Source organism: Blattabacterium cuenoti (genome assembly GCF_014251315.1).
Classification (GTDB): domain Bacteria; phylum Bacteroidota; class Bacteroidia; order Flavobacteriales; family Blattabacteriaceae; genus Blattabacterium; species Blattabacterium cuenoti_AJ.
In genome coordinates, this window is record NZ_CP059185.1 from 249,702 (window position 1) to 307,372 (window position 57,671).

Consider the following 57,671-nt stretch of genomic DNA (forward strand, 5'->3'; position numbering starts at 1 on the left):
TGGATAAATATGAATGATTCTTTCTTTCCAATTAACTTTGATTCCAGCCATAGTCAGTAAATCAAAAGTCATTTTGATATAAGGAATAGATGTAATATTTCCTTTTAGAAAAATTTTTAACCCCATTTTAAATTGGCTGGCTATTAACATAAGAGAACTTATATACTGACTACTAATTTTTGCATTCATCTCTATTTCTCCTCCTAAAATTTTTTTACCTAAAATTTCTATTGGGGGAAATCCTTTTTTTCCCAAATAATAAATTTCAGATCCTAGTTTTTTTAGAGCTTCTACAAGTAAAAAAATAGGTCTTTCTTTCATTCGATCTGATCCTGTTAATATTACTTTTTTCCCCTCTTGTATAGAAAAATAAGAAGTTAAAAAACGCATAGCAGTTCCCGAATGATGAATATCTAATATATTAGAAGCACTAACTAAACTTTTTTTTAATACTTCTGTATCTTCACAATTAGAAAGATTTTCAATATGAATATCATTTTTATAAAGAGCTTTTAAAATTAAAAGACGATTAGATATACTTTTAGATCCCATTATGGATATAGAACCACATAAAGAACTTCTTTCTTTGTAAATTTTAATGTAAGAAGACATATTTTTATTTTAATTTTTTGTTTTCACGATGTCTGTTATGATCCCTAATTTCCTTTTTTTTTAATTTTTTGTGAAAGGATTCTTCCAAATCAATTCCCGTTTGATTGGCTAAACAAGCTATAATAAATAATACATCAGATAATTCTTCTCCAAGATCTTCATCTTTTTTACAATTTTCTTTTTTCGTTTGTTCTCCATAATTTCTAGCAATAATTCGAGAAACTTCCCCAACTTCTTCAGACAAAAGAATTGTGTTAGTTAATACATCAAAATAACGAATTCCATGATTTACGATCCAATCATGAACTAGTTTTTGTAAACTATTGATTTTCAAAATTTATGATTTATTTTTATTATCAAAAATAAATTGTACATGATTTATAATAGAATCACGATCAATGTTATATTTTTTTAAAAGTTCCATTGGCTTTCCACTTTCTCCAAAAGTATCATTAACAGCTACTAAACTTTGAAGAACTGACCTTTTTTTGTTATTATAAGTGGTCAATACTCTGGCTACACTTTCTCCTAATCCACCCCAATAATTATGTTCTTCTGCAGTAACAATACATTTTGTTTTATTAATAGACTTTAAAATAGATTCTTCATCTAATGGTTTAATTGTATGAATATTAATGACTTCACATTCTATTCCTTTTTTTTCGTATAAAATTTTAGACGCTTCTAAAGATTCCCAAACCATATGTCCTGTGCTAACAATAGTAACATCCTTCCCTTCCGTTAGTACTACTGCTTTTCCTATCTGAAATTTTTGATTTTCATCTGTAAAATTAGCTACGGCAGGACGACCAAAACGTAAATATACTGGACCTAAGTAATTCGATATAGCTAAAGTCGCTGCATAAGTCTGATTATAATCACAGGTGTTAATAACGGTCATACCAGGTAGCATTTTCATCATTCCTATATCCTCTAAACTTTGATGTGTAGCTCCATCTTCTCCTAAAGTTAAACCAGAATGAGAAGCGCATATTTTTACATTTTTGTAAGAATAAGCAACAGACTGACGGATTTGGTCGTAAACACGAGATGTTGCAAAATTAGCAAATGTTCCAGCAAATGGAATATATTCTCCAATACTAAGTCCAGCAGCGATTCCAATCATATTCGCTTCTGCTATTCCTATTTGAAAAAATCTTTCAGGAAATTCTTTAGAAAACTGATCCATAAATAAAGATGTGGTCAAATCTGCACATAATGCAACCACTTTATGATTTTTCTTACCCAAAAAAGTTAAAGCTTTACCAAAACCTGCTCTAGTTTCTTTAAGTCCTTTATTTTTATATTGTTTCATAAAAAACATAATATTTTATAATGATAATGGATAATCTCCTAAAGAAGTTTCAGGAAGTTGAGATAAAGCTTTTTCTAATTCTTTTTTATTGGGTGATTTTCCATGCCATGCATTATTCCCAACCATAAAATCTACACCGTATCCCATTTGAGTATATAATATGATTAAAACAGGATTTCCTTTTCCAGTTTCATTTTTAGCTTTATTTAAAATATTAATAACTTTTTCAATATTGTTACCTTCTAATTCTTCTAGAACTTTCCAATTAAAAGATTCAAATTTTTTTTTCAAATTACCAAGAGGTAATACTTCATCTGTCGTTCCATCTATTTGTTGCCCGTTGTAATCTACAGTGGCTATATAATTATCTATTTTTCGAGCCCCTGCATATAAAACAGCTTCCCAAATTTGTCCTTCATTTAACTCTCCATCTCCATGTAAACTATAAATAATATTACTGAATTCTTTGTTCAGTTTTTTTGATAAGGCCGCTCCAATAGATACAGACATCCCTTGTCCTAAGGACCCGGAAGAAATTCGGATTCCGGGAAGTCCTCCATGTACAGTAGGATGTCCTTGTAAACGAGAATTCAATTTCCTAAAAGAAGATAATTCTTTAATAGAAAAAAATCCAGAACGAGCTAATATGCTATAATAAACAGGAGATATATGTCCATTAGATAAGAAAAAAAGATCTTCTCCTTTTCCATCCATAGAAAATTCATTTGGATTATAATGCATAATTTTCTGATATAAAGCGACAAAATACTCTGTACATCCTAAAGATCCACCAGGATGTCCAGATTTAGCGTCATTTACCATACGTAAAATATCTCTCCTCACTTGAATACACAAATCTTTTAAATAACGTACATTCATTTTTTCAATTTTTGTTTGTATATTTTTGTATTTTTTACTCTCGATTTTTATTTCACAAAAATAACAATTAATTATGAGTATTCTAATTCTAAATAGAAAAGCAAGATTTAGATATCATTTTATGGAATATTATATCGCTGGAATCCAATTGCTTGGAACTGAAGTCAAATCAATAAGGCAAAATAAGGTTAATATAATGGAAAGTTTTTGTCAAATGAAAGATGGAGAGCTATATTCTATTAATATGTATATAGCTGAATATAAATTTGGAACAAATTGTAATCATTCAAGCAGAAGAGAAAGAAAATTGTTATTAAAAAAACAAGAATTGATAAAAATCAATAAAAAATTAAAAAATACAGGTTTGACTTTAATTCCCATTGAATTATTTTTTAATGATAAAGGATATATAAAAATGAAAATAGTTTTAGCTAAAGGAAAAAAAATATATGATAAACGTGAATATTTACGAAAAAAAGATCTCTTTAGAGAGGTTAAGCAATTTTTGTAAAATTAAAAAATCGTATTTAATTTATTTTTGAAATCAAATATTTATATTTGCTTAGATTTAAAGAAATTATAGTTTTATGAAAAACGTCAATTTTTTTATTGTGGCTTTATTTGCTTTTTTTTCGTCTGTATTTTCCCAGAATTCGGAAAAATGGTTTATTCGAATAGGAGCACATGACATTAATTATTATCCTATAACGTCTCCTTTTAAAGGTTTTTTTCTGAAAAAGAATAATAGTTTTAATCCTATTATTTCTAGTCTAGAATTAGAACATAATATTAAGAAACACATAGGTTTGTATTTAGATGCTTCATTAGGGATGGTAGACAATACAAGATGGAAAATAGGAAATAACTTTTTTATGAAATTAAGTAATGGGGTTAATTTATACATTTTACCTCATCATAAATTTGATCCTTATTTAAGATTAGGAGCTGGTTATCATAAGTTTAATAATTATCTTAATAGAGAATTAAGAATTTCAGATACAAAATATTTTAAAACGAATAGAAAAAACTTTTTTTTATTAGATGGGGGGTTAGGTTTAAATTTATGGCTGGTTTCTAATTTTGGAATTAATTTTCAAAGTACTTATAATCACGTATTTGCAAAACAATCAAGAGATTTTTTAAATTTTTGGAAACATAATGTAGGATTAATTTTTCGTTTTGGAAATTTAAAAATTAATCATGATCATGATACCATATCAGACACAGAAACAGAAAAAAGTTATTCTTCCGTTCCTTCTAGGAAAACAGAAAAAAACTTTCTTGTAGAAGAAGAAAAAGAAAATAAAATTTGTTGTAATCATCAAGAAGACTCAGATAATGATGGAGTTTTAGATAAGGAAGATTTATGTCCTAATCAATTTGGATTAAAACAATTTAAGGGCTGTCCTGATACAGATTCAGATAATATTCCAGATCATGAAGATAAATGTCCTAATCAATTTGGAAAAAAAGAAAATGAAGGATGTCCTGATATAGTTTTTCGCCCTATTTTATTCAAATTGGGTAAATTTTCATTATCACCTCGTTCGTTGTCAACGATTAATGAAATTGCTGAAATCATGATCAAAAGTCTTCCTAATTCTAAATTTTATATAAATGGATATACAGATGCTCATGGAAAATCCTATTATAATAAAATTTTATCCATAAAAAGAGCTCATTCCGTGTTTGAAGCTTTAGTTTATAAAGGAGTAGATGCTTCTAGAATAGAAGTTAGAGGATTAGGAGTAGGAAAGAAAAAAGGACGATGTGTTGAAATCACAATACGAAAATCATGATAAAAAAAATAAAAAGCCTCTAATCTTAATCTAGAGGCTTTTTATTTGTATGAAAAGATATATATATACTTACTTGATAAAGTATCATAAGAGGGATCAATACTATGATTGTACTTAAAATATCTCCAGGGGTTATAGCAGAAGCTAGAACTAACATAATCAAAAAAGCATGTTTTCTGTATTTTTTTAAAAACGAGTAGGATATTAATTCCATTTTAGTAAGAAAAAATATAAAAAATGGAAATAAAAAAATAATGCCCATAGAAAGGACTGAATGTACAATTAAAGAGATGTAATCTGATAAATCGAATATATTTTTAGGAATATGACTTATTCTAAAAGAATATCCAAAATGAATTAAAAATGGACATAATATAAAATATCCAAAAAAAATTCCTAAAAAAAATAAAAAAGTAACCATGATTAGTATCCATATAGAATATTTTTTTTCTTCATCCGAAAGAGCCGGTTTAATGAATTTCCAAAATTCATAAAAAACATAAGGAAAAGATAAAATTATCCCTCCTATAAAACAAGTCCATACATAAATATGAAATTGACCAAATATTTGTCTATTCTGTATTTCTAAATTTTTATATAAAAAAGAAATGGAATTTAAATGGATACCTAAAAAGGAATTAGCTATTTTATAAAAAATACGGTAAGTGATGAAATTTGTTTTTGCTGGACCAAAAATAATGCAGTCAAATATAATATTTCTATTGTTCATTAAAACAATCGTTGAAATGACTATTGCACAAAAACAATGAATTATATGTTTTCTTAATTCCTCAATATGTTTCCAAAACGGCATTTTATTTTCGTTCATCCATACAAAAATTAAATTTCATAAAATAATACTTCTTTTTCGATAAAAATTGTAATTTTTATGTTATTAAATCTCATATAAATGAAATGTGGAATTATAGGCCTTCCAAATACAGGAAAATCAACTTTTTTTAATCTAATTTCCAATTCTAAAGTTTTATCAGAAAATTTTCCTTTTTCTACTATAGAACCTAATTATGGAATCACAAAAGTTCCAGATAAAAGACTATACGAACTAAAAAAAATCATTAATCCGACACAAATAATACCATCCGAAATAAAAATAGTAGACATAGCTGGATTAATTAAAGGGTCACATAAGGGAGAAGGTTTAGGAAATAAATTTTTATCTCATATTCGTGAAACAAATGTCATTATTCATATGATACGTTTTTTTCACGATATAAGTGTTCTTCATGTAGAAGGCTCCCTAAATCCTATTAGGGATAAAGAAATTATTGATATGGAATTACAATTAAAAGATTTAGAAACGATAGAAAAAAAATTAGAAAAAGTAACTAAAAAAAATCAAAATCAACTAAACAAGTCTACATCCATACTGAAAAAAATTTTCTCTTTCTTAAAAGAAGGAAAAAATATTAGAATGTACCCATTTCAAAAAGATGATAAAGAACACATAAAAGATTTACAGTTATTAACTATTAAACCTGTTATTTATGTATGTAATATAGATGACGAGTCAAATTACAAAACTAATTTTCATATAAAAAATATGAAAAAAATGGCATCGATGGAGAATTCCAGTTTAGTAATTTTATCATTGAAAAAAAGTTGTATAGGAATTGATCAAGTCCTGAAAAAAACATATAAGTTATTGAACTTACAAAGTTTTTTCACGGTAGGAAAAAAAGAAATTCGATCTTGGTCGATTCCCAATCCATGCACAGCTTATGAAGCTTCTTCAGCTATTCATACAGATTTTAAAAAAGGATTTATTAGAGCCAAAGTTATTCATTATGATGATTTTATAAAATACGGATCCGAAGAAAATGTAAAAAAAGCAGGAAAAATATTCTTAGCAGGAAGAAATTATCTCATTCAAGATGGAGATATCATTCATTTTCGATTCAATCGATGAAAAATTGATTATTATTATTGATTGCTTGTAAAGTTTCAAAAATTAGTAATACAGCTTGCTCTACATCTTTTTTATGAACCATTTCTACTGTAGTATGCATATATTTAAGAGGAATGGAAATTAAAGCAGATAATACGCCTTTATTGGAATAAGCAAAAGCGTCTGTATCTGTCCCCGTGGATATAGAAGAAACTAAACGTTGAAAATGTATTTTTTTACTGTTAGCAGTATTAATTATCAATTCTCTAATATTTTTATGTATTGAAGGTGCATATCCAATAACAGGACCTAATCCACATTTAATTTCACCTTGTATTTTTTTATTAATCATAGGACTATAAGTGTCATGTGTTACATCTGTAACAATAGCCATATTAGGTTGTATGGTTTGAGATATCATCTTAGCTCCTTTTAGTCCCACTTCTTCTTGAACTGAGTTCACTATATATAATCCAAATTTCAAATTAATACTATTTTCTATTAGCATTTTTACTACTTCTGCTATAATAAAACCTCCTATTTTGTTATCTAATGATCTAGATACAAAATAATTGTGATTCATAATAAAAAATTGATCAGGATAAGTAATTATACAACCTACATGAACACCCAGATTAATTGCTTCAGTCTTATTGGAAACTCCAATATCTATAAATATATTATCTACACTAGGAGATTTTTCTTCTGAAAGTTTTCTTGTATGAATGGCAGGCCATCCAAATACTCCATGTACAAATCCTTTTTCCGTATGAATGATAACTCTTTTGGATGGAGCAATCTGATGATCAGATCCTCCATTACGAGAAACATATATTATTCCATCTTCTGTGATATAATTAACGTACCATGATATTTCATCTACATGAGCTTCAATAATTAACTTGTATGGAGAATTAGGATTAATGATTCCGACTGCTGTTCCATATAAATCTGTTTGTATTTTTTCTACATAAGAACTAATATGATTAATCCATGTTTTTTGTCCTTCTCTCTCATCTCCTGTTGGAGAAAATTCATTCAAATATTTTTCAAGAAATTTAACAGAATCACTATCAATTGAATAATTATTCATTTGTTTTATCTATTTTTAATTTTGATTTGAAACAATAATTAAATAATAATGTGTCCTTTAAATATAAATTTAACATTTCCGGTTAAGTAAATATTTTTATATTCATTTTTCATTTTTTTAAATGAAACCCATAATTTTCCTCCAAGAGTTTGAACTAGAATTTCTCCGACATTACTTGCGATTTTATTTGTTTCGCATGCGGCAATGACAGAGGCAACAACTCCTGTCCCACAGGATAAAGTTTCGTTTTCAACTCCTCTTTCATAAGTACGTACTTTCAACGTATTTTTTTCAAGTATTTCTACAAAATTCACATTGACTCCTTTTTCAAAATAGGGATTTTGAAATCTAATTTTCTTACCTTCTTTATATACATTTTTTTCTTTTATTTTTTCTACAAACAGAATATGATGTGGAGATCCTGTATTTAAAAAAACGTATTTTTCATGAATTTCTATTGTTTTTTTATCTATATTAAGCATATTTATAGAAACTAAATTATTTCTTATAAATCCATCATGATATCCATCTATAGCTCGAAAATGAATTTTATTTTTTTTGTTTATCCCTAATTTATTTACCGAAAAAGAAATAGCACATCTTCCTCCATTTCCACACATTGTGCTTTCTTGTCCATCAGAATTACAATATTTCATATAAAAATCACTTTTATATTCATTATCATTTTGAATCAAAATAATTCCATCGGATCCAACTCCAAAATGTCTATCACACAATTTTTTGAATAGAAAAGGATTTTCTATTTTTTCTTTCCTAGAATCTATAAGTATGAAATCATTTCCTGTTCCTTGATATTTGTAAAAATTCAATTCCATAACAACGAAGTTAATATTATTTTTAGAACTATGAAATTATTAATTTCCATATATTTGTGTTTGTTTAAAAAAAAACACTGTACTAAAAAATATATAATATATATGAAGAAAATAGTTTTGTATATTGTACTGAGCAGTATTATGAGTTCAATAATAACTATTGCGGCATATAAACAATACGCGAAAGAAGAGCCTTTAATTTTTCCATACACATCAGCAAAAACGAAGCTTGCTTCATCAGATACTTCATCATCATTGGTTAGTTCTGCAGGATTTCCTGATTTTACCAGGATCGTATCTAAAACGATACATGCAGTAGTAAATGTAAAAAATTATTCAAAAAAATATAACAATCAATTTGATCCATTTGATTTCTTTTTCGGATTTCCTGATGATTTTGGAAATAGTAGAGGAAGAAAACCTCAAAAAAATGATATTCCTGGACTTCATGGATCTGGGGTGATCATATCACCTGATGGATATATTGTTACTAATAATCATGTTATAAAAGATGCAGAAAAAATAGAAATTACTCTTAATGATCAAAGAACTTATAAAGCTAAATTAATAGGAACAGATTCTAGTACCGATATAGCTTTATTAAAAATCAATGAAAAAAATTTACCTTTCATTTATTTCTCGGATTCTAATAAAGTACAAGTAGGAGAATGGGTTTTAGCGATAGGAAATCCCTTTGATTTAAATTCTACTGTAACAGCAGGTATCATAAGTGCAAAAAATAGAAGTTTGGGAATATTAAGAGGAGAAACACAATCATCCATTGAGTCTTTTTTCCAAACAGATGCAGCTGTAAATCCTGGAAATAGTGGAGGAGCATTAATTAATGCAAATGGAGAATTAATCGGAATTAACACAGCTATTTCTTCAGCTTCAGGAAATTTTATAGGATATAGTTTTGCGGCACCTTCTAACTTAGTAGCAAAAGTAATACAAGATATTAAAAAATATGGGACCGTACAACGTGCGTATTTAGGAGTAAGAGGGATGGATCTTTCTAAAACAGAATATTTAAAAGCTTATAATCAAGAAACACATCAAAATATAAAATCACAACAGGGGTTCTTAATCGGAGACGTTTTTGAAAAAAGTGGAGCTGCAGATGCTGGACTTAAAAAAGGAGATATCATAAAAAGCATAGATGGAAAACCTATACAAAATATTGCAGATTTGTCATTTATTGTGGGAATAAAATATCCAGGGGATAAAGTAAAAGTGAACATTATACGAAATAAACAGAAAAAGACTTTTAATGTGATTTTAAAAGATTTTCAAGGAAGAACAAAAATAAGAACAAAAGAAGAAATTACTCCATCTGAATTATTAGGAGCAATATTTGATCCGTTAAGTCAAGAGTGTAAAAAAGATTTTGGAATTGGTTATGGAATTAGAATCAGAGAGATGAGGACTGGTCGTTTAAGTTCTATAGGGTTGGAAGAAGGAGATATTATTTTATCTATTAATGGAGAAAAAATGAAAAAACCTAATGATGTTGATCGAGTTTTAAAGAAATACTCAGGAGATGTGACCATAAAATCTATTAAACAAAACGGACAAGTATATATAGCAGGATTTGAAATGAATTAATTCATGCTTCTATTCCAATAAAAGAATAATGTAATTATTCCATAAATCAGGTTGGGGAGCCAAACAGCTAATAAAGAAGGAATATAATCCTTGTTAGAATATATTTTTGTGATTTCTATGAAAAAGATATAAAAAAAAGCTAATGCAATTCCTACAATAATATTATAAGCAATTTCTCCTTTTTTTCTTTTCGTAGATATGGATAATCCCAAAATAGTAAATATTAAAGTAGAAAAGGGAAAACTTGTTCTTTGATAATATTCATTTAAATGCATATTCATATTTCTTTTGTTTTTTTCTCCATCAATAAATTTTTTCAATTCATGAATATTCATAGTTTCTGCTATATATTCCTCTGGTAAGAATTGTTCAGGGGTTATGGGTAATTTTTTAATCTTAAAATCTCCTATAATAAAAAAATCATGATATTTTTTTATTATGGTTTCTTTGTAATCAAAAAAAATATATATTCTCTGCTTTTTATACCAAAAAATATTTCTAGATTTTAGAATGTATATTAACTTTTTTCCATTAAATTTTTGATATACACATTCTTTTCCTATATTTTTTTTCTTTGAAAAATTTCGAATAAAAATATATTCATTTTTAGAAATTTGAGTACTTATCGTTTGATTATTTTCATATTTATTTTTATATTTTGGACTTAACAAATATTGATAATGGAATTCATTTTTTTTTTTGTTAGCTACAGGTAAAAAATAATAATTTATTATTAAAGCTATAATTCCTATCACAATAGCCGATATCAAGTAAGGAATAGTCAATCTTCTAAAACTAATTCCGCTTGATAAAATAGCTGTAATTTCTGAATTATGGGTCAATTTCGATGTGAAAAAAATAACAGATAAAAAAACGGAAATAGGAGAAAAAGTGTTAATTAACCATATAGACCAAAAAGGATAATAAAAAATTAGTGCCTCTTTAATTGATCCTTGATTATTTTCTAAACGATGCATTCGTTGGGATATATCTATAATCACAGATAGAAATTGCAGCGAAATAGTAATGAATATGAAAGTCCCAATAAAATTACGAATAATATAACGATCAATAATTTTCATGTTATAAACGTTCTTGCAATAAAGGAATCATAGATTTTTTCCAAGAAAAAAATTTATTTTGCATGATATGAATTTTTGCTTCTTGAAGAAGATGAAAATAAAAAGAAAGATTATGAATGGAAACTATTTCTTTTGCTAAATTATCTTTAGATAAAAAAAGGTGTCTTACATAAGATTTACTATACAATTGATCTACATAAGAATTTCCAAATTCATCTAAACAAGAATAGTCTTTTTCCCATTTTTTGTTTTTTATATTTATAATTCCTTTACATGTAAATAGCATTCCATGACGTCCATTTCTTGTAGGAATAACACAATCGAACATATCTATGCCAAGAGCAATTCCTTCTAAAATCTCTACAGGATTTCCTACACCCATTAAATACCTAGGTTTTTTTTGGGGTAAAATATCTGTTATTAAATCAATAATACTATACATTTTTTCTTTTTCTTCCCCTAAACTTAATCCACCTATAGCATGCCCTTCTGCTTCTAAAAAAGAAATTTTTTCTGCAGAATATTTTCTTAAATCCGTATAAATACTTCCTTGTACAATAGGAAAAAAACTTTGCTGATAATTATATATTTCTGGATTATTTTGTAAATAATCATAACATTTTTTTAACCAACGATGTGTTCTTTTGACAGATTTTTTAGCTTCTGTATGACTACAAGGAAAAGGAGGACAATCGTCAAAAGCCATAATAATGTCTCCACCTATAATACGTTGAATTTTCATAGATTTTTCAGGTGAAAAAAAATGATAAGATCCATTCATAATAGATTTGAATACAACTCCGTCTTCAGTAATTTTATTTAATTTTTTCATGGAAAAAATTTGAAATCCTCCACTATCTGTTAATATAGATTCCTTCCAATTTAGGAAAGAATGAATCCCTCCTGCTTTATGTAATACTTCAATTCCGGGTTGTAAATATAAATGATAAGCGTTTCCAAGAATTATTTTAGATATTTTATAAAGTTCATGTATTGGAACAGATTTTACATAACCTTTTGAAGCTATTGGCATAAAAATAGGTGTTTCTATTTTACCATGATCTGTTTCTAAAATCCCTATTCTTGCTTTAGAAGAGTGATCCGTTTTAATTAAGTTAAATTTCATTTAAAAAAAATTTTAACGATATATGCAACATATAGTTATAAAATATAATTTCGTTCTATATAGATAGAAATATATAGAAATGAATATTAAATACCATCATAAACCAGTTCTTACAAAAGAAAGTATAGAAAATTTAATTACAGATCAAAATGGTATTTATGTAGATGCCACATTTGGTGGAGGAGGACATTCTTCTGCTATTCTAAAAAAATTAAATAAAGAAGCAACTTTAATCGCTTTGGATCAGGATAAGGAGTCTATAAAGAAAAATTGCATCAAAGATAAACGTTTTCATTTATTTCACAATAATTTTATTCACATACGTGATATTTTGAATCAAAATCGTATCGATAAAGTATCAGGAATATTAGCGGATTTAGGGATATCATCTTTACAGATAGATAATCCTGAAAGAGGATTTTCGAATCGATTCAATTGTATTCTAGATATGAGGATGAACCAGGAATCTCATTATTCCGCTAAAAATGTTCTAAATGAATGTTCCAAGAAAGAGTTATTTCATATATTTTATGAATATGGAGAATTTAAAAATGCAAAAGAAATTGCAGATAAAATTTTAAAAAAACGTTTGAAAAAAAATATTGCGACAACTTTAGATTTAGTTCATCTTTTTTTTATAAAAGGATCTTTTAAAAAGAGAAAAAGATTTTTTGCTAGACTTTTTCAGTCTATACGAATAGAAGTTAATAATGAAATTAATATTTTAAAGAATTTTTTATTAGAATCTTCTAAAATTATTTTACCAGGAGGTAGAATCGCCGTGATTTCATATCATTCTATAGAAGATAGAATCATTAAATATTTTTTTAAAAAGGGTATTATAATAAATAATAAAATTTTTAAAACTATTCCATTCAAAATGATACATAAAAAAGTCATTAAACCGAGTTTTCAAGAGATCATAAAAAATCCACGATCTAGAAGCGCTAAACTAAGAATCGCAGAAAAGACTAATAATATCATAAAATGAAAACAAATATACAAGATATCCTGAAAGGAAAATTTTTAGTAAAAGAAGATGCTTATCGTAGTTGGAATTTTATTGTTTTTATTACTGTACTATCTTTAATTAGTATTACCAGTTCACATATGATGGATAGAAAAATTCGAAAAATAACTAAAATTAGTGAAGAAATAAAGGAATTAAAATCCGAATATGCAGACATTCATAGCAAATGTATGAAAATGCAATTAGCTTCTTTTATAAGAAAAAAATTAGTAAATGGATTAAAACATACAGAATCTCCTCCATATGAATTAGTTATAGAAGATCAAAAAAGTATAGATAAAACCACAAGAAAATAAATCATGAAAGAAAGAAGATATATTTTATTATATAAATCTTACTTAATTGGTTTTTTATTCATATTTATTGCAACACTAATTATTTTCAATTTATTTTATATTCAAAATTATTCAGAAGGATACAAAAAATCTGTGATAGAAAAAACGATTCGAACTAATTTAATTAAGGCTAAACGTGGAAATATTTATGCATCAGATAGTAGCATTTTAGCAATGTCTATCATAAGATATGATATTCATATTGATTTTAGGTCCATATCTGAAAAATTATTTCAAAAAAATATTTATTCTTTATGTAATTCTTTAGAATTTTTATTAAAAAAACCAAAATTTTTTTTCTATAAAAAATTTAAATATGAAAAAAAGAAGGGGAATAGATATTTTTTATTAGCAAAAAACTTAGATTATCCACATTTTAAAAAATTACGAAATTTTCCTATTTTCAATAAGGGACAAATACGAGGCGGTTTCATTGTAGATAAAAAGATATGTAGAATTCACACATTGGAAAATATTGGAAAAAGAACATTAGGGTATGATGATCATAGAGGAAAAGCAGGATTAGAAGGAGCTTTTAGTAAATATCTAAAAGGAAGAGATGGAAAAAGATTAGAACAACGTATTAGTTTTAAAATATGGAAACCATTGAAATCAGAAAACGAGATGAATCCGGAAGATGGAAAAGACGTTTATTCTACTATAGATATATATTTACAAGATATAGCCTATCATGCATTACTTCAAGAATTATCCATTTCTCAAGCAGATCATGGGTGTGTAGTTTTGATGGATGTTAAAAGTGGAGAAATTCCTGCTATGATCAATTTGGAAAAAACCAAAAAAAATACTTACGAAGATTTAAGAAATTTTGCAGTATGGGAAGGAAGTGAACCTGGCTCTACTTTTAAAACAATGGCGATTCTTGCCGCTTTAGAAGATAAAAAAATAGATGTAGATATGATTGTCAATACCAAAGGCGGAGTTATGAAATTAAGAGGGAAGAAAATACGCGATAGTCATTACAATGGATATGTTGAAATGAATCCAAAGCAAATTTTAGAATTATCTTCAAATGTGGGGGTAGCAAAAATTGTTTATGAAAATTATAAAGAAAATCCGGAAAAATTTATAGAGCATTTACGAAAATGGAAATTGGATAGAAAAATAGGGATAGACATACCGGGAGAAAGCATGCCTTTTATTCCAACTCCTGGAAAAAAAAATTGGAGTAGCATAACCTTGCCATGGATGACTTTTGGATATAATATCAAACTAACTCCTTTACAAATACTTACTTTTTATAATTCTATTGCAAATCAAGGTAAAATGATAAAACCTTTATTTATTAGAGAAATAAAACATCATGGAAAAAGTATAAAAAAATATACAAAACCTATTGTTATGAATCCTTCTATAGCTAAAAAATCTTCTTTGATTAAAATTCAAAACATGTTAGAAGGAGTCGTCAAAAATGGAACAGCTAAAAAATATTATAATCCAGAATTTCCTTATGCAGGAAAAACGGGAACAACACAATTGAATTATTGGATGAAAGGAAAACCTGTCTCCTACAATAGTTCTTTTGTAGGATACTTCCCGGCTAGAAACCCAAAATATTCTTGTATTGTAGTCATTTCAAAGCCAGAAAAAGGATACTATGGAATTGAAGTAGCAGTTCCTGTATTTGACCAAATAGCTAGATCTATTTTTCCTAGAATAGAAAGAAAAATATTTTTTAAAAAAAAAGAAAATAAAGAAAATTTGCTATATAAAATTATAAAATCAAAAAATTTATCCATTGATAAATGGATCATGCCTAATGTAGTATCTTTTCCTGGAAAAGAAATCATCCCTATATTGGAAAATAAGGGATTTCATATTCAATATGAAGGAATAGGAAAAGTAGTTACTCAATCTGTTAAACCAGGAAAAAAATTGAAAAAAAATCAGATTATATTTCTGAAACTAGAAGAATGAAAAAATTCTTGAAAGATGTTCTGAAAAAAGTACATGTGTTAAAAATGATAGGAAAAAATTCTTCTAAATTTATAGAAGGAATTTCTATGGATTCAAAAATAGTACAATCCAATATGATTTTTGTAGCTAAAAAAGGTAAAATAACAGATGGACATAAATTTATTATGGATGCAATCCAAAAAGGAGCTAATACTATAATTTGTGAAAACAGTCCTTTTTTCATTCATAAACATATCACTTATGTATTGGTTAAAAATTCTATGGAAACTTTAGGGATTATCTCATCTAATTTTTATGATCATCCTACAAAAAAAATAAAATTAATAGGAATTACCGGAACAAATGGGAAAACCTCTATAGCAACAATACTTCATCAGTTATTTTCTAAAATAGGAGAGAAAAACATTCTTATTTCTACTATGGGTATAAAAATATTATCTGAAAAATATCCTACGATACACACAACTCCAAATATTATTGAAATTAATAAATATTTGAATATTTCAATCCAAAAAGGGTGCAAATATGCTTTTATGGAAGTAAGTTCACATGGAATATCTCAAAAAAGAATTGCAGGATTATTATTCAAAGGAGGTATTTTTACTAATATTACACATGATCATTTAGATTATCATAGATCTTTTGATCATTATTTATCTACTAAAAAACTTTTTTTTGAAAATTTATCTAAAAAAGCTTTTGCATTAATGAATTCAGATGATGAAAATTCGTATAAAATCATAAAAAAAATTTCAGCTAAAACCTATTTTTATGGTTTGAAAAAAAATTCAAATTTTAAAATTCAAATTTTGAAAGAAAACATTAATGGAAATCAATTACTAATTGATGGTCATAAAGTTTTTACTCATTTGATAGGAAGATTTAATATTTATAATCTATTAGCCAGTTACGCTACAGCTGTTTTATTAGAAAAAAATAAAGATGACATTCTGAAAAAAATAAAATATATTAAACCGATAAAAGGACGTTTTGAAAAATTTTTATCCCGTTCTGGAATTCAGATTATTGTAGATTATGCCCACAACCCAGATGGGTTAAAATCTATTTTTAATGCTATTGAAATCATAAAAAAAGATGATGAAAAATTAATTTGTGTCATAGGTTGTGGAGGAAATAGAGATGTAAAAAAACGTTCTTTAATGGGGAAAATTGTTTATGAAACGTGTGACATATCGATTTTTACATCCGATAATCCTAGATATGAAGATATCAATAAAATATTTAATGATATGAAAAATTTTAAATCACATACAAAAAAAAAATCTATTTTAACCTTTGTGAGACGAAAAGAAGCTATTCAAACTGCTATTAAAATTGCCAAAAAAAAAGATATTATTCTAATAGCTGGAAAAGGACATGAAACTTATCAAGAAATCAAGGGAATACGTTATTATTTTAATGATATGGAAATTGCTAAAGATTTGTTAAAAACTTACGATAAGTAAGATGGTTCATTTTTTTATTTTAAAATATTTAATTAGTATCTCTTTTTTTATCAATATCAATTCTGTTTTTCACAGAGCTATTATAGCTTTTTTTTTATCGTTTTGTATAGCTTTGGTTTTGTATAAAAAAATTATATGTTGGAACCAAAAAAATAGTATTATAGGAGAGAAAATACGAGATCTTGAACTTTTTGGTCAAAAAGAAAAAGAAGGAACCCCAACAATGGGAGGTATTGTCATGATATTTTCCACATTAATTCCTACAATATTTTTTTCTACATTAAGTAATGTATATGTATTAATATTGATAATGACTACATTGTATATGGGTTGTATTGGATTTATAGATGATTATATTAAAATTAAACATAATAAAAAAGGACTTAGTATAATGGGAAAAATATTCAGCCAGATTTTATTAGGAATTTTTATTGGAATCACTATGTACTTTAATACAAACATTTCTATTCAAAAACAAAAAATAGAATCACAAGATTCACACTTTTCGAAAAAAAAAGAATTTGGGTTCAAAACCACTATTCCTATTTTTTCTTACACATGTCATAATAATGAATTTAACTATGCTTATCTTTTAAGTTGGTATAATAAAAAATGGAAGAAATATGCATGGATTATTTTTATTCCTGTTGTTATTGTAATTATAACATTTTTATCCAATGGAGCTAATATAACTGATGGAATAGACGGATTAACAGCTGGAATTTCTTCTATTATTTTTGCTACATTATCTTTATTATCTATTATTTCCAGTAATAAAATATATTCCTATTATTTTCATTTTATATATATTCCTCATCTAGAAGAAATCATCATATTCTCTTTTTCTTTTTTAGGATCTTTGATCAGTTTTCTTTGGTATAATACTTATCCAGCTCAAATTTTCATGGGAGATACTGGTAGTTTAACTATAGGAGGAGTTATCGCTACACTAGCTATTATAAATAGAAAAGAATTAATATTGCCTATTTTATGTGGAATTTTTTTTATAGAAAATATTTCTGTAATCATACAAGTATTGTATTTTAAATATTCTAAAAAAAAATATGGCATAGGAAAAAGAATTTTTCTCATGGCTCCTTTACATCATCATTTTCAAAAACTAGGATATCATGAAAATAAAATTTTCAATCGTTTTATTATTATACAAATGATGCTCTCTATGTTAGTATTTATTTTATTAATTATATAAAAAAAATAAAAATGAAAAAAAAATTCATAATTGTATTAGGTGGAGGAGAAAGTGGAGTAGGCGCAGCTTTACTAGCTAAAAAAAATGGATTAAAAATATTTTTATCGGATTCTGGAATGATTCTAAATAAATATAAAAAAATTTTAGTAAGAAATAGAATTCCTTTTGAAGAGAAAGGACATACAGAAAATATAATTATTCGAAACGCTATTAAAGTAATAAAAAGTCCTGGAATTTCTTCTAAAAAGAATCCTTTGATAAAAAAAATTGATTTTTTGGGGATTCCTATACAATCCGAATTAGAATTCGGTAAAAGTTATATCGAAAACTCCTATGTTATCGGAATTACAGGAAGTAATGGAAAAACAACAACTTGTTCTATTATTTATAAAATTCTTAAAAAAAAAGGAATGAATGTAGGAGTAGCAGGAAATATTGGACATAGTTTTTCTAAAGAAGTCATAAAAAAAAAGATGTTTATATATTAGAAATGAGTAGTTTTCAATTAGATGATTGTTTCAATTTCCGTACAAATATTGCAGTATTATTAAACATAACAAGAGATCATTTAAATAGATATGATGATATTGAAAATTATATTGATTCCAAATTTAGAATAGCAACTTTTCAAAAAAAAGAAGATATTTTCATTTATAATCATGATGATCCTATTATAAGAAAGGGGTTAAAAAAATATCCTGTTATATCTCGTTGCATTCCTTTTTCTATAAAGGAAGAATTACATATGGGGGCTTATATAAAAGATCAAAAAATATTTATTCGAAATCAAAAAAATCAAGAAATATATTTTCTAAATGTGAAAGATATTCCTTTAATAGGAGATCATAATTTATATAATATTCTAGCTTCATTAATTATATCCGAAATATTAAACGTAAAAAAAGAATTAATAATTTCTATACTATTAAAATTAAAATCTATAGAACATCGTATGGAAAAAATACTAAATATGAATGGAATACAATTCATTAATGATTCTAAAGCTACTAATGTTAATGCAGTTTTTTATGCATTAAAAAGTATGAATGCACCTATTATATGGATAGCTGGAGGAGAAGACAAAGGAAACAATTATGTAGAATTAATTCCTTTGGTTAAAAAAAAAGTGAAAGCTTTAATTTGTTTAGGAAAAAACAATAAAAAAATTTTGAATTTTTTTAAGAATATCATTGATATTGTTTTGGAAACAAAAAATATTAAAAAAGCTGTTTACATGGCTTATATATTGTCTTCTCATGGAGACAATATTTTATTCTCTCCTGCTTGTTCCAGCTTTGATCTTTTTAAAGATTATAAGGAAAGAGGAAATAAATTTAAACAAGAAGTAAGAAAACTGATTTATGAAAATTTATGAAAAAATAGACCTATTTTTAGATAAATATATAAAAGGAGATAAATATTTATGGGCTTTTATATCTTTATTGGCTATATTTTCTTTTTTGCCAGTTTATTCTGCTAGTACAAACTTAGTTGCTACATATGGAGGAACAAATACAGTATTTAGTTATTTATTTAAACATGCTCTTTTTCTGTTAGTTGGGTTTTGTATTCTTTTTTTTACTCAATTTATAGACTACAAATATTTTTACCGTATGTCTATTATTTCTATGCCTATAGTCTTTATTTTATTGATCTTTACTATGAGTCAGAGAAAAGAATTAGATGGGGTGAATGCTTCTCGTTGGTTACATATTCCTATTATTAATATATCTTTTCAAACTTCTAGTATCGCTGGATTAGTTCTTTTCATTTATTGTGCCAGATACTTAGCTCAAAAAAAGAAAAAACGAATAAATTTTATAAATTCTTTTTTACCTTTGTTGTTTCCAATATTTTTTATTATCGGACTAATTTTTCCTGCTAATGGCTCTACTGCTGTTATTATTTTTATATCCGTTTTAATTTTACTTTTTATAGGAGGATATCCATTCACAAGTGTTATAGGAGTTCTGTTCATGGGAATTCTATTTGCAGGAATATATATTTATTCTGTTATAAAATGGGGATATAAAAAACCCATGAATAGGGTTTATACATGGAAAAGTCGTATAGAAAAATTTTTGGATCATGAATCTGAAGAAAGTTATCAAATGAAACAATCTAAAACGGCTATTGTTTTAGGAAATAAATTTGGACGTGGTCCTGGTAAGAGTGTTTTAAAGGCTTTTTTACCACAATCTTCTTCAGATTTTATATATGCTATCATAATAGAAGAATATGGATCTGTTGGAGGTGTAATTCTTTTATTCATTTATATATTAATTCTGATGAGAATTATGATAATAGCTACGAAAGTACAAAATTATTTTTGTTCTTTATTGGTACTTGCTGTTGGTTTACCTATTATTAATCAAGCACTCATTAATATGGGAATAGCTGTTGGTTTATTTCCAGTAACAGGACAAACTTTACCACTGATTAGTGCAGGAGGAACTTCTATGTGGGTTACTTTTTTTAGTTTTGGTATCATATTAAGTGTCAGTAGAATGATACATAAAAATTCAAATGATGGAACTCAAATTATCACTCATCATGAATCATGATATTTCACCTAGATCACCTAGAATTATTATTGGATGTGGAGGAACCGGAGGTCACATATATCCAGGAATAGCTATTGCTAATGAACTAAAAAAAAAATTCCAAAAACCAATATTTTGTTTATAGGATCTAAAAATCATATGGAAATGCGAGAAATTCCAAAATTTGGATATTCCATTGAAAAAATTTGTATTTCAGGTGGAAAAAATAAATTTCTTTCTATATCAGGTTTTATTTTAGTTATAGAACTAATATATAGTTTTTTTTTAGCAAAAAAAATTATTAAAAAATTTGCTCCAGATATAGTTATAGGAACAGGTGGATTTGTCAGTTTTCCTACCTTATATGCCGCAAAAAAAAATAAAATCCCTATTTTGATTCAAGAACAAAATTCTTTTCCTGGATTAACAAATAGAATATTTTCTCGTTACGCGAATAAGATATGTATTGCTTACGAACAAGCACAAAAATATTTTCCAAAAGAAAAGACTATCATAACTGGAAATCCAGTACGATCTGAAATATTACAACAATTACCTAGTAAAGAAAAAGCTTGTATTCATTTAGGATTAAAAATTACAAGACCTATTATTTTATCTATAGGAGGAAGTCAAGGGTCTAATAGTATGAATAATGCTTGGATAAAAGGATTAAAAAAGATAATAGAATTGGATATGCAACTGATTTGGCAGGTGGGAAAATTTGATTTTCATAAGATTAAAAAAAATAAAATGTCTCATCATTCGAATATTCTTTTCATGGAATTTATAGAAAATATACCTACATGTTATGCTGCGGCAGATATCATTGTATCTAGAGCTGGAGCTTTAACTATATCAGAAATATGTTTAATAGGAAAACCATATATATTAATCCCTTTTCCTTGGTCTTCAAATGATCATCAAAATCAAAATGCTAAAATATTAGAAGAAAAAGAGGCGGCTTTAATTATAAAAAATGAGGAAATAGAGAAAAAATTAGTGAATTCTGTTATACAATTAATGAATAATTCTAGCATGAAAAAAAAAATGAGTAGAAATATATTAGAATTAGGAAAACCTAAAGCAACAAACGATATTGTAAACGAGATTTTACAAATTATTTTATGATTTTATGAACTTAAATCAAATTGATTCTTTTTATTTTATAGGAATAGGAGGGATGGGAATGAGTTCCCTAGCTAGATATTTTCATACTATGGGGAAAACTGTTTGTGGTCATGATCAGAATAGAACCTTTTTAACAAAAGAATTAGAAAAAGAAGGGATATCTATCAATTATCATGATAGTATAGAAATATTACCTAAATGGGTCTTATCCAAACAATGTTTGATTGTGTATACTCCAGCCATTCCTAGTCATCATAAACAATGGATATTTTTAAAAGAACATGGAAAAAATATAAAAAAACGTTCTCAAGTATTATCTTTAATTACAGATAATGAAATTTGTATAGCCATAGGAGGAACACATGGAAAAACAACTACTTGTACCTTGTTAGGACACATTTTATATAGTGTAGGAATAAATGTGACTGCTTTTTTAGGAGGAATATCTGAAAATTATCAATCAAATTTGATATTGAATAATATATTGAATAGAAAAAAAATTTTTTTAGTGGAAGCCGATGAATTTGATCACTCTTTTTTATATCTCTCTCCTAATATAGCGTGTATAACGTCTTTTGATCAAGATCATGTAGACACTTATCCAAGAAAAGAATTCTTGGAAAAGGCTTATATAGCTTTTTCAAATAGAATAAAAAAACCATATAAAAAAATATTTCTTTGTCAAGAAGAATCTTTTCGATTCAATAACGCTATATATTATTCTGTGCTAAAAAAAGAAAATTATTATTCCAATCATCTTTATATAAAAAAAAATAAATGGTATTTTGATTTTCATACTCCTAGAGAAATATGGAAATCTTTGCCTTTACCTATTCCAGGTAAACATAATTTAAAAAACGTTACTGCAGCATTAGCTATATCTGACTATCTAAAAATTCCTAAAGAAAAAATCAGAAAAGCTTTATTTTTATTTAAAGGAATCAAAAGAAGATATTCCATTCATTATCAATCTTCAAAAAAAATATATATAGATGATTATGCACATCATCCTACAGAAATCAATGCTTTAATCTCTACTGTAAGAGATTGTTTTCCAAATAAAAAAATATTGGGTATTTTTCAACCTCATTTATTTAGCAGAACTAAATTTTTTGAGGAATCTTTTGCAAAAAGTTTAGAACATCTTGATATTTTAATTTTACTAGATATTTATCCAGCTAGAGAATTACCCATAAAAAATGGAATTAATTCTAATAGTTTGTTAGAAAAAATAGAAATGAATTCTAAAGAAGTATCTACTATTTCCAAAGTTTTAGAAAAGATTGAAAAAAAACATTTTGATATTATTCTGACAATGGGAGCTGGGGATATAGATACTTTAATTATTCCTATTAAAAAATGGTTGAATAAACGATATGGATCAATAAATGAAAAATAATAAAACATTCTTTATCCTTATTTTATTCTTATATATGATTTGTATCATATCACTTTTTTATTTTTCTCAAAAAACACATAGAAACAGGATTTTAAAAAAATTTAATATTGTCATTGATCCCTTATCTAAAAATCATTTTGTAAATGAAGAAATTATTAAAAACATTCTATTTTATAAAACAAAAAAAATTGAAAAAAAAATCGGTCAATTATGTATATTGAGAATGGAAAGAAAATTAAATAATTACCCTTTTATAAAAAAATCTGAAGTGTTTCTTAGTGTAGATGGAACTCTTAACATTAAAATTTGGCAAAAAGAACCCTTATTAAGAATCAAAAATGGAAATAAAGAATATTATCTTACTAAAGATGCGGATAATTTAGAACTTTCTTCTTTTTATTCATCAAAAGTTATCTTAGCAAAAGGACCTTTTTCAAAAGAAGAAAAAAAATATTTAACGAATTTAGTAAAATTTATAAATTCAGATGAGTTATTAAAAAATCAAATTATTAGTATAAAAAAAAATAATAAAAATTCATTCGTTTTAATTCCAAAAATCGGAAATCATCATATTATATTAGGAAATATAAAGAATTTTAAAAATAAATTGAATAAATTAAAAGCATTTTATAAGCAATATCTTAATAAGATAGATATTAATCAATATCAAAGTATTGATTTACAATATAAAGACCAAATAGTCGCAAAAAAAAGATAAGTCTATGGAATATCAAGATATAGCTATAGGTCTTGATGTGGGGACCACGAAGATTGTAGCTATGGTAGGAAGGAGAAATGAATATAATAAAATTGAGATCTTAGGCATAGGTAGATCTAAAAGTGTAGGTGTGCATAGAGGGGTTGTAAATAATATAACTCAAACAATTGAAGCTATTCGTGAAGCCGTGTCTGAAGCTGAACATAGTTCTGGTTTAAAAATAAAAGAAGTTATTGTTGGAATAGCAGGACAACATATTAGAAGTTTACAACATAATGATTATATTACTAGATTAGATTTTGAAAATGTCATCAGTCAAAAAGATATACAAAAATTAATAGATCAAGTCCATAAATTGGTCATGCAACCAGGAGAAGAAATAATTCATGTTCTTCCACAAGAATATAAAGTTGATAGTCAAGCAGAAATAGTAGAACCGATAGGAATGTATGGAAGTCGTTTAGAAGCAAATTTTCATGTAGTAGTAGGACAAATTTCTTCTATACGGAATATTGGAATATGTGTAAAAGCTGCAGGATTGAATTTATCTGGAATGACTTTAGAACCTTTAGCTTCTGCTGAAGCTGTATTAAGCACCGAAGAAAGAGAAGCAGGTGTTGCTTTAGTGGATATAGGAGGTGGAACTACGGATATTGCTATATTTAAAGATAATATTATCCGTCATACTGCCGTGATTCCTTTTGGTGGAAATGTCATTACTGAAAATATCAAAACAGATTGTTTGATTATTGAACGGCAAGCAGAATTACTAAAAATAAAATTTGGATCTGCATGGCCAGGAGAAAATAAGGAAACAGAAATTGTTTGTATTCCTGGATTAAGAGGTCGTGATCCTAAAGAAATTTCTTTAAAACACCTTTCCCAAATGATTCATACACGAGTATGTGAAATTTTGGAACAAGTAAATGTAGAAATAAAAAATTATGGAAATGAAGAACAAAAGAAAAGACTAATAGCAGGATTAGTCATGACTGGTGGAGGTTCTCAACTAAAACATGTTCGTCCATTAACAGAATATATTACTGGCATGGATGTTCGTATAGGTTATTCTAATGAACACATTGCAGGAGGAGAAAACGGTCTTATAAGTCATCCAGAATACGCTACGTCTATAGGATTGGTAATTAAAGGACTTGATGATAAAAAAAAATATCTTTGTACAAACGTAGATATGGTACATAAACATGATGAAAATTATGAGTTTATTTCTACAAAATTTTATAATAAAAATCGTAGATTAAATTCTGAAGAAGATCAGAAAAAGAAAAAAAATAAAAAAAAATCAAAATCTTTTCTTGAAATTTGGGCAGATAAGTTCCGTCAAATATTAAATGATACAGAATAATAAATCATGAAATGAAAAAAGAAGATTTTATACGAACAAAAAAAGAAAACGTTCAATTTGGATTTTCAAAAAATCGTTCAGCTTCCATAAAAGTAATTGGAGTAGGAGGAGGAGGAAGTAATGCTTTAAGTTATATGTTTGAACAAGGAATTACTGGTGTAGATTTTATAGCGTGTAATACGGATGCACAAGCATTAAATAATAATCCAGTACCTATAAAAATTCAATTAGGAGCTTCTATTACAGAAGGGTTAGGTGCTGGAGCAGATCCAGAAGTAGGAGAAAAAGCCGCGTTAGAAAGTTTGGAAGAAATAAAAAGTATTTTAGATTCTAACACTAAAATGACCTTCATTACAGCAGGAATGGGTGGTGGAACGGGAACTGGGGCTGCTCCAATTATTGCAAATATTTCTAAAGAAAAAGGAATTCTTACTGTGGGAATCGTAACGATTCCATTTCATTTTGAAGGAAAAATGAGATTACAGCAAGCTCAAAAGGGAATAGAAGCATTGAGAAAAAATGTGGATTCTCTCATCGTTATTAATAATGATAAATTGAGAGAATTATATGGAAATCTAGGATTCAAAGCTGGTTTTTCTAAAGCTGATGAAGTTTTAACTACTGCAGCTAAGGGTATAGCAGAAGTCATTACTCATCATTATAAACAAAATATAGATTTAAGAGATACAAGAACCGTTCTTAAAGAAAGCGGAACAGCTGTTATGGGTTCTGCTATTGCTGTTGGAGAAAATCGAGCAAAAGAAGCAGTTGTTCAAGCTTTAGATTCTCCATTATTGAATGATAACAAGATTACGGGAGCCAAAAATGTTCTTCTTCTTATTGTTTCAGGAAAAATAGAAATTACTATAGATGAAATAGGAATTATAAGTGATTACATACAAGCTGAAGCAGGTAACAATGCCAACATTATTATGGGGTTAGGAGAAGATGAAGGTTTAGAAGAAAGTATTTCAGTTACTATAGTCGCTACGGGGTTTCCTACGGAAATACAGCGGTCTATTAATCATGAAGAAAAAAAAATATTTCATAGGTTAGAAGAACCTTATGAACAAAGATTAAAAAAAATGGAAGAACCTCATTCTTATTCTAAACGAATTGATCCTTTTTTTTCAAAAACTTATTCAAATTCAAAATCAAATCATTTAGATAAATCTTATTCTAAGAAGAAAAAAGACGATTTTTCATCGAATCAAAAAAAAAACATTTTTGATCAGTCTATAAATTCAAATTTTTTTATAGAAAAAAAACATAAAAAATATATGTTAGAAGATAATTTTGATCTTCCTATTTCATACAATAAAAATGAAAAAATATTAAAAAGTTGCATTCATAAAAAAGAAAATAATACAAATCAATAGTTTGATTGATGTTTCCTAATATTCCAAAAGGAACTAGAGATTTTTCATCCATAGAGATGAGTAAACGAAACTATTTAATTCAAACTATTAGAAAACAATTTGAACTTTTTGGTTTCTACTCTATAGAAACTCCTTCTTTTGAAAAGATTTCTACTCTTGTTGGGAAATACGGAGAAGAAGGAGATTTATTAATATTTAAATTGTTACATTCAGGTAATTTTTTAAAAAATAGAATTTTAGATTTTTTAACAGAAATAAAAAATGATAAAAAAATAGTTAATATTTCAAAATGCTTAACTGAATATATGTCTGATAAAGCTCTTAGATATGATTTAACGGTTCCTTTTGTCCGTTATGTAGTAATGCATAGAAATGAAATCATTTTTCCTTTTAAAAGATATCAAATACAACCTGTATGGCGTGCAGATAAACCTCAAAAAGGAAGATTTAGAGAATTTTATCAGTGTGATGCAGATATAATGTCATTTTCTTGGTCTTTATGGGAAGAAATAGAATTAATTCAACTTTGTGACGAAATTTTTACTAAATTAAATTTTCCTATCATTATCTACATTAATCATAGAGATATATTAGGGGGATTAGTTGAAATGGCTGGAATAGAAAATAGTTTATGGAAAGATTTTACTACATCTTTAGATAAATGGAATAAAATTGGACGAAATTTAGTAAAAAAAGAAATGCTAAACAAAGGGATTTCATCTAAATCATTTGACCAAATGGCATTTTTTTTCGATATGGAAGAAAATTTTTATAATAAAAAAAAACATTTGACTATAGCTTTGCAAAACTCTGAAAAAGGGAAAAAAGGGATACAAGATCTGAGTTTTATTTATAAAAATATAACGAATATTTCTTTACAAAAGACAAAATTGGAATGGAATCTTTCTTTAGCTAGAGGAATGAATTATTATACAGGAACAATATTAGAAATCGTCCCATTCAACAATAAGAGTTCTATTTCTATTGGAGGAGGAGGTCGGTATGATCAATTAGCTAATTTATTTGGAATGAACAATATTTCTGGAGTAGGAATTTCTTTAGGTTTAGATCGAATTTATTTAGCAATGGAGCAAGAAAATTTTTTTCAAACTATTTCTAGTTATCCTTCAAAAGTTTTATTTATTAATTTTGGAAATGAAGAGGTTTTGTATGCATATAAAATAATAAAATTTTTGAGAAAAAAAGGAATTTCTACTCAATTATATCCTAATGCAGATAAAATAGGAAAACAGTTTAGATATGCTAATGCTAACAATATTCCATTTGCTATTAGTATAGGAAAAAACGAAATCAAAAAAAATAAAATCAGAATGAAAAATATTCAAAAAAGAACAGAAAAAGAATATGATAACATTAACGATGTTGTAAATCAATTAACGAAAAAATTATGACAAAATTTTATTGAGTGCTTTTTTCTTCCAAAAAAAAAATCCAAATATAGCCAATATAACAAGAAAAATAAATAAAATTCCTGTCAATATAAAACCTTTAAAAAAATAAATAGGAACGGAAATTCCGTTTCCTACCATCCAAAATATCCAATTTTCTACTTTTTTCATGGACATTTGATACATTCCAGAAAAATAAATCCCCGTTGTCAATACATCCATCCAATCATAATGAGATTTAAGTTTTCCATAAAAAAAATAAATCATTATACTGAAAATACAAGTTAATAAAAACAAAATAGAGGTATAGAAATAATCTTTTTTATTACAAAAAGTAATAGGTATTTTTTTATTTTCATCCTTTTTATATATCCATGCATGCCATCCATAAAAGCTCATCAACGTGTAATACAAGTTAATAATAAAATCTCCATAAAGAGAACTCATAAAAGTTAAATAACTATATATAATAGTGCTGACTATTCCTATTGGATACACCCATATATTATTTCTTTGAGCACAAAAAACACTAAATATTGTAAATGCTACAGCCGTAAATTCTAAAATTATGTGAAAACAACTATTATGATAATAGGGAGATAAAAGGATATTGATCCAATCATTCATCATATTATACATATTATATTATAATATTCATTTATTTTTCGTCTATAATATAAACTAAGTAATATTCTTCTATTTTTCTATAAAAAGCAGAAAATCGCTTACTACAGGAATTTTTTATAATCCAGCATGATACACAAGAATCTTTTTTAAGGCAAAAAGGAGAAACTTTATAATGATTTAAAAAACTATAGAAAATTCCTCCTTCTAGTTTATATAAACTTTCTTTAATTCCCCATATAATATGTAAATAATCTTCTTCATAATTTGGATGAATAAAAATAGATTCATCATCCCTAATAAATTTTTTCTTTATTTTCACTATTTTTTTATCTTTTCGTAATTTTTCTATGTCTATTCCTATATGAAAAGAACTTATAGCTATGGCCATTCTTTCAAAAGAATGACTTAAAGAAATATGTTTTCCTTCAATAAAAAGAAAAGGTTTTCTTTTTTCATTATAAAAAATATTCATTTTTATACCTATATATCTCAAAGCATAACGTATACCTAAAAATTCTCTTTTTCGTTTTTCTGATAATGATAAAAAAAACATTTTCTCTTTATCTGAAAGAAAAAGTTTTCTTAAAAACATAGTTTCTAAAAAATTTTTCCATCTAAAAACTATGATCATCGTATGAAGGGTATTATAGGTATAGAAATTCATTCTATTTTTATAATTTATTTAAATCTAGCCATTTTTTTGTACTATTGTGAATAGTATTATTATATACGATATATGTATGAAGAAAAAAATTGAAAAAGCATTAGAAAAAGTGATTTTTATTGATAATAAAAATATTGTAGAATCTGGTTTAGTCAAAAAGATAGATTTATTAAGTAATGAAATCATAATCTATTTGAGTTTATCAAATCCTGCTATGCATCTAAAAAATAGATTAATAAAAGAGATAACTCATTCTATAAAAAATCAAAATATTTTAGATACAATACGTATAAAAATGGAAATAAAATCAGATACAAAAACGAAATCTGTAATAAAAAATATAATTGCTATAGCTTCTGGAAAAGGAGGAGTAGGAAAATCTACAATAGCAACAAATATAGCTGTATCTTTAGTTAAAATGGGTTTTCATGTTGGATTATTAGATGCGGATATTTATGGTCCTTCTATTCCATTAATGTTTAATATTGAAGAAAAATCTGTAAATTTTCAACATAAAAATGGAATGATGAATCCTATTACTAGTTATGGAGTTAAAATTCTATCTATAGGTTTTTTTTCAAAATATGGACAAGCTATTGTTTGGAGAGGGCCCATGGTTACTAAAGTTTTGAGACAATTTATGCATGAAACTAATTGGGGAAAATTAGATTTTTTAATTGTAGATTTACCACCAGGAACAGGGGATATTCATTTATCTCTTTTGCAAGAAATTTCATTAAAAGGAATTGTTATAGTAAGTACATCTCAAAAGATAGCCTTATCGGATGTCAATCGTTCTGTAGGAATGTTTCGTATTAGATCAATTTCTGTTCCTATACTTGGAATTATAGAAAATATGTCTTATGTTTTTTCAAAAAAAACTAAAGAAAAATGCTATTTTTTTGGAAAAAATGGAGTAAGAAATTTTTCCAAAAAAATGAATATTTTTTTTCTTGGCGAAATTCCTATGTTACAAAAAATACGGGAATATTCAGATTTAGGAATTCCTGTTATTTTAGAGAACGAGCATATTAGAAATATCTTTCTAAAAATTACGGAAAATATTATTCATAAATTGCAATTATAAAACTATAAACAAAGTTTGATAAATTCTTTTACTATTAATATGAGAAGAGATATAGATTTTTCTGTTTCTTGATGAAATGGCTTAAAGAAATTGATTTCATCGTAATTATATCCCTTACCCTTATCTTTAGATTGTTCATATAATCCCATAACAATGGATATAGCAAATACTCGTAAATTTATACATCTAGCTGTGATGACATCTGTTACTATATTCATACCTACACTATCCCCACCCATAGATCGTATCATAGCATATTCTGCATAAGTTTTATAATTAGGATAAGGAGAAGCGACATATATCCCTTTTTGAATAATAATATTATGATTCATTGCAATGTTTTCTGCAATTTCTATCATTTTTTTATCATATGGTTCTGTAATTTTAAAAAATTTATTTTTTATAAATTCTTTTATATTAGGACTTTCCGGAAAAAAGTTAATATGATCTTTAACCAACATAACATCTCCCATTTTGTAGTTTGGATTTACACCCCCAGAAATATTTATTAAAATTAATTTATCTATTCCTAGATTCTTACACAAAACAATGGAGAAATGATTTGTTCTATTTTCTTCAGAATTAGGTTCGGTTAAAAGAACCACATTTTTATCTTCTATTTTACCGAAAAAAAATTTTCCATATAAATTTTTTTTTGAAAAAAGGGGGATTTCTTCATAAGAAATACATATAGGATTTTTTATCTCCTCTATCAGTTTATTGAATTGATTTCCTAATAATAAAATTCCAAAATCAGGTTTTTCTTTAATTTTGTTTTGTATGTATTGTTTTGATTTTTCTAAACTCATAGTCATTGACATAAATTCAAGTTTTTATCAAATTATACGAACTCCCTTATGAAATGAAAAGTGAAAAGGGAAAAATCAAACAAAGGTAAATTATTTCATTATTTATTTTTATCATTTGATTCATTTAGACTTATTGTATGACATTTACTTCTCTTGATAAAGGAATACCAAATTTTTTTTTTATATTTTTCATTATTTTTTCTGAAAAAGAATATATTTCCATTCCAGTAGCTTTTCCATAGTTTACTAAAATAATAGGTTTTTTTTCATACATTCCTACGTTTCCAATTTTTTTTTCTTTCCATTTTATATTTTCAATTAATGAATTAGCAGATAGCTTGACTTTATGATTAGAAATATTATAACCTATAATAGCGGGATGTTGATATTTTAGTTTTTTAAAATCTAAAATACCTACTATAGGATTTATAAAAAAACTACCAGCATTTCCAATTTTTTTAGGATTTGGAAGTTTTCTATGTCTAATATTAAAAATCGCCTGACTTAAATTGTTAATAGTAGGCATTTTAATATTCATATTTTCTAATTCTTTTTGAATTTCCACATAAGATGTATTTAATTCTTTATATTTTTTTTTTAGAAGAAAAAAAACAGACAAAATCATAAATTTATTTCCAGAATGCTTAAAAAAAGAATAACGATATTTGAGTTGACATTCTTCACGTGTAAATTCTCTTATTTTTCTATTATCTATTTCATATGCTTGTACTTTCATTAAAGTATCTTTGACTTCTGCTCCATATGCTCCAATATTTTGAATCGGTGCAGCTCCAACTGTACCAGGAATAAATGATAAATTTTCTAAACCACTAAATCCTTTTTTGATCGTCCAGTTTACGAATTCATCCCAATTTTCTCCAGCACAAGCTTTAACGATGACTTGATAATTATTTTCTTGAATAACTTTCTTTCCTTTTATTCCCATTTTTATTATTAGTCCCGGATAATAATTTTTTAAAAAAAGAATATTACTTCCGTTTCCCAAAAAAAGTTTTGAAATTGATGGATATCTATCAAAAATTTTTTTAATTTCTTCTATACTTTTCACTTCTACAAAATAACGAGCATAAACATTTATTCCAAATGTATTGAATTTTTTTAGAGAAAAGTCTTTTTTAATGAACATGTAAAAAATATTTCATAAATACATAAATACAATTTTGTACGTAAATATTGTATGACTAAATTTAAAAAAATATAAAATTGTTATTATGAAAAAAGGAGGAAGTTTTTTTTGGGGAGTTATTTTAGGAACTATGGCTGGTTTAATAGTGGGAATAATATTAGCTCCAAGAAAAGAGGAAAAAATAAAAAATATATTAGGAAAGAAAACAGAAGAACTAAGAGATAATTTACAGGAAATTAGTAAAAAAATTGGAAAAAAAGTGCATAAAATTAAATCAGACTTTGAAGCTAAGTGGAAAAAAAACAAAATAGAAAAAATCGATAAAGTAGAAGATGAATTAGGAACTTAAAAATTAAAAAGTTTAAGTTTTTTTATTGTTTTAAAATGTTCATTTTTATTAGAAATTTTATCCATAAAAAATGGTGTATTTTTAGAAATGAAGTTATTCAAATATTGATTTCTATCATAACAGAGGTTTTTTTGAATTTTTTATTATTGATATTTTGCATTATTATTTTTTTTTTAGTTAGCCTTTCTTTATGTTTTTTTCTTTCTTTTTATTTTGGAAATTATGTTATAGGATTTGGAATTTTAACTATTTTATATTTTTTTATTTTTATAATTATATTTTATTTTGGTAAAGATATTACACGATTTATTATAAAGGATTTATTAAATAAATCTTTTATTAAAATTTTTGAGAATAAAAAATAATATATTATGAAAAAATTAGAAATTGTTTACGGAATACATCCATTGATAGAAGCAATTATAGCTAAAAAAACTATTAGGAAGATTTTTTTTCAAAAAGGATTGAAGAAAGCATCAAATTCTTACAAAAAATTAAGAGATCTTTCCAAAAAAGAACATATTCCAATTCAAACTGTTTCTAAACAAAAATTTTTTCAATTGAAAAATAAAAATCATCAAGGAGTTTTTGCTGTTCTTTCTCCTATAAAAACTTATCACATAGAAGATTTGCTTCCTATATTTTATGAAAAAGGTCAGAATCCACTTTTGATTATTCTAGATCGAATTACAGATGTAAGAAATTTTGGATCTATAATACGGACTGCTGCATGCGCAGGAGCAGATGCTATCATTATTCCAAAAAAAGATACAGCTATGATTGGGTCTGATTCTATAAAAACTTCTTCAGGTGCTTTATTTCAAGTTCCAATATGTCAAGAAAAAAATATGTTGAATACAATAGAATTTTTGACGAATTCAGGATTGAAAATCGTTTCTGCTACAGAAAAATCCAATATATATTGGTATAATATTGATTTTTCAGGGCCAACAGCTTTAATATTAGGAAACGAAGAAAAAGGAATTTCTTCTAAATATTTGAAAATTTCCTACGAACAAGCAAAAATACCATCAATAAAAGGGGTTTCATCTTTAAACGTATCTGTAGCTTGTGGGGTCATTTTATATGAAATTTTCAGACAAAGAACTAAAACTCGCTTTTAAATTGTTTTAAAAAACGAATATCATTATCAAAATAAATTCTAATATCTTTCATTTGATAAATTATTAGAGCTATACGTTCAATACCCAATCCAAAAGCAAATCCAGAATAAATTTCTGAATCAATATTTACGTTTTCCAAAACTTGGGGATCTATCATTCCACAACCCATGATTTCTAACCATCCATTATTACAATATATATCTACTTCAGCACTGGGCTCTGTGAATGGAAAATAAGAAGGACGAAATCTAATCTTTACTTTTTCAAAAAGAGAAGTGATCAAATAATGAATCGTTTGTTTCAAATCATAAAAAGAAACTTTTTTATCTATATAAAATCCTTCCGCTTGATGAAACATAAAATTGGAACGTGATGAAATGGATTCATTTCTATATACTTTTCCGATTGACAATACACGAAAAGGTGGATTATGTTTTTTCATATACCGTATTTGTACAGAGGAAGTATGTGTACGTAACAAAATATCTGGATTTTTACACAGAAAAAATGTATCTTGCATATCTCTAGATGGATGAAAAATAGGAATATTTAAAGCCGTAAAATTATGCCAATCATCCTCTATTTCAGGTCCATCTACATAAGTAAATCCAATATTTATCAAAAGATCTCTTATTCTGTTTTTTAGAATAGACAGGGGATGTCTGGAACCTATTTCTATAGATTTTCCCGGTAAAGTAGGATCAAATTTTAGTATTTTATCATTTTGAATTTTGTTTTTTGATTGAAAAACTTTTATTTTATTTTGAGCTTCTTTTTTTAATTCATTAATAATTTTTCCATAAATTCTTCTTTTATGAATGGAAATTTTCTTTAATTCTTTGAATAAAATTGTTACAATTCCCTTTTTTTTACCTAAAAATTTAATCCTGAATGTTTCTAAATCATTATATGTTTTCATGTGAAAACATTTTATTTCTTCTTTAATTTGTTCTATTTTTTGATTCATATTTATTCAAGAATATTTTCTTCGTTCATATAACGAATAATAGCTTTTTTAATTAAAAATAATTGTTCTTCCTGATTAAAAGGAATTTTATTTTTTAATATATAATGAGGCCATCCTTCCTTATCTCTTCCAATAAAAAAATAATACCCAAAAGGTTCGAGTATTCTACATATTGCAATATGTAAAATATTAATTTTATCTTCTTTATTGAAAAATCGATTTTTTCCTTTTCCTAATTCTTGAATTCCTATTATATAAATAATTCCAATTATATCAATTTTTCCTTCAATAGAAAAATTATTTTGTATATATGACATGACTTTATTCCAATTGATATAAAATTGCTGCATAAATTTTTTTTTACATTTTATTTAGTATATATACTAAAAAATAGTTATGTTAGATATAATTATTATAATTATAATTTTATATGGGGGGTATCATGGATATCAAAAAGGATTAATTTCTCAGTTTTTCATATTTATGATATTTTTTATATTGATTTTCAAAGGTTTTTATGTTTTCGGTATTGTAAAAAAAATCCTAAAAGAAATCAATATAGTAAGCGAAAAATCCTATATTTTTATAATTTATTCTTTAATAATTTCGCTTTTTTCTATTATTCTTATGGCTTTTATAACTAAAAAAATCATAGAATTCATAATGATTGTCACATGGATGAAACCTATAGATAGATTGGGGGGTGGAATATTAGGCATGATTAAATATTTTTTTTGTCTTTCAAGATGTATTCTTTTCCTAAAAGAAGCAAATAAAAAAATAGATTTATTTTCTCACAATTTTTTTCAAAATTCCTTTGAAAAAGAATTTCAATTTTTTTTCTATAAAAAAGGATCTTTATTGAATAAATTAAAAGAATTATATTTTAAATTTTATGAATTTTAAAAAAAAGATTTTTTCTATATTTTCAAAAAAAGAATTTGATAATTTGACATGGGATATATTCCATTATCAAATTAAAAATAACAAAATTTATAAAAATTATCTTAAATCCTTAGAGGTAGATCCATTTGAAATAAAAAATATTTCTGAAATTCCTTTTTTACCTATTTCTTTTTTTAAAACGCATCGTATTTTGAGTAGTAACATAACGGATTGTTACGATATCATTTTTACCAGCAGTGGGACTACTGGAATTCAAAGTAAACATTATGTAAAAAATTTGAGTGTTTATATCGATAGTATTAGAAAAAGTTTTGAATTTTTTTATGGACCAATAGAAAAATTTAAGTTTTTAGGATTTTTTCCTACAGATACAGATATAAAAAATTCTTCTTTAATTTATATGGTAAAATATTTGATACAAAAAACCTATCAAAATGGAAGTCATTTTGTTTTTTCTACTTATGATCAAGAAGGAGATTTTAATTTGATTCTTAATCAAAATGATAAAAATATTTTAATTTTTGGACTTAGCTTTTCTTTATTAGATTTTATAGAAAAATATAATCATTTAAAACAAAATGAATATCAAAATAAAGTCATAATTATGGAAACAGGAGGAATGAAGGGAAAAAGAAAAGAAATTATTAGAGAAGAATTACATAATCTTTTAAAAGAATTTTTTTGTGTAAAGGAAATTCATTCGGAATATGGAATGACAGAATTGCTGTCTCAAGCATATGCAAAAAAAAACGGAATATTTAGATGTCCTCCTTGGATGAGAATATATATAAGAGATGCTGAAGATCCTTTTATACATGTAGATAATAATAAAATAGGAGGGATTGATATTATTGATTTATCGAATTATTTATCTTGTCCTTTTATTTCTACTGAAGATTTTGGGAAGAAAATCAATGAAAATGAATTTGAAGTCTTAGGAAGAATGGATTTTTCAGATATGCGAGGATGTAATCTAATGACCATTTGCTAGAAAGCTAAAAAGGATGCATCTTTTTTTGATGAAATATGGGATAATGCATTGTGATACAATAGTATAATATCTTCTATGTTTTCCGTAATTTTTTTTGATTGTAAAAGAATATCCAACATCAAAAAAGTATTTTTTGTTCCATATTTATTATGGATGATTCCCATAACCTGTTGATTCATTTGCTCTTCAATTTTTTTTAGAATTTTATTTTGTATTATACAAGGAAATTGAATTTTTTTACAATTTCTATCTTTTGTTATTCTTTTTATGATGTTGAAATGTTCAATCATAAGATATTCAAGTGTTAATAAATTCTTCTTTTGTTTATATTTTAAAGGTTTATGGCTGTTTATCACATGAAACAATGTATGATTTGTTATAATGTCTGAAGATTCAATGATTTCTTTAGTTTTGTTGTATACATGTAAATAAAGGATTCCAGCAATTGGTTTTTTATTCTTTGTTTTTCTAATCACTTTAATTAAAGAGTAATGTATATCTGTAAAATTTTCTTTTACTTTTAAAAAAGAATTTCGATTTTTTTGAAGAATTTTTAAATTTTCTTGAGTAATTCCTTCTATACTATTTTTATAAATGTTTTCAATATATTCAAGTATCGGTTTTAGAATATCGAAAGTTTTGTTTAAAGTCCCCTCTAAAGTTAAATTCATTATTCCAATAAATGGTTTTTCTTTTATTTTTTTATCTTGCATTTTATCATAGTTTTTATAACTTCTATAAAAAACAAATAAAATAAAAAAAATAAGAAAGGATAGAGCCCATGCTTTAAAAAAGTATAAAAAAGAAGCCGTGATTCCTGCCATTGCAAAGGCTATTAACCCTGTTAAAAACCACCCTCTTATGACTTTTAATACCCCTGAAACTCTATAAACAGCACTTTCTCTGTCCCATGCTCTATCTGAAAGAGAAGTCCCCATAGATACCATAAAAGTGACAAAAGTGGTAGATAATGGCAGTTTTTGAACTGTGGCTATAGATATCAATATACTGGATATAGTTAAATTAGCAGAAGCTCTTACTAGATCAAAAGCTTCGCTTTCTTCTTTTTGTATTTTTTTTTGCTTAAAGTTTTTTTCTATTTTTACCAGAAGTCTTTTAGGGAAAAATTTAAAAAAATGATTTCCTATATATAAAAAAAATCGAACAATTCCTCTAGAAAAAGAATTGGATAAAAATTTTTCTGGTCCTTCATTTTGTCTACTTAAATTAAGTTCTGTACTTGTGAGGTTTTTTGTTTTTTTGGAAAACCAAAGAGTGAATATCATAATCATTCCTGAAAGAATTAAAACAGAAGATGGAACCTGTACATTTCCAGATAAACTTTTCATATTGAATTTTTCAGCAGGAGGACTCCCCGATTCTTTCCATATATTATAAGATTGTATACTAGCTATAGGAATTCCGATAAAATTGACTAAATCATTTCCTGCAAAAGCCATAGCCAAAGAAAAAGTTCCATATAATACGACAAATTTTAATATATTATATCCTAAAGAAACAAATATCTTGGCTATCAGAGTCCATGTTGAAAATAATATAAGCAAAAAAATAAAAAAATTATGGTGAATCCATTTTATAAAATGTTGAATGAATAAGGAGAATCCTGTTAAGTTTTCATCCATAAAACCCTGTAAAGTACTATGCAATCCTCTTACAATAAGAAAATAAGTCATACTGCTCAATGAAATGGCCGACCATATTACCCCTACATATCTTAATCTACTTTCATATTCAAAACTGAATAAATAACGAATGAAATAGTGAAGAAAAGCTCCGGAACTAAAAGAAATGATAATAGATAAAAAAATACCTATACTAATGGTCAATGTTTTTTCCGCTTTAATATATAGAGTTAAATGATGAAAGGGTTCGTTATTAAATGGAGAAGACATCTTTATCATAGCTATACTGAAAGCTGCGCCTAATAAACAAAAAACCATAGATACTGTAGTGGAAGTGGGTAATCCTAAAGTATTAAAAACATCCAGTAAAATAATATCGGATATCATAACCGCTAAGAAAATAAAAATAATGTCTGAAAAATAAAAATAGGAAGGATCAAAAACACCTTTTCTTGCGACTTCCATCATTCCACTAGACAAAAAAGCTCCTAATAAAATACCTAAACTAGCAAAAATCATGATAGTCCTACGAGAAGCTACTTGAGATCCTATGGAAGAATTTAGAAAATTAACGGCATCATTAATTAAACCAACAATAAGATCAAATATAGATAAGAAAAAAATAACCACTATAATTGATGGATAAAAAAGTTTCATAATCAGAGGTATTATTGAATTTACAAAAAAAAACAAAAGTATATTATTAAGGTTTTTTTATAAATGGTGAATAATTTTTATGATTTCACAATTTTTTTAAAGATTCTTTAATGAGATTTTCTACAGAAAATTCTGGATTTTCATCCAAAATATCATCCAAAACTTTTTTAGACTCTTTAGGAGAAAATCCAAGGACACTCAAAGCACTTAAAGCTTCTTTTTTTATTAAATAAGGTTCATTTTTCAATAGTTTTACGTTTTTTTCTTGTTTAGAAATTTTATCTTTTAGTTCAATAATAATTCTTTGAGCTGTTTTTATCCCAATTCCTTTAACTTTGTTAAACACTTTTATATCTTCTTTAGATATAGATTTTTCTATTTCATATGGAGTAAGAGAAGATAATAACATGATAGCAGAACTTGGACCGATTCCATTCACAGAGATCAAATAAGAAAATATTTTCCTTTCTTTTTTATCAAAAAAACCATATAAAACATGTTGATTTTCTTTTATAAACAAATAAGTATATATGAAAATATCTTTTCCTTCTTTTTCTAACAAAGAATCATAGGTATATGAGGATATGTGAATATAATATCCTACTCCATGACAATCTATGATTAAATAAGATTGATTTTTATCTATTAACTTTCCTCTTAAATGTGTTATCACGATACTATCAGTAGATAATAAATCTAAAAAAGTTATTTTTTTCTAAAAAAAATTTGTATGGGAACTCCTACAAAATCAAAGTGAGAACGAATTTTATTTTCAACAAATCTTTTATAAGATTCTTTTATGTATTGAGGAAAATTAGAAAAAAAAATAAATTTTGGTGTGTACGAAGGTAATTGAGTACAATATTTTATAGTTATGAATTTATTTTTTTTCTTAGGAATAGGAGGATTTTTTTTCAGAATTGGTAACATAATTTTATTTAAAATATTTGTTTTTAATCTGTTCTTACGGTATTTTAAAACCTGATAAGCCATAGGAAGAATGTTGTGTATTCCATCTTTATTTTTAGCGGATATAAAAAGAATGGGGACATTATCAAATGGATAAATTTTTTTTTTTATAAAAAATTCGTAATCTTTTTGTGTACAAAAATTTGTATTACGAAATAAATCCCATTTATTAATAAGAATTATGATTCCTTTATGATTTTTCTCCACTAATCTAAAAATATTCATATCCTGTCTTTCCCATCCACGATTTGCATCTACCATTAAAAAACAAACATCCGCATATTCTATTGTGTTAAATGTTCTCATAGTAGAATAAAATTCAATGTTATCTCTGATTTTTGATTTTTTTCTAATACCAGGGGTATCTACTAAAATACACTCATATTCCCATTTTTTGTATAATACATCTAGACTATCTCTGGTTGTCCCCGACATATTTGTCACAATATGATGGTTTTTATTTAGAAAAGAATTAATCAAAGTTGACTTTCCAACATTGGGTCGTCCTATTATTGAAAAACGAGGAATAAATTCTTTTTCCAATATTTCTTCTTTTTTTTTAAAAAATTCTCCATGATTGAATATTTCTATTAATTTATCTAGTAATTCTCCCGTTCCGCTTCCATTTATAGCTGATATATAGTAATATTTTTCAAATCCCAAATGAAAAAAATCTGTGTTAGAATATATAGATTTTCCGTTATCTATTTTATTCACAACTAATAAAATTATTTTTTTACATTTTCTTAATATTTTAGCAATTTCTCTATCTGAATCTAATATTCCTATTTTTATATCTACTAAAAATAAAATAACATCAGATTCTTTTATAGCTATGAAAATTTGGTTTTTGATTTCTCTTTCAAGTACATCATTTTTTGAAATAGAAAAACCACCAGTATCTACCACAGAAAATTTGACTCCATTCCATTCTGAATTTCCATAAATACGATCTCTTGTCACTCCACTTGTTACATCGACAATAGCTTTTCTTTTTCCTACAAGACGATTAAACAAAGTTGATTTTCCGACATTGGGACGTCCTATTATAGATACGATATAATTCATTTTTAATAAATTATTCACAAAGGTAAAATTTTTTTATTAGTTTCATTCTTAGATTATTAGTCAAAGTGTATATTAACAAAAAAATAATGCGTTGCGTATAGATATTATTAGTGTAGTGCCTGAAATTCTTCATAGCCCTTTTTCCAATTCTATTATTAAAAGGGCAATTAATAAAGGTTTAATTGATATTCATGTTCATGATTTGCGTAAATATGGTTTAGGAAAACGAAAAAATGTGGATGACTATCCTTATGGAGGTGGATCAGGAATGGTCATTAAAATAGAACCTGTATATCAGTGTTTTTCAAAGCTTTTATCCGAAAGAGATTATGATGAAAAAATTTTTATGACTCCTGATGGAAAGTTATTTTCACAAAAATATGCTAAAGATTTAACTGATAAGAAAAATATTATCATTCTTTGTGGACGTTATAAAGGAGTTGATCAAAGAATTAGAGATTACTTAATTTCCAAAGAAATATCTATTGGAAATTATATTTTATCCGGAGGAGAACTCGCGGCTGCTGTTGTTGTAGAATCTGTAGTTAGATTATTACCTGGGGTAATACAAAATCAAGATTCCATTTTGACAGATTCTTTTCAAAAAGAATCCTTAATAGCCCCCCCCATTTACACTCGTCCAGTGATTTATAAAGGATGGGCTGTTCCAAAAATACTTTTATCTGGACATCACAAAAAAATCAAAGATTGGTTGTATCAAAAATCTATACAATTCAAACAAAGATTGGATGATTAGAGGATCCGTCAAAATCAATCTTTCTATAAATTAAGCGTTTTATAACTTCATTAAGTTTATCAAAGTCAAATTCTTTTATTACATCTTGCATTAAATTTCGAATTTGTGTGTTACACAAATTTCCTATACTTCCTTCATGAGAATAACAACCCTTAGTAAAGGGAATAAAACATCCATTTTGGATATCTAAACCTACTTTTTGATAAGCTTCCCTAAAAGAATATCCTTTTTCAAGAACCAACTTGTTCACGACTTCTACACTAAACAAGTATTTATACTTATCATCCTGAATAATATCCTTTTTTATTATGATATGATTCAACATATATTGAAACATGGACAAACATTTTTTCATTTCTTCAAAAATAGGAATAAATCTTTCTTTAATAATTTGAAAATCTCTATGATATCCAGAACATAAATTAGAAGAAATCAAAGAAATTTCATTAGGTAATGAAGTAATTCTATTACATTTAGCTCGTATAATCTCAAAAACATCTGGATTTTTCTTATGAGGCATAATACTAGATCCGGTAGTAAGATCATCAGGAAAACTAATAAAATTAAAATTTTGACTTAAATACAAGCAAATATCTTGTGCCATTTTACTTAAAGTTCTTGACAAAGAAGCAATAGATTCTGAAACGATTCTTTCCATTTTTCCACGTCCCATTTGAGCATACACCACATTATAATTTAAATTATCAAAACCCAATAAATCAGTTGTCATTTTTCGATTTAAAGGTAAAGAAGATCCATAACCTGCAGCGGAACCTAAAGGATTTTTGTTCACAATACGATATGCGGTACGTATTAATAGTAAATCATCTATTAAACTTTCAGCATAAGCTGCAAACCAAAGACCAAAAGAAGAAGGCATCGCAATTTGATAATGAGTATAACCAGGTATTATTATATTTTTATGTTCTTCGCTTAATTTTAATAATAAATCAAAAAAAGAATAAGTTAGGTATACAATTTCCTTGATTTCTGTACGAACAAAAAGCTTCAAATCCACCAAAATTTGATCATTTCTGGATCTCCCACTATGTATTTTTTTCCTACGTTTCCTAAACGATTGATTAACAAAAATTCTACCTGAGAATGAATATCTTCTATTCCTTCATCGATCTTGAAATTATTCTTCAAAATTTCGTGAACATAAATGTTACGCAATTCCTGAATTAAAATTTTTAAATCTTTTTTATTTAATAATCCTATACTTTTCAACATAATAACATGAGCTATGGTTCCTATAACATCATGTGGGGCTAAAAATAAATCTATTTTTGAATCCTTACTTGAAGTAAAATTTACGATTTCTTTATTAAAACTAAAATTCGTTTTTTTTTCCCAAATTTTCACGGAATAATATTTTTTCTATATTTGATGAATTATAAAATTAGAAGATAAAACTATAAACTTTATGTAAATAAAGAAAAATTTTTAATAAAATTAAATTAATTAATGGATTATGAATAAAAAACATAATACAATAAAAGATTATACAGCAGATAGTATTCAATCTCTTGAAGGAATTGAACATATTCGACTCAGACCCTCTATGTATATTGGGGACGTAGGGGTTAGAGGATTACACCATTTAGTTTACGAAGTCATAGATAATTCTGTAGATGAATCTTTAGCAGGTTTTTGTAATAAAATATGGGTTACAATTCATAAAAATGGATTTATTACGGTACTTGATAATGGTCGTGGAATTCCAATAGACATTCATAAAAAAGAAGGAAAATCGGCTCTAGAAGTTGTTATGACTAAAATTGGTGCAGGTGGGAAATTTGATAAAAATTCTTATAAAGTTTCTGGAGGATTACACGGAGTAGGAATTTCTTGTGTCAATGCTCTATCTAAAAAACTTATAGTTACAATTTATCGTAACGGAAAAATTTACCAACAAGAATATTTAAGAGGAAAACCTCTTTATTCTGTAAAATGTTTAGGAAAAACTAATATGCAAGGAACAAAAATTTATTATCTTGCTGATCATTCTATTTTTAATTCCATTATATATAATCATGAAATTATAGCTAATCGATTAAAAGAATTATCTTTTTTAAATAAAGGTTTGTACTTATTTTTAAAAGACGAAAGAGAGAATATAAAAGAACATTTTTTTTCTGAAAATGGATTAAAAGAATACCTTCAAATTTTAGATAAAAATCAGGAATCTTTAACCAAAGATATCCTTTTTATTGAAGGAGAGAAAGATAATACTATTGTAGAAATTGCAATGCAATACAATACTTCTTTTAAAGAAAAAATTTATTCCTATGTAAACAACATCAATACTTATGAAGGAGGAACTCATATTTCTGGTTTTCGAAGAGCATTGACAAGAACGTTAAAAAAATATGTAGATGGATATGGTAATATTTTATCTAATAAGATAGAATTAACTGGAGACGATTTTAGAGAAGGCATTACGGCTATTATATCTGTTAGAGTAATGGAGCCTCAATTTGAAGGACAAACTAAAACAAAATTAAGTAATCACGAAGTAGGAGGTATCGTGGACAAAATAGTAGGAGAAACGTTGTATAGTTATTTAGAAGAACATCCTGGTGATAGAAAAAAAATTATTGATAAAATAATATTATCAGCTAAAGCGCGTCAAGCTGCTAAGAAGGCTCGTGAGTTGATCCAAAAAAAGACTTCAATAAGTAGTATTTTACCTGGAAAATTAGCGGATTGTTCTTTCAATAATCCAGAAAATTGTGAAATTTATTTAGTAGAAGGAGATTCTGCTGGAGGAACAGCGAAACAAGGCAGAGATAGAAATTTTCAAGCGATTTTGCCTTTACGAGGTAAAATCCTAAATGTTGAAAAAGCTATACAATATAAAATATTTGAAAATGAGGAAATAAAAAATATATTTACTTCTTTGGGAGTTTCTATTGGGACAGAAGAAGATCAAAAAATTCTAAATATAAAAAAACTAAGATATAATAAAGTTATTATCATGACAGATGCAGATATAGATGGAAGTCATATTTCTACTTTAATTTTAACATTGTTTTTTCGTTATATGAAACCATTAATAGAGAAAGGCCACATCTATATTGCTACACCTCCACTTTATTTAATTCGAAAAGGAAATCATTATCAATATGCTTGGAGTGATCAAGAAAGAGAAAACATTATACATAAATTAGGAGGAAGAAAATCTATCAAAATACAACGATATAAAGGATTAGGAGAAATGAATGCAGAACAACTTTGGGAAACAACTATGAATCCCAAAAAAAGAACTTTACGTAAAGTAAATATAGACGATTATTCAGAAGCAGACAGAATATTCTCCATTCTTATGGGAGATGAAGTTCCTCCAAGAAGAAATTTTATAGAACAAAATGCGATACATGCAAAAATTGATGTTTAGTTTGTTTCATTAATTAAATAAATAAATAAAATTGATCATATTGTTATGAATTATATTCAATCAATCCTATTAGGGGTTATTGAAGGAATTACAGAATTTTTTCCTATTTCTTCTACAGGACATATGATTCTTGCGGCTTCCATAATGGGAATACTAGAAAATAAAATAATGAATTTATTTCTTGTTTCTGTTCAGTTTGGAGCCGTTTTATCTGTAGTTTTTTTGTATAAAAACAAGTTTTTTTTTCAAAAATTGGATTTTTATATAAAAATTTTTATAGCTAGTTTTCCTGTTGGAATTTTTGGTTTTTTATTGAATAAAATCACAAATTTTTTTTTATATAGACCACTTATAGTCGCTTTATCTCTTTTGATAGGAGGATTGGTAATTTTGAAAGTAGAAACTTTTTATGAAAAAAATTTTTATAATAGAAAAAATAGTATTACTTATTTGAAAGCTTTGATCATTGGATTATTTCAATGTATGGCTTTAATTCCAGGAGTATCTAGAAGTGCAACCACTATTGTGGCTTGTATGCTACAAAATGTGAATAGAATAAAAGCTATTGAATTTTCTTTCTTCTTATCTGTTCCTGTTATTGGAATTGCTACATGTAAAAAATTATTTGACTATTATTTTCAATTGAATTCTTTCACATTTAAAGATATAGAATTATTGTTATTAGGAAATATAATATCTTTTGTCACTGGAATGATAGCTATCAAATGTTTCACAAAATATTTAAAGAATTTTAAATTATTTGGATATTATAGAATTGTTTTAGGAACTTTTTTTATTATTGTACATTATTTAATAAAACCAATTGGAAAATTTTGAGTACGAATTTATTAGAATTTAAAAATGGGAAAATATTGTTAGTAGATAAACCATGGGGATGGACTTCTTTTGATATTGTTAAAAAAATAAAAAACTATATTCTCACTGAGACTATAAAAAAAGAAAATTTGAAAATCGGACATGCCGGAACTTTAGATCCTTTTGCTACAGGTTTATTAATTGTACTAACAGGAAAATATACTAAAAAAGTAAATGAGATTCAAAATTATAAAAAAATTTATACAGGTATTATAAAATTAGGTTGTGAAACCTTATCTTTTGATTCAGAAACAGAAGAGTATAATTTTTCTTCCGTTTCGCATGTTACTCCTCAATTGATTAAAAAAATATCTAAAAAATTTTTGGGAGAAATAGATCAATATCCTCCATATTTTTCTGCCTTGAAAACAAAAGGAAAAAGATTTTATGAATATGCCAGAAAAGGTAAAAAAATACTTATAAAATCTAGACGTGTGAAAATTTACAAATTTCATATTATAAAAATAGGAATTCCCTACGTAAAATTTTTTATAGAATGTGGAAAAGGAACTTATATTCGATCTATAGCACAAGATTTTGGTAAAGCGCTTCGAAGCGGAGCTTATATTCTTTCTTTAAGAAGAGAACGAATAGGAAATTTTTCTATGACTATGAATTGTTCTTTTATAGAATTAAATGTTTCAAAAGAATTTTCATGTTACTTACTAGATTAAATTTTATATTTTTTGTACCATATATGAAACTTTTTTTGCGATTCTTCATTGGTTAATACACCTTTTTTAACTCCTTTTAATAAATGTTTTTTCAATAATACACCGGTTTTGGAAAAAATGGATTTTACCGTATTGGTAGGTTGTGCTCCTTTCATTAACCAGGATACAGCGTCTTCCATTTTTAATACAGTTGAAGGAGGATCCGTATGAGGATTATAAGTTCCTAACTTTTCGATAAATTTTCCATCTCGTGGAGCACGAGAGTCAGTTACAACTATATGATAAATAGGTCTATGTTTTTTCCCAATTCTTTTTAAACGAATTTTTACGGACATAATTTGTGATAAATTTATATTATAATTATATACGAAACCTTTTAAGGTTTTTATAGCAAAGTAGACCAAATTTAGATATAATTATCATGTTTTTGAAAAAAAATGGTATATATTTACATTTTTCATAGACCCGTTGTGTAATGGAAGCACAGCAGATTTTGGTTCTGTTAGTTGGGGTTCGAATCCCTACGGGTCTGTTACCTGACCATATTGGTATAGTATTTTGATTTGATTGGATTTTTTGGTATAAAATGAGTATAGGAATGAAAATAAAAAAGGAAAAAGTCTTATTAATAGCTTTTTTAAGTGTTTTGGCATATATATTTATTCATTTATCAAAATCCTTGTTAGGATTAGATAAATTTACTCTTTGCATATTAAGATGTTTTGTGATATCTATTTTCATATTGTATTCTTTTCTGAAAAAAGACTTAACTACTTGGATCTTATTATCTATTATCATAGGAATAGAAATGGGATTAGATCTTCCAAAAATTGCTGTAGAATTAAGATTTTTATCTCAAATATTTTTGAGATTGATCAAAACTATCATTTCTCCAATACTGTTTTCAACTTTAGTCGTTGGAATAGCAAGTCATTCTAATATTAAACAGTTAGGTAGCATGGGATGGAAATCCCTACTATATTTTGAAGTGGTAACAACTTTAGCTTTATTTATTGGTCTTATTGCTATTAATGTATCTCAAGCCGGAGTAGGTATTGTGATGCCTTCAGGCATTACAGAACAACAATTACCAAAAGTAGAAAGTAGAACTTGGCAAGACACAATTCTTCATGTGTTTCCGGAAAATTTTATAAAATCTATATATCATGGAGATGTATTACCTATAGTGGTATTTTCCGTTATATTTGGTATATCTATGGTTTTTTTAGAAGATAAAAAACGAAGTCCTATATTACTATTTGCAGAAAGCCTTTCAGAAATCATGTTTAAATTTACTAAAATTATTATGTATTTTGCTCCTATAGGAGTAGGATCCGCCATTGCTTATACAGTAGGACATATGGGGTTGGATATTTTATATAATTTATTTCAGTTGTTGTTGACTCTTTATATAGCTTTACTGATTTTTTTGATAGTTATTTTGCTTCCTATTCTTTTGTGGATTAAAGTCCCTTTAAAAGCTTTTATCAAAGCATTAACTGAGCCTGTATCACTCGCGTTTGCGACTACGAGTTCCGAATCTGCCTTGCCTTTACTTATGGAAAATTTAGAAAAATTAGGTGTCCCCAGAAAAATTATAGCTTTTGTGATTCCTACAGGTTATAGCTTCAACTTAGATGGAACAACTCTTTATTTATCTTTGGCAACTGTTTTTGTAGCACAAGCATCTGGTATTCCTTTGAGTTTTAGTCAACAAATATTTATAGGACTAACGTTAATTTTAACTAGTAAAGGAGTTGCTGGAGTACCCAGAGCCTCTTTAGTAATTCTTTTAGCCACTGTAGCTTCTTTTGGATTACCTACTTGGCCTATATTAGCTATTATAGGCATAGATGAATTAATGGATATGGCTAGGACGACCGTAAATGTTATAGGAAATGGATTAGCTAGTTGTGTTATAGCTCGTTCTGAAGGAGAATTGGACGATAAAAAAATGTTAGATTATATAAAAAATGATTTGTAATTGAATTTTGAAAACAAATTGTTTTTTTTATAGAAAAAAAAAATATTCTATAAATCCAAATGGAGTAGTTACAAGCAAAAGTCATTCCAATATTGCTTTAATTAAATACTGGGGAAAACATAATAATAAAACTCAAATACCGTTGAATTCATCTATTAGTTATTCTTTAGGAGAAGTATATACGGTTACACGATTAATTTATCAAAAGAAAAAAGAAAGAAATTTACCTATAAAAGTCTTTTTTTCAGGAAAAGAAAAAACTAGTTTTCTTCCAAAAATTTTGGAATTTTTTCATAGAATTTCATCCTATTGTTCCTATTTACAAGATTTTAATTTCATTATAGAAACCTATAATACTTTTCCACATAGTAGCGGAATTGCTTCTTCTGCTTCTTCCATGAGTTCTTTAGCATTATGTATCATGGAAATAGAAAAAAAATTAGTTTCTTCTTCAAAAGAAGATTTTTTTTTAAAAAAATCTTCTTTTTTAGCTAGATTAGGTTCTGGAAGTGCTTGCAGATCTATTTATCCTGGACTTGTTGTTTGGGGATGTCACAAATCCATAAAAGGAAGTAATAATCTTTATGCTATTCCATATCCATATGAAGTTCATTCCATTTTTACAAAAATAGAAGATACTATCTTAATCATAGATGATGAACCTAAAAAAATATTGAGTTCAAAAGGGCATCAATTAATGAATGATCATCCTTTTGCTAGAGAAAGATTTAAATGTGCGACTCAAAATATGAGTAGACTTATATCTATATTAAAGATAGGAGATTTTCAAGAATTTGGAGAATTAATAGAACATGAAGCTTTGACTCTTCATGCCATGATCATGACCTCTCGTCCCTATTTTTTATGTATGAAACCAAATACTCTGAATGTGATTTATACGGTATGGGATTTTAGGAAACAAAACAAAAAAAATATTTATTTTACATTAGATGCAGGTGCCAATGTTCATCTTTTATATCCTATTCAAGAAAAAACATTCATTCTAAAATGGATATATAGTGATTTGTTTGTTTATTCTAAAAAAATTATAGAAAGTTTTTGTTTATAGAATTAATTATATTTGTCTTTTGTTTTGTGTTTGTTTTGGTGGACGTAGCTCAGTTGGTTTAGAGCATCAGATTGTGGTTCTGAGGGTCGCCGGTTCGAATCCGGTCGTCCACCCAAATTTATTTCTAATTTAAGACCTTTTTTATTCTTGTAAAGGCTTCTATAATTTTATCATCTGATGATGCGTAAGAAATCCGTAAACATTCATTATCACCAAAAGCACTTCCACTAACGGTAGCTACTTTACTTTGATCAAGTAAAAATTCAGAAAATTCATCTGAATTTTGAATTATTTTTCCATGTAATTTTTTTCCAAAAAAAGAAGAAATTTTTGGAAAAATATAAAAAGCTCCATTTGGTTGATAAAATTGAAATCCATCAATTTCTTTGATCATATCCAAAACTAGATTTCTTCTTTTTTTAAACTCTTTAATCATATATTCTATTTTATTAGGATGAGCTGCTAATGCAGTAATAGCAGCTATTTGTGCAATAGAATTAGCACAAGACGTCATCTGACCTTGTATTTTATCACAAGATTGAGCAATCCATTCTGGAGCTCCAATATATCCAATTCTCCAACCTGTCATTGAAAAAGCCTTAGATAATCCATTAACTGTGATAACTTGATTATGAATATCAGGAAATATAGCAATACTAGTATGTTTTTCTGAATAACAAATATGTTCATAAATTTCATCAGAAAGAATCATGACTTTTGGATGTTTTTTAAAAATTTCCGATAAATCTTTTAATTCTTCATAAGAATAAACGCTTCCTGTAGGATTGCAAGGACTACTGAAAATAAATAATTTTGTTTTAGATGTTATAGCTTTTTCTAATTGTTCTGGATGAATCTTAAAATCGTTTTTCATAATTGTTGGAATGATAACAGGAGAAGATTCACAAAACTTTACCATTTGTAAATAACTAACCCAATAAGGCGCGGGAATAATAACTTCATCATCTTTATTCAACAAAGATAGAAGAACATTCATTATCGCTTGTTTTGCTCCGGTAGAAACTACAATTTGAGAAGGGGTGTATTTTAAACGATTATCACGAGAAAATTTTTCGCATATCATTTTTTTAAGTTCGAAGTATCCGGATACAGGAGTATAATAATGATAACCTTCATCTATCGCTTTTTTTGCAGAGGATAAAACAAAATTAGGAGGGGAAAAATCTGGTTCTCCCAAACTCAAGTTTATAATGTTATAACCTTTATTTTTTAATTCTCTAGCTTTAGCTGACATAGCTATAGTTTGTGAATAAGATATATTTTGTAAACGATAAGATAATCTATTTTTCATATCATAAATATTTATGGAATTATTTGAAATGATTACAAATCTAAATAAATTTGGTTATAAGTTTATTTATCCATTTATCATGGAATTAATTAAAAAATATTTTCCAAATTTATTGGATCAACAAATCTATAGATTATCTTCTTTAAAAAATTTATATGCGTATTGGAATGCATATGTTAATTTAGTCTCTAGAAAAACATTTCACGATTTTTATCAACAACACGTTCTTTTTTGTTTAGGAATAGCTAAAGTATTTTCTTTTGATCCTGGATCATGTGTTCTAGATTTAGGAACAGGAGGAGGCTTCCCTGGAATTCCTTTATCCATAGTTTTTCCTCATACAAAATTTATATTAGTAGACTCTATTAGAAAAAAAATTAAAATTATAGAAAAAATTATATATCATCTTCATTTAAAAAATGTATATCCTATTTGTTTTCGTGCAGAAAAATTAGAAAATAAATTTGATTTTGTGGTTACTAGAGCTGTAAAAAAAATAAATATCATTCATAATTGGACAAAAGATAAATTTAAATATAAATCCAATTCAAGAATCAAAAATGGAACTTTTTATCTAAAAGGAGGAAATATTTACGATGAATTAAAAGAATTTCCTTATGCAATAGAATATCCTTTAAATTCTTATTTTGAAGAACCATTTTTTATAACTAAAAAAATTGTTTGGATATCCAACATTTAATAGAAACCGATTAAAAATGAATCCTAAAAAAATTTTTGTAGAAAAAGTGAAACAAAAAGGTGGATGGGTAAATGCTCATGCTCACTTAGATAGAGCTTATACTCTCACAAAAAAAAATTTTAAATATTCTTATTTCCCCCTTCAAAAAAAATGGTATCTGGTTGATGAAATGAAACGTTTAGCTACAGAAGAGGATATTTATATCCGTATGGAAAAAGCTTTAGAATATTTTTTAATGCAAGGAACACAAGCTTTATGTTCTTTTATTGATGTAGATGAAATTATCGAAGATCGATCCTTAAAAGCTGCTAAAAAATTGAAAAATAATTATGGAAATTCTATTCATATTTGTTTTGCTAATCAAGTTCTTAAAGGCGTATTGCATAAAAAATCAAAATATTGGTTCGATAAATCAATAGAATTTGTAGATATTATTGGTGGATTACCTGCTACAGATTATGGTAAAGAAGATGAACATTTAGATATTTTATTACAAACAGCTAAAAAAAAAGGAAAAATTGTGCATGTACATGTAGATCAGTTTAATACTAGCGAAGAAAAAGAAACTGAAAAACTAGCAAAAAAAACAATTGAACATGGAATGCAAGGAAAGGTAGTAGCTATACATAGTATTTCTTTAGCTGCACATGCTAGAGATTATCGTTATAAAATATACAAATTAATGAAAAAAGCGGATTTAATGGTGATATCTTGTCCCATTGCTTGGATTGATCATACCAGAAGTGAACGTTTAACTCCTAGCCATAATTCTATCACTCCAGTGGATGAAATGGTCCCTGAAGGAATTGTAGTAGCTTTTGGAACAGATAACATTTGTGATATATACAAACCTTTTTCGGATGGAAATCTATGGATAGAACTACGAGTGATGTTAGAAGCTTGTCATTATTATGATATAGATCATTTGGTAAAAATTGCTACAATAAATGGATTAAAAGTATTAGGATTATAAGTAATTTATTTTTTATCTACTTTTACTTTTTCTGGACGCATTTGTGGAAAAAGTAAAACTTCTTGAATCGATTTTTTTTGAGTAAGCAACATGACTAAACGATCTATTCCAATTCCAATCCCTGCAGTAGGAGGCATTCCAAATTCTAAAGCACGTATGAAATCTTGATCAATAGATGTAGATTCGTCTTTTGTGTTTTTTTCAGAAAACTTCATTTGTTCTCGTAAACGATCAACTTGATCAATAGGATCATTAAGTTCTGAATAAGCATTGGCAATTTCTTTTCCATTTATAATGAGTTCAAAGCGTTCTGATAAATTTTTTTGATAACGATGTCTTTTGGTTAAAGGACTCATTTCTACAGGATAATCAATAATAAAAGTAGGATTTATGTAATTTTTTTCGCATTTTTCTTCAAAAATGTTCTCAATCAGTTTCGCTTTACTCATTTTTATATTTTCTTCTATATGCAATTTCTTACAAATTTTTCTTAATTCTTCTTTTCCCATTTCTTTAAGATCAAATCCGGTATATTTTTTAATAGAATCCAATATGGGGATACGAGGAAAAGGAGTTTGAAAACTAATATGATTATTTTTTGTAAATTCATTACAGATACATTTCATCAATTTTTCTGTAAAATTCATCATCCAGTAATAATCTTTATAAGCTACATAAAGTTCTAATACAGTAAATTCTGGATTATGAAGACGATCCATCCCCTCATTTCTGAAATTTCTAGAAAATTCATATACTCCGTGAAATCCACCAATAATCAGTCTTTTTAAATAAAGCTCATTAGCTATACGTAAATATAATGGAATTCCCAGTGTATTATGATACGTTTCAAAAGGACGAGCTATAGCTCCTCCAGGAATGGATTGTAGAATAGGAGTATCTACTTCTATATATCCTTTATCATCCAAAAAATTTCTTATTTTTTGGATGATACGAGTACGTTTCAAAAAAATTTTTTTTACATGATCATTGACAATAAGATCTACATAACGCATACGATAACGTTGTTCTGTATTGGAAAAAGCATCATATATTTTTTTATTTTTATCCATTTTGACTTGTGGTAAGGGTCGTATAGATTTGGATAATAAAGTGAATTTATGAACATGTATGGTCATTTCATCCATTTTTGTCTTAAATAAAATCCCTTTTATTCCAATAATATCTCCTATGTCTATAAGTTTTTTTAAAAAAATATTGTAAACATTCTCTTTCTCTTTTTTCATTTGATCCGAAAATAAATAATCCTGAGTAAAGTATATTTGCATACAACCCGTATGATCTTTAATTTCTCCAAAAGAAGCTTTTCCTAAAATCCGCAAACGCATTAACCGTCCCGCTATACTTATAGTTTCTTTTTCCGTGAAATTTTTTTGTATATTACAAATGGTAGTGGTTATAACATATTCTTCTGATGGATAAGGGTTGATTCCCAATATTTTCAGTTGATCTAATTTTTTTCTTCGTATAATTTGTTGTTCTGATAAATAGGTCATAGACTGATTTATGTGTATGTCCCCCATATGACATGACATATGAAACGAACGAAAGGTACATTTGTTTTTTTTATTATTTATATAAACTTTTCAAGAAATATGAAAAAAAAAATACTTTTTTTCGAAGATTTAGGAAAAAAAGAATATCAAGAAACTTGGAAATACCAAAAAAAATTATTTGATGACATCATACAAAAAAAAATAAATAATATACCGGATCAAAAAGCAGGATATCTGCTGTTTGTCGAGCACCCCCATGTATATACTATAGGTAAAAATGGGAAAAAAGATAACCATTTGTTGGTTTCGTCAGATTTTTTGAAAAAAATAGATGTTTCTTTTTATCAAACAGATAGAGGGGGTGATATCACTTACCATGGGCCTGGACAATTGGTAGGATATCCTATTTTAAACATGGATTATTTTTTTACGGATATTCATGAATACCTTCGTCTTTTAGAAGAAGTTATGATCCATTTTTTATGGAAAAATTATGCAATTAAGGGAGAACGAAAAAAAGGAAAAACAGGGGTTTGGTTTAATGTAAAAAATGGAAAATCCAGAAAAATATGTGCAATAGGAATTAGAATGAGTCGATGGGTTACCATGCATGGTTTTGCTTTAAATGTGAATACAGATTTACAGTATTTCAATCACATTATTCCTTGTGGAATTTATAATCAAGAAGTGACTTCTTTAAAACAAGAATTGAAAACAAATGATATCTCTTTTCAAAAAGTGAAAAGTATGGTAAAAAAATCTTTTCAAGAAATTTTTGATGTAGAATTCATAAACATTCCGTTTTAATTATTGGTTCTGCTATCATAATTCCATCCTTATCTACTTTTGTGATTAATACATCTTGTAATGTATTTTCATATATAGAAGAATTGTTTGAATTTAATGACATCTTAGTTCGAATATAATTTTCTGTATATCCATACAAATATTCTTTATTGTGAGAATTATTTTCGAATAATACGGTTTTTTTAGTAAAAATTTGCTTTTTGCAAAAAAAACGATATTTTTTTTTTGAAAGTTCTCTCAAAATTTGATTCCGTTTCCATTGAATTTTTTTAGATATATTTTTTTGCATGGCACTGGATTTTGTATTTGGTCTATCGGAATAGGTAAATATATGTAAAGATGAAATTTCTAATTTTTTCAAAAAATGATAAGTTTCCAAAAAATGTTTATGTGTTTCTCCAGGAAAACCAACAATAAGATCTGAACCTATATAAGCATCTGGCATTAAACATCGAATTTTTTTTATTTTTTCTTGATAAAGTTCTCGTCTGTAACGTCTATGCATTTTCCCTAATATATCATTACTACCAGACTGTAAAGGAATATGAAAATGAGGGACAAAATGTTTGCTTTTAGACAAAAATTCAATACATTCATTTTTAAGCAAGTTAGGCTCTATGGAGGATAAACGTATTCTTCCTTTTTCATCTATTTGATCTATAGCTTGGATTAAATCAAAAAATGTATATAACTGGTGATTTCGATTTTCTCCGTATATATTTTTTCCATAGTCTCCTATATTGACACCTGTTAACACGATCTCTTTGACTCCTTGGTTAAAAAGAAATCTAATATTTTTCAATATATTTTCTATGCTATCAGAACGAGAGGGCCCTCTTGACATAGGAATGATGCAATAACTGCACTTATAATCACATCCATCCTGTATTTTTAAAAAGGAACGAGTTCTATCTCCAACGGAAAACGATGGAAAATAAGTTTTCTTAGAAATAATTTTTGCATAATATTTTTTTTTAAAAAACCATTCTTTATTATTAATATTATTAATATAATCTATGATTTTAGATTTTTCTTCATAGCCTAGAACTAGATCTACCCCAATAATAGAAGACACTTCTTCAGGATTCAGTTGAGCATAACATCCTATTGCTACAATAATAGCTTTTGAATTTTTTTTCATAGTAGAACGTACAATATGCTTCAATTCAATTTCTGCATTTTTTGTTACAGAACAACTATTGATCACATAAATATCTGCATAACTATTGAAAGAAACATGTTGATAATATAAGTTAGAAAACTTTCTTGCTATGGTAGAGGTCTCTGCGTAATTGAGTTTACACCCCATAGTGTAAAATGCTACTTTTCTTTTCAACATTTATTTTGATGTGCTATGATATTCTGTAGAATATAATTCTATAAACTTAAGATGAAAAATAATCTTCAATTCCACTATGACTGGCTTTTATAGCTTTTTTTCCTTTTGTCCAATTTGCTGGACATACTTCTCCACTTTTTTCATAATATTGAAGAGCATCTATCATCCGAATAGCTTCATGTACATTTCTTCCTAAAGGAAAATCATTAATTAAAATATGTCTTATGATCCCTTCTTTATCTATTAAAAATAATCCTCTATAAGCAATAAGTTCTCCAGTCGCTTTCAATCCTTCATTATTGCAAATCCAACTTCCAGACAACACTCCATAGTTATGAGATATGGTTTTATTGATATCAGAAACAATAGGATAAGTGATCCCATGTATTCCCCCTTTTTCTTTTGGCATCTGTAACCAAGCCCAATGAGATTGTTCTGTATCCGTAGATACAGCAATAATTTGTACATTTCTCATTTCAAAATCTTTAATTTTTTCTTGAAATGCATATATTTCTGTGGGACAAACAAAAGTAAAATCTTTAGGATAAAAAAAAAGTAAAACATATTTACTTCCTTGAAATTGTTCTAAAGTGAAATTTTGAACAATATCTTTTCCATTTAATACCGCACTAGCCATAAAATTAGGTGCTTTTTTTGAAATCAATGTATTCATTTTTTCGTGTTTATATGCACGAATTTACCAAAACTTAAAAAAAGAAAAAAATTAATTTTTGAATCACACATATTTATGTAATTTTTTATAAAGTTCATTTTTTATATTTGTTAAATGCATAATTTTTTTTAGGAAAGTTTTTCTATCCTCATTTTTTGAAAGATAATTCTGATAATGTATGATTTCTTTCTGAATCAATTTAGAAATATATAAAGATTTATATCTCAATAAAATATCACTAATATATTGATTCATGAGATCCTCTTGAGAGGAAACTTGTATTCCTTTTCTATCCCATTTGGATAATGAATAAAATTTTGTATTTTTTTTTTCAAAAAATTTTGATAAATCTGTTTTTTTCTTTTTTAAACAAATTTTATCAAATATTTCTTGATTTTTATTCAAAGAAAA

General features: G+C 26.4%; 55 protein-coding genes, 2 tRNA genes and 2 pseudogenes (2 of these 59 cut by a window edge). 34 read left to right on the forward strand and 25 right to left on the reverse strand.

Annotated features, from left to right (window positions below):
* The 4 genes in view from H0H74_RS01180 to H0H74_RS01195 are tightly spaced (at most 15 nt apart) and all read right to left on the reverse strand, a layout consistent with a single transcriptional unit that may run on beyond the window.
* A protein-coding gene (locus tag H0H74_RS01180; RefSeq protein WP_185849432.1) for a 3-phosphoshikimate 1-carboxyvinyltransferase crosses the window boundary here: on the reverse strand, positions 1–612 show its 5' portion. Its footprint begins 645 nt before the window's first position; the window shows 612 of its 1,257 coding nt (coding positions 1–612); it begins with the start codon at positions 610–612; its stop codon lies beyond the left edge, outside the window.
* Between the two features lie 4 nt (positions 613–616).
* A complete protein-coding gene (locus tag H0H74_RS01185) occupies positions 617–946 on the reverse strand; it encodes a nucleotide pyrophosphohydrolase (RefSeq protein ID WP_185849433.1) in 330 nt (109 codons plus the stop codon).
* A 3-nt stretch (positions 947–949) separates the two neighbouring features.
* Positions 950–1,927: a transketolase family protein gene (locus tag H0H74_RS01190; RefSeq protein ID WP_185849434.1), complete on the reverse strand. Its 978-nt coding sequence runs from the start codon at positions 1,925–1,927 to the stop codon at positions 950–952.
* Between the two features lie 15 nt (positions 1,928–1,942).
* Positions 1,943–2,806 (reverse strand): transketolase, encoded by an 864-nt coding sequence (locus tag H0H74_RS01195; RefSeq protein ID WP_185849435.1) that lies wholly within the window; start codon positions 2,804–2,806, stop codon positions 1,943–1,945.
* Positions 2,807–2,885: 79 nt separating this feature from the next.
* On the opposite strand from H0H74_RS01195, the gene smpB reads away from it, so the two are divergent.
* Both smpB and H0H74_RS01205 read left to right on the forward strand, forming a co-directional pair.
* A complete protein-coding gene (gene smpB, locus H0H74_RS01200) occupies positions 2,886–3,317 on the forward strand; it encodes an SsrA-binding protein SmpB (RefSeq protein ID WP_185849498.1) in 432 nt (143 codons plus the stop codon).
* A gap of 76 nt (positions 3,318–3,393) precedes the next feature.
* Positions 3,394–4,605 (forward strand): OmpA family protein, encoded by a 1,212-nt coding sequence (locus tag H0H74_RS01205; RefSeq protein WP_185849436.1) that lies wholly within the window; start codon positions 3,394–3,396, stop codon positions 4,603–4,605.
* Positions 4,606–4,630: 25 nt separating this feature from the next.
* Here the strand turns inward: H0H74_RS01205 and tatC are convergent, their stop codons facing one another.
* Positions 4,631–5,434 carry a twin-arginine translocase subunit TatC gene (tatC, locus tag H0H74_RS01210; RefSeq protein ID WP_185849437.1) on the reverse strand — a complete coding sequence of 268 codons (804 nt, stop codon included), beginning with the start codon at positions 5,432–5,434 and terminating at the stop codon, positions 4,631–4,633.
* Between the two features lie 81 nt (positions 5,435–5,515).
* On the opposite strand from tatC, the gene H0H74_RS01215 reads away from it, so the two are divergent.
* Positions 5,516–6,532 (forward strand): redox-regulated ATPase YchF, encoded by a 1,017-nt coding sequence (locus tag H0H74_RS01215; RefSeq protein ID WP_185849438.1) that lies wholly within the window; start codon positions 5,516–5,518, stop codon positions 6,530–6,532.
* On the opposite strand, the gene H0H74_RS01220 is transcribed toward H0H74_RS01215, so the two are convergent.
* Positions 6,522–7,604: a zinc-binding metallopeptidase family protein gene (locus H0H74_RS01220; RefSeq protein WP_185849439.1), complete on the reverse strand. Its 1,083-nt coding sequence runs from the start codon at positions 7,602–7,604 to the stop codon at positions 6,522–6,524. The two genes, H0H74_RS01215 and H0H74_RS01220, sit on opposite strands and share 11 nt — an antisense overlap.
* 38 nt (positions 7,605–7,642) lie before the next feature.
* On the reverse strand, positions 7,643–8,440 hold the full coding sequence (gene dapF, locus H0H74_RS01225) for a diaminopimelate epimerase (protein WP_185849440.1): 798 nt from the start codon (positions 8,438–8,440) through the stop codon (positions 7,643–7,645).
* 102 nt (positions 8,441–8,542) lie between these two features.
* On the opposite strand from dapF, the gene H0H74_RS01230 reads away from it, so the two are divergent.
* Positions 8,543–10,045 (forward strand): Do family serine endopeptidase, encoded by a 1,503-nt coding sequence (locus H0H74_RS01230; protein WP_185849441.1) that lies wholly within the window; start codon positions 8,543–8,545, stop codon positions 10,043–10,045.
* Here H0H74_RS01230 and H0H74_RS01235 read toward each other — a convergent pair.
* On the reverse strand, positions 10,042–11,127 hold the full coding sequence (locus H0H74_RS01235) for an LptF/LptG family permease (RefSeq protein ID WP_185849442.1): 1,086 nt from the start codon (positions 11,125–11,127) through the stop codon (positions 10,042–10,044). The two genes, H0H74_RS01230 and H0H74_RS01235, sit on opposite strands and share 4 nt — an antisense overlap.
* A 1-nt stretch (position 11,128) precedes the next feature.
* Positions 11,129–12,253: a tRNA guanosine(34) transglycosylase Tgt gene (tgt, locus tag H0H74_RS01240; protein ID WP_185849443.1), complete on the reverse strand. Its 1,125-nt coding sequence runs from the start codon at positions 12,251–12,253 to the stop codon at positions 11,129–11,131.
* Positions 12,254–12,332: 79 nt separating this feature from the next.
* On the opposite strand from tgt, the gene rsmH reads away from it, so the two are divergent.
* From rsmH to hisS, 14 genes and pseudogenes are all read left to right on the forward strand, one after another.
* Positions 12,333–13,244, forward strand: coding sequence for a 16S rRNA (cytosine(1402)-N(4))-methyltransferase RsmH (rsmH, locus tag H0H74_RS01245; protein ID WP_394798660.1), 912 nt, complete (start codon positions 12,333–12,335; stop codon positions 13,242–13,244).
* Positions 13,241–13,579 (forward strand): FtsL-like putative cell division protein, encoded by a 339-nt coding sequence (locus tag H0H74_RS01250; protein WP_185849444.1) that lies wholly within the window; start codon positions 13,241–13,243, stop codon positions 13,577–13,579. Before rsmH ends, H0H74_RS01250 begins: the two co-directional genes overlap by 4 nt.
* 3 nt (positions 13,580–13,582) lie before the next feature.
* Positions 13,583–15,556 (forward strand): penicillin-binding protein, encoded by a 1,974-nt coding sequence (locus tag H0H74_RS01255; protein WP_185849445.1) that lies wholly within the window; start codon positions 13,583–13,585, stop codon positions 15,554–15,556.
* A complete protein-coding gene (locus H0H74_RS01260) occupies positions 15,553–17,022 on the forward strand; it encodes a UDP-N-acetylmuramoyl-L-alanyl-D-glutamate--2,6-diaminopimelate ligase (protein WP_185849446.1) in 1,470 nt (489 codons plus the stop codon). Before H0H74_RS01255 ends, H0H74_RS01260 begins: the two co-directional genes overlap by 4 nt.
* Position 17,023: 1 nt before the next feature.
* Complete coding sequence (mraY, locus tag H0H74_RS01265; protein ID WP_185849447.1) at positions 17,024–18,232, forward strand: phospho-N-acetylmuramoyl-pentapeptide-transferase; 1,209 nt, start codon at positions 17,024–17,026, stop codon at positions 18,230–18,232.
* Between the two features lie 11 nt (positions 18,233–18,243).
* Positions 18,244–19,607, forward strand: a pseudogene (gene murD, locus H0H74_RS01270) (UDP-N-acetylmuramoyl-L-alanine--D-glutamate ligase).
* Positions 19,594–20,796, forward strand: a complete 1,203-nt coding sequence (locus tag H0H74_RS01275; protein WP_185849448.1) for an FtsW/RodA/SpoVE family cell cycle protein — start codon at positions 19,594–19,596, stop codon at positions 20,794–20,796. Before murD ends, H0H74_RS01275 begins: the two are co-directional and overlap by 14 nt.
* Positions 20,786–20,920 carry a glycosyltransferase gene (locus H0H74_RS03165; protein WP_262886990.1) on the forward strand — a complete coding sequence of 45 codons (135 nt, stop codon included), beginning with the start codon at positions 20,786–20,788 and terminating at the stop codon, positions 20,918–20,920. The genes H0H74_RS01275 and H0H74_RS03165 overlap by 11 nt, the downstream gene beginning before the upstream one ends.
* Positions 20,921–20,934: 14 nt before the next feature.
* Positions 20,935–21,903 carry an undecaprenyldiphospho-muramoylpentapeptide beta-N-acetylglucosaminyltransferase gene (gene murG, locus H0H74_RS01280; protein ID WP_262886991.1) on the forward strand — a complete coding sequence of 323 codons (969 nt, stop codon included), beginning with the start codon at positions 20,935–20,937 and terminating at the stop codon, positions 21,901–21,903.
* 4 nt (positions 21,904–21,907) lie between these two features.
* The gene (murC, locus tag H0H74_RS01285) at positions 21,908–23,302 is read left to right on the forward strand and encodes a UDP-N-acetylmuramate--L-alanine ligase (protein ID WP_185849449.1); all 1,395 of its coding nucleotides are present in this window, start codon (positions 21,908–21,910) and stop codon (positions 23,300–23,302) included.
* A 223-nt stretch (positions 23,303–23,525) separates the two neighbouring features.
* Positions 23,526–24,020: a cell division protein FtsQ/DivIB gene (locus H0H74_RS01290; protein ID WP_238784108.1), complete on the forward strand. Its 495-nt coding sequence runs from the start codon at positions 23,526–23,528 to the stop codon at positions 24,018–24,020.
* Positions 24,021–24,024: 4 nt separating this feature from the next.
* A complete protein-coding gene (gene ftsA, locus H0H74_RS01295; protein WP_185849451.1) occupies positions 24,025–25,386 on the forward strand; it encodes a cell division protein FtsA in 1,362 nt (453 codons plus the stop codon).
* An 11-nt stretch (positions 25,387–25,397) separates the two neighbouring features.
* A complete protein-coding gene (gene ftsZ, locus H0H74_RS01300) occupies positions 25,398–26,765 on the forward strand; it encodes a cell division protein FtsZ (RefSeq protein ID WP_185849452.1) in 1,368 nt (455 codons plus the stop codon).
* A gap of 8 nt (positions 26,766–26,773) precedes the next feature.
* A complete protein-coding gene (gene hisS, locus H0H74_RS01305) occupies positions 26,774–28,177 on the forward strand; it encodes a histidine--tRNA ligase (RefSeq protein ID WP_394798661.1) in 1,404 nt (467 codons plus the stop codon).
* Here the strand turns inward: hisS and pnuC are convergent.
* Both pnuC and H0H74_RS01315 read right to left on the reverse strand, forming a co-directional pair.
* The gene (gene pnuC, locus H0H74_RS01310) at positions 28,172–28,801 is read right to left on the reverse strand and encodes a nicotinamide riboside transporter PnuC (protein WP_185849500.1); all 630 of its coding nucleotides are present in this window, start codon (positions 28,799–28,801) and stop codon (positions 28,172–28,174) included. The genes hisS and pnuC overlap by 6 nt on opposite strands.
* Positions 28,802–28,832: 31 nt before the next feature.
* Positions 28,833–29,432 carry a 4'-phosphopantetheinyl transferase family protein gene (locus tag H0H74_RS01315; protein ID WP_238784109.1) on the reverse strand — a complete coding sequence of 200 codons (600 nt, stop codon included), beginning with the start codon at positions 29,430–29,432 and terminating at the stop codon, positions 28,833–28,835.
* Between the two features lie 109 nt (positions 29,433–29,541).
* Between H0H74_RS01315 and H0H74_RS01320 the strand changes: the two genes are divergently transcribed.
* Positions 29,542–30,552: an Mrp/NBP35 family ATP-binding protein gene (locus H0H74_RS01320; RefSeq protein WP_185849455.1), complete on the forward strand. Its 1,011-nt coding sequence runs from the start codon at positions 29,542–29,544 to the stop codon at positions 30,550–30,552.
* A 2-nt stretch (positions 30,553–30,554) separates the two neighbouring features.
* Here H0H74_RS01320 and H0H74_RS01325 read toward each other — a convergent pair whose 3' ends face one another.
* Together H0H74_RS01325 and murB are read right to left on the reverse strand one after the other, a co-directional pair.
* Positions 30,555–31,373, reverse strand: coding sequence for a purine-nucleoside phosphorylase (locus tag H0H74_RS01325; RefSeq protein ID WP_238784110.1), 819 nt, complete (start codon positions 31,371–31,373; stop codon positions 30,555–30,557).
* 118 nt (positions 31,374–31,491) lie between these two features.
* The gene (gene murB / locus H0H74_RS01330; protein ID WP_185849456.1) at positions 31,492–32,508 is read right to left on the reverse strand and encodes a UDP-N-acetylmuramate dehydrogenase; all 1,017 of its coding nucleotides are present in this window, start codon (positions 32,506–32,508) and stop codon (positions 31,492–31,494) included.
* An 85-nt stretch (positions 32,509–32,593) separates the two neighbouring features.
* Between murB and H0H74_RS01335 the strand changes: the two genes are divergently transcribed.
* On the forward strand, positions 32,594–32,857 hold the full coding sequence (locus H0H74_RS01335; protein ID WP_185849457.1) for a YtxH domain-containing protein: 264 nt from the start codon (positions 32,594–32,596) through the stop codon (positions 32,855–32,857).
* A 371-nt stretch (positions 32,858–33,228) separates the two neighbouring features.
* On the forward strand, positions 33,229–33,981 hold the full coding sequence (gene rlmB / locus H0H74_RS01340; RefSeq protein ID WP_185849458.1) for a 23S rRNA (guanosine(2251)-2'-O)-methyltransferase RlmB: 753 nt from the start codon (positions 33,229–33,231) through the stop codon (positions 33,979–33,981).
* On the opposite strand, the gene pheS is transcribed toward rlmB, so the two are convergent.
* Both pheS and H0H74_RS01350 read right to left on the reverse strand, forming a co-directional pair.
* Positions 33,965–34,948, reverse strand: coding sequence for a phenylalanine--tRNA ligase subunit alpha (gene pheS, locus H0H74_RS01345; protein WP_185849459.1), 984 nt, complete (start codon positions 34,946–34,948; stop codon positions 33,965–33,967). The genes rlmB and pheS overlap by 17 nt on opposite strands.
* Before the next feature lie 2 nt (positions 34,949–34,950).
* Complete coding sequence (locus H0H74_RS01350) at positions 34,951–35,298, reverse strand: hypothetical protein (protein WP_185849460.1); 348 nt, start codon at positions 35,296–35,298, stop codon at positions 34,951–34,953.
* A gap of 46 nt (positions 35,299–35,344) precedes the next feature.
* On the opposite strand from H0H74_RS01350, the gene H0H74_RS01355 reads away from it, so the two are divergent.
* A complete protein-coding gene (locus H0H74_RS01355) occupies positions 35,345–35,854 on the forward strand; it encodes a CvpA family protein (RefSeq protein ID WP_185849461.1) in 510 nt (169 codons plus the stop codon).
* Positions 35,844–36,845: a LuxE/PaaK family acyltransferase gene (locus H0H74_RS01360; protein WP_185849462.1), complete on the forward strand. Its 1,002-nt coding sequence runs from the start codon at positions 35,844–35,846 to the stop codon at positions 36,843–36,845. Before H0H74_RS01355 ends, H0H74_RS01360 begins: the two co-directional genes overlap by 11 nt.
* Here H0H74_RS01360 and H0H74_RS01365 read toward each other — a convergent pair.
* From H0H74_RS01365 to der, 3 genes are all read right to left on the reverse strand, one after another.
* A complete protein-coding gene (locus tag H0H74_RS01365; protein ID WP_185849463.1) occupies positions 36,842–39,145 on the reverse strand; it encodes an inorganic phosphate transporter in 2,304 nt (767 codons plus the stop codon). The genes H0H74_RS01360 and H0H74_RS01365 overlap by 4 nt on opposite strands.
* Before the next feature lie 85 nt (positions 39,146–39,230).
* Positions 39,231–39,818, reverse strand: coding sequence for a Holliday junction branch migration protein RuvA (gene ruvA / locus H0H74_RS01370; RefSeq protein WP_185849464.1), 588 nt, complete (start codon positions 39,816–39,818; stop codon positions 39,231–39,233).
* 32 nt (positions 39,819–39,850) lie between these two features.
* On the reverse strand, positions 39,851–41,182 hold the full coding sequence (gene der / locus H0H74_RS01375; protein WP_185849465.1) for a ribosome biogenesis GTPase Der: 1,332 nt from the start codon (positions 41,180–41,182) through the stop codon (positions 39,851–39,853).
* A gap of 91 nt (positions 41,183–41,273) precedes the next feature.
* Here der and trmD point away from each other — a divergent pair, with 91 nt between their 5' ends.
* Complete coding sequence (gene trmD, locus H0H74_RS01380) at positions 41,274–41,939, forward strand: tRNA (guanosine(37)-N1)-methyltransferase TrmD (protein WP_185849466.1); 666 nt, start codon at positions 41,274–41,276, stop codon at positions 41,937–41,939.
* Here the strand turns inward: trmD and argH are convergent.
* A pseudogene (argH, locus tag H0H74_RS01385) lies at positions 41,917–43,304 on the reverse strand (argininosuccinate lyase). The gene trmD and the pseudogene argH overlap by 23 nt on opposite strands.
* A 109-nt stretch (positions 43,305–43,413) precedes the next feature.
* Here argH and gyrB point away from each other — a divergent pair.
* The 3 genes from gyrB to truB are packed head-to-tail and all read left to right on the forward strand — an operon-like array spanning position 43,414 to position 46,889.
* Complete coding sequence (gene gyrB, locus H0H74_RS01390) at positions 43,414–45,339, forward strand: DNA topoisomerase (ATP-hydrolyzing) subunit B (RefSeq protein WP_185849467.1); 1,926 nt, start codon at positions 43,414–43,416, stop codon at positions 45,337–45,339.
* Between the two features lie 45 nt (positions 45,340–45,384).
* Positions 45,385–46,176 carry an undecaprenyl-diphosphate phosphatase gene (locus H0H74_RS01395; RefSeq protein ID WP_185849468.1) on the forward strand — a complete coding sequence of 264 codons (792 nt, stop codon included), beginning with the start codon at positions 45,385–45,387 and terminating at the stop codon, positions 46,174–46,176.
* Positions 46,173–46,889, forward strand: coding sequence for a tRNA pseudouridine(55) synthase TruB (truB, locus tag H0H74_RS01400; protein ID WP_185849469.1), 717 nt, complete (start codon positions 46,173–46,175; stop codon positions 46,887–46,889). Before H0H74_RS01395 ends, truB begins: the two co-directional genes overlap by 4 nt.
* On the opposite strand, the gene rpsP is transcribed toward truB, so the two are convergent.
* Positions 46,886–47,224 (reverse strand): 30S ribosomal protein S16, encoded by a 339-nt coding sequence (rpsP, locus tag H0H74_RS01405; protein ID WP_185849470.1) that lies wholly within the window; start codon positions 47,222–47,224, stop codon positions 46,886–46,888. The two genes, truB and rpsP, sit on opposite strands and share 4 nt — an antisense overlap.
* 126 nt (positions 47,225–47,350) lie before the next feature.
* Between rpsP and H0H74_RS01410 the strand changes: the two genes are divergently transcribed.
* From H0H74_RS01410 to H0H74_RS01425, 4 genes are all read left to right on the forward strand, one after another.
* Positions 47,351–47,421 (forward strand) — tRNA-Gln (locus tag H0H74_RS01410).
* Between the two features lie 54 nt (positions 47,422–47,475).
* On the forward strand, positions 47,476–48,873 hold the full coding sequence (locus H0H74_RS01415; RefSeq protein ID WP_185849471.1) for a dicarboxylate/amino acid:cation symporter: 1,398 nt from the start codon (positions 47,476–47,478) through the stop codon (positions 48,871–48,873).
* Positions 48,874–48,880: 7 nt separating this feature from the next.
* Positions 48,881–49,942: a diphosphomevalonate/mevalonate 3,5-bisphosphate decarboxylase family protein gene (locus tag H0H74_RS01420; RefSeq protein WP_185849472.1), complete on the forward strand. Its 1,062-nt coding sequence runs from the start codon at positions 48,881–48,883 to the stop codon at positions 49,940–49,942.
* A 38-nt stretch (positions 49,943–49,980) separates the two neighbouring features.
* A tRNA-His gene (locus tag H0H74_RS01425) sits at positions 49,981–50,055 on the forward strand.
* Positions 50,056–50,066: 11 nt separating this feature from the next.
* On the opposite strand, the gene H0H74_RS01430 is transcribed toward H0H74_RS01425, so the two are convergent.
* Entirely contained in the window at positions 50,067–51,254 is a 1,188-nt protein-coding gene (locus H0H74_RS01430) for a pyridoxal phosphate-dependent aminotransferase (RefSeq protein WP_185849473.1), read from the reverse strand.
* 79 nt (positions 51,255–51,333) lie between these two features.
* Between H0H74_RS01430 and rsmG the strand changes: the two genes are divergently transcribed.
* Positions 51,334–51,954, forward strand: coding sequence for a 16S rRNA (guanine(527)-N(7))-methyltransferase RsmG (rsmG, locus tag H0H74_RS01435; protein ID WP_185849502.1), 621 nt, complete (start codon positions 51,334–51,336; stop codon positions 51,952–51,954).
* Between the two features lie 16 nt (positions 51,955–51,970).
* On the forward strand, positions 51,971–52,927 hold the full coding sequence (locus H0H74_RS01440) for an amidohydrolase family protein (RefSeq protein ID WP_185849474.1): 957 nt from the start codon (positions 51,971–51,973) through the stop codon (positions 52,925–52,927).
* 5 nt (positions 52,928–52,932) lie between these two features.
* Here the strand turns inward: H0H74_RS01440 and lysS are convergent, their stop codons facing one another.
* Entirely contained in the window at positions 52,933–54,441 is a 1,509-nt protein-coding gene (lysS, locus tag H0H74_RS01445) for a lysine--tRNA ligase (RefSeq protein ID WP_185849503.1), read from the reverse strand.
* A 99-nt stretch (positions 54,442–54,540) separates the two neighbouring features.
* Between lysS and lipB the strand changes: the two genes are divergently transcribed.
* Positions 54,541–55,248 (forward strand): lipoyl(octanoyl) transferase LipB, encoded by a 708-nt coding sequence (gene lipB / locus H0H74_RS01450; RefSeq protein WP_185849475.1) that lies wholly within the window; start codon positions 54,541–54,543, stop codon positions 55,246–55,248.
* Here lipB and mtaB read toward each other — a convergent pair.
* From mtaB to dnaG, 3 genes are all read right to left on the reverse strand, one after another.
* Entirely contained in the window at positions 55,229–56,587 is a 1,359-nt protein-coding gene (gene mtaB, locus H0H74_RS01455) for a tRNA (N(6)-L-threonylcarbamoyladenosine(37)-C(2))-methylthiotransferase MtaB (protein ID WP_185849476.1), read from the reverse strand. The two genes, lipB and mtaB, sit on opposite strands and share 20 nt — an antisense overlap.
* A gap of 46 nt (positions 56,588–56,633) precedes the next feature.
* Positions 56,634–57,260, reverse strand: a complete 627-nt coding sequence (locus H0H74_RS01460; RefSeq protein WP_185849477.1) for a peroxiredoxin — start codon at positions 57,258–57,260, stop codon at positions 56,634–56,636.
* 63 nt (positions 57,261–57,323) lie between these two features.
* Positions 57,324–57,671 carry the end of a DNA primase gene (dnaG, locus tag H0H74_RS01465; protein WP_185849478.1) on the reverse strand. The gene runs 1,524 nt beyond the window's last position, so only the last 348 of its 1,872 coding nucleotides appear in the window; its start codon lies beyond the right edge, outside the window; its stop codon occupies positions 57,324–57,326.

Excerpts from the sequence above, each read along its gene's own strand:
- H0H74_RS01190 (WP_185849434.1), bottom strand. The coding sequence starts at position 1,927 with ATGAAACAATATAAAAATAAAGGACTTAAAGAAACTAGAGCAGGTTTT.
- H0H74_RS01195 (WP_185849435.1), bottom strand. The coding sequence starts at position 2,806 with ATGAATGTACGTTATTTAAAAGATTTGTGTATTCAAGTGAGGAGAGAT.
- H0H74_RS01205 (WP_185849436.1), top strand. The coding sequence starts at position 3,394 with ATGAAAAACGTCAATTTTTTTATTGTGGCTTTATTTGCTTTTTTTTCG.
- tatC (WP_185849437.1), bottom strand. The coding sequence starts at position 5,434 with ATGAACGAAAATAAAATGCCGTTTTGGAAACATATTGAGGAATTAAGA.
- H0H74_RS01215 (WP_185849438.1), top strand. The coding sequence starts at position 5,516 with ATGAAATGTGGAATTATAGGCCTTCCAAATACAGGAAAATCAACTTTT.
- H0H74_RS01220 (WP_185849439.1), bottom strand. The coding sequence starts at position 7,604 with ATGAATAATTATTCAATTGATAGTGATTCTGTTAAATTTCTTGAAAAA.
- dapF (WP_185849440.1), bottom strand. The coding sequence starts at position 8,440 with ATGGAATTGAATTTTTACAAATATCAAGGAACAGGAAATGATTTCATA.
- H0H74_RS01230 (WP_185849441.1), top strand. The coding sequence starts at position 8,543 with ATGAAGAAAATAGTTTTGTATATTGTACTGAGCAGTATTATGAGTTCA.
- H0H74_RS01235 (WP_185849442.1), bottom strand. The coding sequence starts at position 11,127 with ATGAAAATTATTGATCGTTATATTATTCGTAATTTTATTGGGACTTTC.
- tgt (WP_185849443.1), bottom strand. The coding sequence starts at position 12,253 with ATGAAATTTAACTTAATTAAAACGGATCACTCTTCTAAAGCAAGAATA.
- rsmH (WP_394798660.1), top strand. The coding sequence starts at position 12,333 with ATGAATATTAAATACCATCATAAACCAGTTCTTACAAAAGAAAGTATA.
- H0H74_RS01250 (WP_185849444.1), top strand. The coding sequence starts at position 13,241 with ATGAAAACAAATATACAAGATATCCTGAAAGGAAAATTTTTAGTAAAA.
- H0H74_RS01255 (WP_185849445.1), top strand. The coding sequence starts at position 13,583 with ATGAAAGAAAGAAGATATATTTTATTATATAAATCTTACTTAATTGGT.
- H0H74_RS01260 (WP_185849446.1), top strand. The coding sequence starts at position 15,553 with ATGAAAAAATTCTTGAAAGATGTTCTGAAAAAAGTACATGTGTTAAAA.
- mraY (WP_185849447.1), top strand. The coding sequence starts at position 17,024 with ATGGTTCATTTTTTTATTTTAAAATATTTAATTAGTATCTCTTTTTTT.
- H0H74_RS01275 (WP_185849448.1), top strand. The coding sequence starts at position 19,594 with ATGAAAATTTATGAAAAAATAGACCTATTTTTAGATAAATATATAAAA.
- H0H74_RS03165 (WP_262886990.1), top strand. The coding sequence starts at position 20,786 with ATGAATCATGATATTTCACCTAGATCACCTAGAATTATTATTGGATGT.
- murG (WP_262886991.1), top strand. The coding sequence starts at position 20,935 with ATGGAAATGCGAGAAATTCCAAAATTTGGATATTCCATTGAAAAAATT.
- murC (WP_185849449.1), top strand. The coding sequence starts at position 21,908 with ATGAACTTAAATCAAATTGATTCTTTTTATTTTATAGGAATAGGAGGG.
- H0H74_RS01290 (WP_238784108.1), top strand. The coding sequence starts at position 23,526 with ATGGAAAGAAAATTAAATAATTACCCTTTTATAAAAAAATCTGAAGTG.
- ftsA (WP_185849451.1), top strand. The coding sequence starts at position 24,025 with ATGGAATATCAAGATATAGCTATAGGTCTTGATGTGGGGACCACGAAG.
- ftsZ (WP_185849452.1), top strand. The coding sequence starts at position 25,398 with ATGAAAAAAGAAGATTTTATACGAACAAAAAAAGAAAACGTTCAATTT.
- hisS (WP_394798661.1), top strand. The coding sequence starts at position 26,774 with ATGTTTCCTAATATTCCAAAAGGAACTAGAGATTTTTCATCCATAGAG.
- pnuC (WP_185849500.1), bottom strand. The coding sequence starts at position 28,801 with ATGAATGATTGGATCAATATCCTTTTATCTCCCTATTATCATAATAGT.
- H0H74_RS01315 (WP_238784109.1), bottom strand. The coding sequence starts at position 29,432 with ATGATCATAGTTTTTAGATGGAAAAATTTTTTAGAAACTATGTTTTTA.
- H0H74_RS01320 (WP_185849455.1), top strand. The coding sequence starts at position 29,542 with ATGAAGAAAAAAATTGAAAAAGCATTAGAAAAAGTGATTTTTATTGAT.
- H0H74_RS01325 (WP_238784110.1), bottom strand. The coding sequence starts at position 31,373 with ATGTCAATGACTATGAGTTTAGAAAAATCAAAACAATACATACAAAAC.
- murB (WP_185849456.1), bottom strand. The coding sequence starts at position 32,508 with ATGTTCATTAAAAAAGACTTTTCTCTAAAAAAATTCAATACATTTGGA.
- H0H74_RS01335 (WP_185849457.1), top strand. The coding sequence starts at position 32,594 with ATGAAAAAAGGAGGAAGTTTTTTTTGGGGAGTTATTTTAGGAACTATG.
- rlmB (WP_185849458.1), top strand. The coding sequence starts at position 33,229 with ATGAAAAAATTAGAAATTGTTTACGGAATACATCCATTGATAGAAGCA.
- pheS (WP_185849459.1), bottom strand. The coding sequence starts at position 34,948 with ATGAATCAAAAAATAGAACAAATTAAAGAAGAAATAAAATGTTTTCAC.
- H0H74_RS01350 (WP_185849460.1), bottom strand. The coding sequence starts at position 35,298 with ATGCAGCAATTTTATATCAATTGGAATAAAGTCATGTCATATATACAA.
- H0H74_RS01355 (WP_185849461.1), top strand. The coding sequence starts at position 35,345 with ATGTTAGATATAATTATTATAATTATAATTTTATATGGGGGGTATCAT.
- H0H74_RS01360 (WP_185849462.1), top strand. The coding sequence starts at position 35,844 with ATGAATTTTAAAAAAAAGATTTTTTCTATATTTTCAAAAAAAGAATTT.
- H0H74_RS01365 (WP_185849463.1), bottom strand. The coding sequence starts at position 39,145 with ATGAAACTTTTTTATCCATCAATTATAGTGGTTATTTTTTTCTTATCT.
- der (WP_185849465.1), bottom strand. The coding sequence starts at position 41,182 with ATGAATTATATCGTATCTATAATAGGACGTCCCAATGTCGGAAAATCA.
- gyrB (WP_185849467.1), top strand. The coding sequence starts at position 43,414 with ATGAATAAAAAACATAATACAATAAAAGATTATACAGCAGATAGTATT.
- H0H74_RS01395 (WP_185849468.1), top strand. The coding sequence starts at position 45,385 with ATGAATTATATTCAATCAATCCTATTAGGGGTTATTGAAGGAATTACA.
- rpsP (WP_185849470.1), bottom strand. The coding sequence starts at position 47,224 with ATGTCCGTAAAAATTCGTTTAAAAAGAATTGGGAAAAAACATAGACCT.
- H0H74_RS01415 (WP_185849471.1), top strand. The coding sequence starts at position 47,476 with ATGAGTATAGGAATGAAAATAAAAAAGGAAAAAGTCTTATTAATAGCT.
- H0H74_RS01430 (WP_185849473.1), bottom strand. The coding sequence starts at position 51,254 with ATGAAAAATAGATTATCTTATCGTTTACAAAATATATCTTATTCACAA.
- rsmG (WP_185849502.1), top strand. The coding sequence starts at position 51,334 with ATGGAATTAATTAAAAAATATTTTCCAAATTTATTGGATCAACAAATC.
- H0H74_RS01440 (WP_185849474.1), top strand. The coding sequence starts at position 51,971 with ATGAATCCTAAAAAAATTTTTGTAGAAAAAGTGAAACAAAAAGGTGGA.
- lysS (WP_185849503.1), bottom strand. The coding sequence starts at position 54,441 with ATGACCTATTTATCAGAACAACAAATTATACGAAGAAAAAAATTAGAT.
- lipB (WP_185849475.1), top strand. The coding sequence starts at position 54,541 with ATGAAAAAAAAAATACTTTTTTTCGAAGATTTAGGAAAAAAAGAATAT.
- mtaB (WP_185849476.1), bottom strand. The coding sequence starts at position 56,587 with ATGTTGAAAAGAAAAGTAGCATTTTACACTATGGGGTGTAAACTCAAT.
- H0H74_RS01460 (WP_185849477.1), bottom strand. The coding sequence starts at position 57,260 with ATGAATACATTGATTTCAAAAAAAGCACCTAATTTTATGGCTAGTGCG.